The organism is Acidovorax sp., assembly GCF_046341535.1.
Lineage (GTDB): Bacteria > Pseudomonadota > Gammaproteobacteria > Burkholderiales > Burkholderiaceae_C > Acidovorax.
Genome location: NZ_JBKDRI010000010.1, coordinates 1 through 42166, shown reverse-complemented (window position 1 = coordinate 42166; position 42166 = coordinate 1). Strand labels below are relative to the sequence as shown.

37 protein-coding genes and 1 pseudogene are annotated in these 42166 nt (G+C 65.4%); 19 read left to right on the top strand and 19 right to left on the bottom strand.

Going from position 1 to position 42166, the window contains the following annotated elements; all coding sequences use genetic code 11:
* Positions 1–339: 339 nt before the first annotated feature.
* The 3 genes from ACK543_RS00555 to ACK543_RS00545 all read left to right on the top strand — a co-directional run bounded on the left by ACK543_RS00555 (position 340) and on the right by ACK543_RS00545 (position 3527).
* Positions 340–1869, top strand: coding sequence for a thymidine phosphorylase family protein (locus ACK543_RS00555; RefSeq protein WP_409940933.1), 1530 nt, complete (start codon positions 340–342; stop codon positions 1867–1869).
* Positions 1870–1893: 24 nt separating this feature from the next.
* Entirely contained in the window at positions 1894–2823 is a 930-nt protein-coding gene (locus ACK543_RS00550) for a ribose-phosphate diphosphokinase (protein ID WP_409940929.1), read from the top strand.
* A 101-nt stretch (positions 2824–2924) separates the two neighbouring features.
* On the top strand, positions 2925–3527 hold the full coding sequence (locus ACK543_RS00545; protein ID WP_409940928.1) for an isochorismatase family protein: 603 nt from the start codon (positions 2925–2927) through the stop codon (positions 3525–3527).
* Between the two features lie 248 nt (positions 3528–3775).
* Here ACK543_RS00545 and chrA read toward each other — a convergent pair whose 3' ends face one another.
* A complete protein-coding gene (chrA, locus tag ACK543_RS00540) occupies positions 3776–5152 on the bottom strand; it encodes a chromate efflux transporter (RefSeq protein ID WP_409940927.1) in 1377 nt (458 codons plus the stop codon).
* Between the two features lie 302 nt (positions 5153–5454).
* Between chrA and ACK543_RS00535 the strand changes: the two genes are divergently transcribed.
* The gene (locus tag ACK543_RS00535; protein WP_409940926.1) at positions 5455–7440 is read left to right on the top strand and encodes a propionate--CoA ligase; all 1986 of its coding nucleotides are present in this window, start codon (positions 5455–5457) and stop codon (positions 7438–7440) included.
* A gap of 51 nt (positions 7441–7491) precedes the next feature.
* On the opposite strand, the gene ACK543_RS00530 is transcribed toward ACK543_RS00535, so the two are convergent.
* Positions 7492–7890, bottom strand: a complete 399-nt coding sequence (locus tag ACK543_RS00530; RefSeq protein WP_409940925.1) for a hypothetical protein — start codon at positions 7888–7890, stop codon at positions 7492–7494.
* A gap of 221 nt (positions 7891–8111) precedes the next feature.
* Here ACK543_RS00530 and ACK543_RS00525 point away from each other — a divergent pair, with 221 nt between their 5' ends.
* On the top strand, positions 8112–8459 hold the full coding sequence (locus ACK543_RS00525) for an HPF/RaiA family ribosome-associated protein (RefSeq protein ID WP_409940924.1): 348 nt from the start codon (positions 8112–8114) through the stop codon (positions 8457–8459).
* A 326-nt stretch (positions 8460–8785) separates the two neighbouring features.
* Here the strand turns inward: ACK543_RS00525 and ACK543_RS00520 are convergent, their stop codons facing one another.
* Complete coding sequence (locus ACK543_RS00520) at positions 8786–12688, bottom strand: EAL domain-containing protein (protein WP_409940923.1); 3903 nt, start codon at positions 12686–12688, stop codon at positions 8786–8788.
* A gap of 298 nt (positions 12689–12986) precedes the next feature.
* The gene (locus ACK543_RS00515) at positions 12987–13559 is read right to left on the bottom strand and encodes a methylated-DNA--[protein]-cysteine S-methyltransferase (RefSeq protein ID WP_409940922.1); all 573 of its coding nucleotides are present in this window, start codon (positions 13557–13559) and stop codon (positions 12987–12989) included.
* Between the two features lie 374 nt (positions 13560–13933).
* Here ACK543_RS00515 and ACK543_RS00510 point away from each other — a divergent pair, with 374 nt between their 5' ends.
* From ACK543_RS00510 to ACK543_RS00500, 3 genes are read left to right on the top strand one after another with little or no spacing between them, the layout of a single operon-like run.
* Positions 13934–15322: a phosphomannomutase/phosphoglucomutase gene (locus ACK543_RS00510; protein ID WP_409940921.1), complete on the top strand. Its 1389-nt coding sequence runs from the start codon at positions 13934–13936 to the stop codon at positions 15320–15322.
* The gene (locus ACK543_RS00505; RefSeq protein WP_409940920.1) at positions 15294–16121 is read left to right on the top strand and encodes a carbon-nitrogen hydrolase family protein; all 828 of its coding nucleotides are present in this window, start codon (positions 15294–15296) and stop codon (positions 16119–16121) included. The genes ACK543_RS00510 and ACK543_RS00505 overlap by 29 nt, the downstream gene beginning before the upstream one ends.
* Positions 16118–17509, top strand: coding sequence for a 3-deoxy-D-manno-octulosonic acid transferase (locus ACK543_RS00500; RefSeq protein ID WP_409940919.1), 1392 nt, complete (start codon positions 16118–16120; stop codon positions 17507–17509). Before ACK543_RS00505 ends, ACK543_RS00500 begins: the two co-directional genes overlap by 4 nt.
* A 132-nt stretch (positions 17510–17641) precedes the next feature.
* On the opposite strand, the gene ACK543_RS00495 is transcribed toward ACK543_RS00500, so the two are convergent.
* From ACK543_RS00495 to ACK543_RS00470, 6 genes are all read right to left on the bottom strand, one after another.
* Positions 17642–18976, bottom strand: a complete 1335-nt coding sequence (locus tag ACK543_RS00495; RefSeq protein WP_409940918.1) for a TolC family outer membrane protein — start codon at positions 18974–18976, stop codon at positions 17642–17644.
* An 89-nt stretch (positions 18977–19065) separates the two neighbouring features.
* Positions 19066–19410, bottom strand: a complete 345-nt coding sequence (locus ACK543_RS00490) for a rhodanese-like domain-containing protein (RefSeq protein WP_409940917.1) — start codon at positions 19408–19410, stop codon at positions 19066–19068.
* A gap of 20 nt (positions 19411–19430) precedes the next feature.
* On the bottom strand, positions 19431–20144 hold the full coding sequence (locus ACK543_RS00485; RefSeq protein ID WP_409940916.1) for a protein-L-isoaspartate O-methyltransferase family protein: 714 nt from the start codon (positions 20142–20144) through the stop codon (positions 19431–19433).
* A gap of 33 nt (positions 20145–20177) precedes the next feature.
* Positions 20178–23378, bottom strand: a complete 3201-nt coding sequence (locus tag ACK543_RS00480; RefSeq protein ID WP_409940915.1) for an efflux RND transporter permease subunit — start codon at positions 23376–23378, stop codon at positions 20178–20180.
* A gap of 8 nt (positions 23379–23386) precedes the next feature.
* Entirely contained in the window at positions 23387–24550 is a 1164-nt protein-coding gene (locus tag ACK543_RS00475; protein WP_409940914.1) for an efflux RND transporter periplasmic adaptor subunit, read from the bottom strand.
* Positions 24551–24554: 4 nt separating this feature from the next.
* Complete coding sequence (locus ACK543_RS00470) at positions 24555–25274, bottom strand: TetR/AcrR family transcriptional regulator (protein WP_409940913.1); 720 nt, start codon at positions 25272–25274, stop codon at positions 24555–24557.
* 232 nt (positions 25275–25506) lie between these two features.
* On the opposite strand from ACK543_RS00470, the gene msrA reads away from it, so the two are divergent.
* The 10 genes and pseudogenes from msrA to ACK543_RS00420 all read left to right on the top strand — a co-directional run bounded on the left by msrA (position 25507) and on the right by ACK543_RS00420 (position 32312).
* Complete coding sequence (gene msrA / locus ACK543_RS00465) at positions 25507–26049, top strand: peptide-methionine (S)-S-oxide reductase MsrA (protein WP_409940912.1); 543 nt, start codon at positions 25507–25509, stop codon at positions 26047–26049.
* Between the two features lie 128 nt (positions 26050–26177).
* Entirely contained in the window at positions 26178–26639 is a 462-nt protein-coding gene (locus ACK543_RS00460) for a hypothetical protein (protein ID WP_409940911.1), read from the top strand.
* Between the two features lie 192 nt (positions 26640–26831).
* Entirely contained in the window at positions 26832–27257 is a 426-nt protein-coding gene (locus ACK543_RS00455; protein ID WP_409940932.1) for a Fur family transcriptional regulator, read from the top strand.
* A complete protein-coding gene (locus tag ACK543_RS00450) occupies positions 27254–27928 on the top strand; it encodes an ATP-binding cassette domain-containing protein (protein ID WP_409940910.1) in 675 nt (224 codons plus the stop codon). The genes ACK543_RS00455 and ACK543_RS00450 overlap by 4 nt, the downstream gene beginning before the upstream one ends.
* Before the next feature lie 2 nt (positions 27929–27930).
* Positions 27931–29166 (top strand): ABC transporter permease, encoded by a 1236-nt coding sequence (locus ACK543_RS00445; protein WP_409940909.1) that lies wholly within the window; start codon positions 27931–27933, stop codon positions 29164–29166.
* Between the two features lie 109 nt (positions 29167–29275).
* On the top strand, positions 29276–29533 hold the full coding sequence (locus ACK543_RS00440) for a hypothetical protein (RefSeq protein ID WP_409940908.1): 258 nt from the start codon (positions 29276–29278) through the stop codon (positions 29531–29533).
* A gap of 58 nt (positions 29534–29591) precedes the next feature.
* Positions 29592–30281 carry a hypothetical protein gene (locus ACK543_RS00435; protein WP_409940907.1) on the top strand — a complete coding sequence of 230 codons (690 nt, stop codon included), beginning with the start codon at positions 29592–29594 and terminating at the stop codon, positions 30279–30281.
* Positions 30282–30564: 283 nt separating this feature from the next.
* On the top strand, positions 30565–31506 hold the full coding sequence (locus tag ACK543_RS00430; RefSeq protein ID WP_409940931.1) for an AEC family transporter: 942 nt from the start codon (positions 30565–30567) through the stop codon (positions 31504–31506).
* Between the two features lie 106 nt (positions 31507–31612).
* Positions 31613–31908, top strand: a pseudogene (locus ACK543_RS00425) (type II toxin-antitoxin system MqsR family toxin).
* A 2-nt stretch (positions 31909–31910) separates the two neighbouring features.
* On the top strand, positions 31911–32312 hold the full coding sequence (locus tag ACK543_RS00420; protein ID WP_409940930.1) for a type II toxin-antitoxin system MqsA family antitoxin: 402 nt from the start codon (positions 31911–31913) through the stop codon (positions 32310–32312).
* Between the two features lie 248 nt (positions 32313–32560).
* On the opposite strand, the gene pdxH is transcribed toward ACK543_RS00420, so the two are convergent.
* From pdxH to ACK543_RS00380, 8 genes are all read right to left on the bottom strand, one after another.
* On the bottom strand, positions 32561–33199 hold the full coding sequence (gene pdxH, locus ACK543_RS00415) for a pyridoxamine 5'-phosphate oxidase (protein ID WP_409940906.1): 639 nt from the start codon (positions 33197–33199) through the stop codon (positions 32561–32563).
* 121 nt (positions 33200–33320) lie between these two features.
* Positions 33321–34211 carry a CoA transferase gene (locus ACK543_RS00410; protein ID WP_409940905.1) on the bottom strand — a complete coding sequence of 297 codons (891 nt, stop codon included), beginning with the start codon at positions 34209–34211 and terminating at the stop codon, positions 33321–33323.
* Positions 34212–34356: 145 nt separating this feature from the next.
* On the bottom strand, positions 34357–35160 hold the full coding sequence (locus ACK543_RS00405) for an SDR family NAD(P)-dependent oxidoreductase (protein ID WP_409940904.1): 804 nt from the start codon (positions 35158–35160) through the stop codon (positions 34357–34359).
* A 154-nt stretch (positions 35161–35314) separates the two neighbouring features.
* On the bottom strand, positions 35315–37993 hold the full coding sequence (locus ACK543_RS00400) for a putative bifunctional diguanylate cyclase/phosphodiesterase (protein WP_409940903.1): 2679 nt from the start codon (positions 37991–37993) through the stop codon (positions 35315–35317).
* The gene (locus ACK543_RS00395) at positions 37994–38464 is read right to left on the bottom strand and encodes a prepilin-type cleavage/methylation domain-containing protein (RefSeq protein ID WP_409940902.1); all 471 of its coding nucleotides are present in this window, start codon (positions 38462–38464) and stop codon (positions 37994–37996) included.
* A 523-nt stretch (positions 38465–38987) separates the two neighbouring features.
* Complete coding sequence (locus tag ACK543_RS00390) at positions 38988–39416, bottom strand: DUF6691 family protein (protein WP_409940901.1); 429 nt, start codon at positions 39414–39416, stop codon at positions 38988–38990.
* A 29-nt stretch (positions 39417–39445) separates the two neighbouring features.
* Positions 39446–39877, bottom strand: coding sequence for a YeeE/YedE family protein (locus ACK543_RS00385; protein WP_409940900.1), 432 nt, complete (start codon positions 39875–39877; stop codon positions 39446–39448).
* A gap of 19 nt (positions 39878–39896) precedes the next feature.
* Positions 39897–40226 (bottom strand): ArsR/SmtB family transcription factor, encoded by a 330-nt coding sequence (locus ACK543_RS00380; RefSeq protein WP_409940899.1) that lies wholly within the window; start codon positions 40224–40226, stop codon positions 39897–39899.
* Between the two features lie 103 nt (positions 40227–40329).
* Between ACK543_RS00380 and ACK543_RS00375 the strand changes: the two genes are divergently transcribed.
* On the top strand, positions 40330–41190 hold the full coding sequence (locus tag ACK543_RS00375) for an MBL fold metallo-hydrolase (protein ID WP_409940898.1): 861 nt from the start codon (positions 40330–40332) through the stop codon (positions 41188–41190).
* Between the two features lie 108 nt (positions 41191–41298).
* On the opposite strand, the gene ACK543_RS00370 is transcribed toward ACK543_RS00375, so the two are convergent.
* Positions 41299–41769: a VOC family protein gene (locus tag ACK543_RS00370; protein ID WP_409940897.1), complete on the bottom strand. Its 471-nt coding sequence runs from the start codon at positions 41767–41769 to the stop codon at positions 41299–41301.
* Between the last annotated feature and the right edge of the window lie 397 nt (positions 41770–42166).

Here is a 42166-nt window from a genome sequence, read left to right as displayed (position 1 = left end):
GCACAGACACGCCCAAACCGCGTTGGGCCGCCCGCCGGGCGGGGAAAGCGGGGGGCTTGGCAGGGCATGATGAGCGTATATCTGGGGTGCCGGTCGGGTTTGTTGCGTTGAAATGGCCGGACTGGGGGTGAATATCGGGGGTTCTGCCCGGTTTCTGTGCGATTACGGAACCCGGGGGATTGGGGTCACGGATTCAGGGTTATGTATGGTGGCCCTGTTTGGATGTAGTCTCTGTCCATGCCTGCTGACCTCACCATCACTGCGGCGGTGTCACCCGCCGCCGGGCCGTCTGTGCCCGCTGCTGAACCCGCGCCTGCCAGCCCGCTGCCACATTCGGCCCTGGCCGTGCGGCGCGTGGCCATTGATACCTGGCGCGAAAACGTGGCGTACCTGCACCGTGACTGCGCGGTGTACCGGGCCGAAGGGTTTCAGGCCTTGTCCAAGATCGAGGTGCAGGCCAATGGCCATCGCATCCTGGCCACGCTGAATGTGGTGGATGACCTGGCCATTGTGGGTTGCGACGAGCTCGGCCTGTCAGAAGACGCTTTTGCCCAGCTGGGAGTGGAGAGCGGCCACACCGTGTCGGTGGCGCAGGCGGAACCGCCGGAGTCGATGGGGGCGCTGTTTCGCAAGCTGGCCAGCGAGCGCCTGACGCGCGAGGATTTTGGCGCCATCGTGCGCGATATTGCCGACCACCGCTATTCCAAGATCGAGCTCACGGCCTTTGTGGTGGCCTGCCACCGCAACGAGCTGGACCGCGAGGAGGTGTTCTTTTTGACCGACGCGATGGTGGCCACGGGCCGCAGGCTTGACTGGCACGAGCCGTTGGTGGTGGACAAGCATTGCATTGGTGGCATACCCGGCAACCGCACGACCATGCTGGTGGTGCCCATCGTGGCGGCGCACGGCATGCTGTGCCCCAAGACCTCGTCGCGCGCCATTACCTCGCCCGCAGGCACGGCCGACACCATGGAGGTGCTGGCGCAGGTGGAGCTGCCGTTTGACAAGCTGGGCGGCATTGTGCGCGACCATCGGGCTTGCCTGGCCTGGGGGGGCACAGCCAATCTGTCGCCCGCCGATGATGTGCTGATCTCGGTGGAGCGCCCGCTGGCCATTGATTCGGCGGGGCAGATGGTGGCGTCCATCCTGTCCAAGAAGGTGGCGGCTGGCGCGACCCACCTGGTGCTCGACATTCCCATCGGGCCCACGGCCAAGGTGCGGTCGATGCCCGATGCCCAGCGCCTGCGCCGCATGTTTGAATATGTGGCGCGGCGCATGGGCCTGTCGCTGGATGTGGTGATCACCGATGGCCGTCAGCCTGTGGGCAATGGTGTGGGCCCGGTGCTGGAGGCGCGCGACGTGATGCGCGTGCTGCAAAACGATCCGCGCGCGCCCGACGATCTGCGCCAAAAGGCGCTGCGGCTGGCGGGGCGGCTGATTGAGTGCGACCCGGATGTGCGCGGCGGCGATGGGTATGCGATTGCGCGCGACATTCTCGATTCAGGCCGGGCGCTTGCCCGCATGAACGCCATCATCGAGGCCCAGGGCAGTAAGGGGTTTGACCACAACCATCCGGCGCTGGGTGCGCTCACGCTGGACGTGGTGGTACCCGCCGCAGGCGTGGTGGCCGGTATCGACAACTACCAGATCGCCCGCGTAGCGCGGCTGGCGGGTGCGCCCAAGGTACAGGGCGCGGGTGTGGATGTGCTGTGCAAGCTGGGCAACTCGGTGGACAAGGGGCAAGTGCTTTACCGCGTGCATGCCAGCTACCCGGCCGACCTGGAGTTTGCCCGCCAGGCCTGCCTGCGCGACACCGGCTATCGGCTGGGTACGGCGGCCGATGTGCCCAGTGTGTTTGTTGAATTCTGACCCCCGCGTTGCCGCCGCCCGCCCATGAGCCCCGCCGCAACCCCCATGCCCGATGCCTGCCTGCTGCATTTTGCAGACGAGCAGGCGCAGGCCACGCGCCTGGCCCAGGCCGCTGGTCTGCCCTTGCGGGCGATTGAGCGCCACCGGTTTCCGGATGGCGAACTGCGCCTGCGGCTGCCTGTGGATGCTGCGGGCGCACTGCCGCCGGGAGGCGTGCTGCTGCGCAGCCTGCACCAGCCCAATGAAAAGCTGGTGGAGCTGCTGCTGGCCGCCCGCACGGCACGCGGCCTGGGGGTGCGCCACCTCACGCTGGTGGCCCCCTATCTGGGCTACATGCGGCAGGACATGGCGTTTGAACCCGGCCAGGTGGTCAGTCAGCGGGTGGTGGGTGACTTTTTGGCGAGCCTGTTCGATGCGGTGATCACGGTCGATCCACATCTGCACCGCGTCTCGCGTCTGGCGCAGGCGGTGCCGGTGCGGCAGGCGGTGGCACTGAGCGGGGCCGGGCCGCTGGCAGACCTGATTGCCCAGCGCCGCCCAGGGGCCTTGCTGGTCGGGCCCGACGGCGAATCGGCCCAGTGGATTGCCCAGGCCGCCGCGCGCCACGGTTTTGACCATGCCGTGTGCACCAAGCTGCGGCGCGGCGACCGTGACGTGGCGATCGAGCTGCCTGCACTGAATGCACGCGGCCGCGCTGTGGTGCTGCTGGACGACATGGCCAGCACCGGCCGCACGCTGGCGCTGGCAGCACGTTTGCTGCGCGACGCCGGCGCGGCGTCGGTGGACGTGGCTGTGACGCATGCCCTGTTCGCGGGCGATGCGCTGCAGGCGCTGCACGACGCTGGGGTGGGCGAGGTCTGGAGCACCGACTGCATCCCCCACGCCAGCAACGCCGTGCCCATGGCGCCAGCGTTGGGCCAAGCGATTCGGGGCGTGCTGCAAGCCATCGGCTGACCAGCCCCCCGGGCTGCGACAATCGCCGGTCGGCCAGGCAGGCCCACGCCGCTGCCACACCCCACCCGTCGCCCCTGACGCGACCCAACGACGCTTACACCATGCTGCTCGACGTGACCGATTCCCAACTTGTCCTGGTGGACTACCAGGAGCGCCTGATACCCGCCATGTTTGAAGGCCCCGCCGTGCTGGCCAACGCCCGCCGCCTGGCCGAGATCGCGCGCAGGCTCGACGTGCCCGTGTGGGGCACCGAGCAAAACCCTTCACGCCTGGGCGCTAACGACCCCGCGCTGCGCGCCCTGTGCCACAAAACGCTGGCCAAGATGCACTTCAGCGCCGCCGAAGAAGGCCTGGGCGAATGGCTGCGCCCACCGGCCAAGCCGCAGGGTGGCAATGCGCGCAGCCTGCCCAAGCACCTGCAAAAGCCAGCCGCCCAGCCGCCCGGGCGCGGCACCATCGTCATTGCGGGCTGCGAAGCCCATGTGTGCCTGCTGCAAACGGCGCTGGACCTGATCGAGGATGAGTTTGAAGTGTGGGTCGTGACCGACGCCTGCAGCTCGCGCACCGAGCGCAACCGCGACGCCGCCTTTGACCGGCTGGCCGGTGCGGGTGCCGAACTGGTGACCACCGAGATGGTGGCCTTTGAATGGCTGGGCAGTTGCGAGCACCCGGCCTTCAAGGATGTGCTGGGGCTGATCAAGTAGCACGCCACCGAAATGTTTATATTGAGTCGGCACCTTTGAACTTGAACCAGCCGTTCGGGCTGAGCCTGTCGAAGCCTTGCGCAGAGCTTCGAACCGCATCAACGCATTCAAGTTGGTTGATGCCGACTCAATAAATAAGCCGGTTACGCCCGCTGCAAGGGCGTTGTTTGCTATTATGTTGATAGCATCTGATGGCGCTGAAGGGCCACACGCGGCCGTTGCGGCGTTGCCCTGAATCTGCACGCGGCTCAGTTGAGCCAGGGCTTGATCCAGGTGATTGCCAGCCCCAGGCACGCGCAAGCGCCGATCAGCGGGAGTGCCGACACTTTGTAACGGAACAGGGCCAGCATGGCTGCCAAAGCGATGGCGGCCGAAAGCCCGTCGAACCGGCCCTGCAAGCCCTCGGGCCACAGCAGGTGGTAGGCAAAGAACAGCGCAAGGTTCAGGATGACGCCCACCACCGCCGCCGTGATAGCCGACAGCGGTGCGGTAAAGCCCAGCTTGCCGTGCGTGCTTTCCACCAGCGGGCCGCCGGCGAGGATGAACACAAACGACGGCAAAAACGTGACCAGGGTCACCACCACGGCCGCTGCTGCCGCCCCGGCAAAGGGCGCTGCAGCGCCCGATACCTGCTGCAGCCAGCCGCCCACAAAGCCGACGAAGGCCACCACCATGATGAGCGGGCCGGGCGTTGTCTCGCCCAAGGCCAGTCCATCCATCATCTGCGGGCCGCTCAGCCACTGGTAGTGCTCCACCGCACCCTGATAGACATAGGGCAGAACCGCGTAGGCTCCGCCAAAGGTCACCAAGGCGGCCTTGGAAAAAAACCAGCCCATCTGGGTGAGGGTGCCTTGCAAGCCCTGGGTGAACACCAGGGTTGCCATGATCACGCCCCACAGGCCCAGGCCCACGGCCACAACCTTGGCCAAGTGGCGGCCCGAAAGCCGGGCATGGGCGGGGGTTGGCGTGTGGTCATCGATGAGGGCGGGGCCAAAGCCTCTGGCGGCCTGCGCGTGCCCACCCCCCAGCGAAAACACGGCAGGCCAGCGCCGCGCGCCCACAACGCCGATGAGCCCGGCCGCCATGACGATGGCAGGAAACGGCGTGTCCAACGCAAAAATCGCAATGAAAGAAGCCGCTGCGATCGCCCACATCCAGCGGTTTTTAAGCGCCCGCGTGCCGATGCGATGGGCCGCGTGCAGCACCAGGCCCGTGACGGCTGGCTTGATGCCATAGAAGATGCCTGCAACGACGGGCACATTGCCAAAGCGCAGGTAGATCCATGACAGCCCGATCATGATGAACAGCGACGGCAGCACAAACAAGGCCCCCGCCACGATGCCGCCCCAGGTGCGATGCATGAGCCAGCCAATGTAGGTGGCCAGCTGCTGCGCCTCGGGGCCGGGCAGCAGCATGCAGTAGTTCAGGGCGTGCAAAAAGCGGTTTTCGCTGATCCAGCGGCGTCGCTCCACCAGTTCGGCATGCATGAGCGCAATCTGCCCAGCCGGCCCGCCAAAACTGATGAAGCCGAGCTTGAGCCAAAACACAAAGGCTTCACCCAACGGCACGGCAGTCGGAGGCTTGGTGGGCGTGGGGTCGGCGGACTGGGCGGTGTCGGTGGTCATGTTGTGGGCGGCGCAGCGTGCTGCCAGTGCTTTGGGGGATGCCAAAGTTGCGGCCGCACGGCTGAAGTCTATGACCGAGCAGGCGCGTGCGATGTGTCGAGGGGATGACATTGTCCCTTCGTCCGAACTTGCCTCGATGCGGGCCGAGTTACTGGCGTGCGGTGTTCCAGGCTGGAGGCCCGCCAGACAGGGAAATGGTTGACTGCCGATGACGAAAAAAGTCAGTTTTCAGCAAGTCTGTTATGAATAATTATGAATTCAAAACCTGCCACGGGGCAGGGGAGATGCCGAGGAGACACACCATGAGCGCGCCCAGAAGCTACGCCGACTTTTATCGCCGTTCGATTGACGAGCGCGATGCCTTCTGGCGTGAACAGGCCGGGTTGATTGACTGGAAACAGGCTCCACAGCAGATCTGTGACTACACCAACCCGCCGTTTGCGCGGTGGTTTGTGGGCGGCACCACCAACCTGTGCCACAACGCGGTAGACCGCCACCTGGCCAGCCGGGCGGGGCAGACGGCGCTGATCGCCATTTCGACCGAGACCGACTCCGAGCGCACCTACAGCTTTGCCGAGCTGCACACCGAGGTGCAACGCATGGCAGCCACCTTGCAGGCGCTGGGCGTGAAAAAGGGCGACCGCGTTCTCATCTACATGCCCATGATTGCCGAGGCCGCGTTTGCCATGCTGGCCTGCGTGCGCATTGGTGCGCTGCATTCGGTGGTGTTTGGCGGCTTTGCGGCAGGCTCGCTGGCCTCGCGCATTGAAGACGCCGAGCCCGTGGCCGTGGTCAGTGCCGACGCCGGTTCGCGCGGCGGCAAGGTCGTGCCCTACAAGCCGCTGCTGGACGAAGCGATTGCGCTGTCCAGGCACAAGCCCCGGGCCGTGCTGATGGTCAACCGCGGGCTGGCCCCCATGCACCTGCAGCCCGGCCGCGACCATGACTGGGCGGCGCTGCGCGAGCAGCACATCAATGCCGTGGTGCCCTGCGAATGGCTGGAATCCACGCACCCCAGCTACACCCTGTACACCAGCGGCACGACCGGCAAGCCCAAAGGTGTGCAGCGCGACACCGGGGGCTACGCAGTGGCGCTGGCCGCCAGCATGAAGCACATCTTCAACGCGAAGGCGGGCGATGAGGTTTTCACCGCCGGGCCGCCCCAAGGTGAAAACGCGGCCCCCTCGGGGGGCAACGACCCGCGCGGGCGGCGGAGTGTGGGGGTCTTTTTTGCCACCAGCGACATCGGCTGGGTGGTGGGGCACAGCTACATCATCTACGGCCCGCTCATCGCGGGCATGGCCACCATCATGTACGAGGGGCTGCCCACCCGGCCGGATGCGGGTGTGTGGTGGAGCATCGTGGAGAAGTACCAGGTCACGCACATGTTCTCGGCCCCCACGGCGGTGCGCGTGCTCAAAAAGCAGGACCCGGCCTACCTGAGCAAATACAACGTCAGCAGCCTCCAGGCCCTGTGGCTGGCAGGCGAGCCGCTGGACGAACCCACGGCCCAGTGGATCAGCAGCGCGCTGCGGGTGCCGATCATCGACAACTACTGGCAGACCGAAACCGGCTGGCCCATCCTGACCTTGGCCAATGGGGTGGAGCAACAGACCACGCGCTTTGGCAGCCCGGGCAAGGCCATGTATGGCTACGACGTGAAACTGCTGGACGAGACCACCGGCGAGGAACTGACCGGCGCCCACCAAAAAGGCGTGGTCGCCATCGAAGGCCCACTGCCCCCCGGCTGCATGCAGACCGTGTGGCGCGACGACGCACGCTTTGTGAACACCTACTGGAAGAGCATTCCGGGCCGATTGATTTACAGCACCTTCGACTGGGGCATCCGCGATGCCGACGGCTACCACTTCATCCTGGGCCGCACCGACGACGTGATCAACGTGGCCGGGCACCGCCTGGGCACCCGCGAAATCGAGGAGAGCATTGCCTCGCATCCCAACATTGCCGAGGTGGCGGTGGTCGGCGTGGCCGACAGCCTCAAGGGCCAGGTGGCGATGGCGTTTGCCGTGGCCAGGGACGCCTCGGGCCTCACGGACAACGCCGCCCGCCTCAAGCTCGAAGGCGAGGTGATGAAGCAGGTGGACAGCCAGCTGGGCGCAGTGGCCCGGCCATCGCGGGTGTACTTTGTGACGGTGCTGCCCAAAACGCGCAGCGGCAAGCTGCTGCGCCGTGCGCTGCAGGCCGTGGCCGAGCGTCGCGATCCAGGCGATCTGACCACCATGGAAGACCCGGCTGCGCTGCAGCAGGTCAAGGACCTGGTGGGCTAAGGCGCGGCAGGCCAATGCCTGCCCGCGCACGTCAGCGACCCCGCAGCAGCGTCAGGCCGACAGCCGGGCTGCTCCCCTGCTGCGGCGGTCCCACAGCGCCACGGCAATGTGGATCCCCGCGCCCAGCGCGATCAGCACGGCAGCGCCCAGGCCCCACACGGTCCAGGTCACGGCGGTCACGCCCGAGGCCACCGAGGGCCCTGCCTGCAAAAACGCGCTCAGCCAGGTCCAGGTTTCTGTGAGGCCTACGATCAGCCCCTGGATGGCCCCGATGGGCAAAAATTGCATCAGCCACGCGGGCACGGGGATGGATGAGACATCCCCCGCCGGGCCAGTGAGCGACGGTGCCGTGGTCAAGGCCCAGACCACCACCCCATGAAACGCCCAGGCGGCCAGCGACCACAGCCCGAGCAGCAGGGTGACAAGCGTCCAGTTGGCGATGTAAAGCATGTGTGGGTTCCTTTTGCAGTGCGGTGGCAGACCCCGCAATCCTGGCGTGTTAAAGCTTCGGAAAAAACAACGTTTAAACGAAGTTTCACATCGATAAAGAAGAAGTTTATGCGGCCGACCCCAGCCGCAGCTGTCGCCGAGGTCGGGCTTCTGAAAAACCTGCTGTTATCTTGATGGCGACCCCACTAGGCTGGAGCTTTGTTCAAAATAGGAGACATGCCATGAAAGTGATTTTTCGAACCCGCGATCCCCAGGGCAACGGTATGCGCAACGAGGTCGAGCGCCGCGTTCGCTTTGTGTTTCGCCGCTTGGGCTGGCAGGTGCCCCGCGCCGAGGTTCATCTGTCGGACCTGAACGGCCCGCGCGGCGGCCGCGACAAGCGCTGTCAACTGGAGGTCAAAACGCAAGCGCGTGGCCTGGTCGTGGTGTCGTCGGTGGCCCGGGACTGGCGCGCCGCACTGGATGCTGCGCTTGCCCGCGCGATTCGGTCAGTGGTTCGCCGGATCAAGCGCGTTGCACCTGCCAGGACACCGCGCGCTGCGAGCCCAGTGCCACAAGCCCACTATTGAGTCGGCATCAACCAACTTGAATGCGTTGATGCGGTTCGAAGCTCTGCGCAAGGCTTCGACAGGCTCAGCCCGAACGGCCGGTTCAAGTTCAAAGGTGCCGACTCAATAGGAGCCTGTCGGACTTGGAAATCGTCGGCTGCAAATCGACCGCAGCGGTCCATTTTTAACCGCCTTTTTGCCCCATAGCTCGGCTATGGGGCTGCAAATTCGGCAAAAACTGTCCTCGCTCTCGCCGATTTTCGCTTTCGACGCTCCAAGCCCGACAGGGTCCTAGGATCAAAAAAAATAGCGTCAGGGTCAAGCTGGGCAGGCGTAACCGTGGATTTTTATACCTGATCGGTCCGTGGACGCCGCCAGCTTGCTGGTGGCTCCCAGCGGTCGATCCACTGCACGAAGTTCTGCAGGGGCATGGGGCGGGCAATACAGTAGCCCTGGGCGTGCTGGCAGCCAAGCTGCAGCAGCATTTGTCCCTGGTCGGTGGTTTCAACACCCTCAGCAATCACCCGATAGCCTAGTGATCGTGCCAGCCCGAGCACACCCTGCACGATGGCCAGGTCGCCCGGGTCGCTCATCATGCCGTGTACGAAGCTCCGGTCGATCTTGAGCGTGTCCAGGGGCAAGCGCCGAAGGTAGGTCAGTGAGGAGTAGCCTGTGCCAAAGTCGTCCAGCGACACGGTGACCCCGATGGCCCGCAGGTCGGTCAACGTGTTGGCCACCGAGGCCAGGTCGTACAGGGCGGCGCTTTCGGTGATCTCGATCTCCAGCAGGCTCGCAGAGAGCTTGGGCCTGCGGTGCAGGCGGTCGGCAACCCACTGTGCAAAGCCCGGTCGCTGCAGGTGCTGCGCGGAGATGTTGATGCTCAGCGCAAGCGCTTTGCCCTGCGATTGCAACTGCTCCAGGGTGTCCAGCGCGGTCTCAAGCACCCACTCGCCAAAGCTGATTTCCAGCTCGGTGCCCTCCAGCAGCGGCAAGAACTCGCCCGGCGGCACCATGCCGCGCACGGGGTGTATCCACCGCGACAGCGCTTCTGCGCCCACCACGGTGCCGGTTCGCATTTCGACCTTGGGCTGCAGGTAGAGCGTGAACTGGGCATCGGCCAACGCATCGCGCAATTGGCGGACTTGCTCGCGCCGAATCTGCACAGCACGCTCCTGCGCGGCATCAAACTGGTGGTAGCGGTTGCGCCCCGCCTGCTTGGCGGCGTACATGGCCTGGTCGGCATGGCGCAGCAGCGCGTCGGCGTCAGCGTCATCGGTCGGAAAGATGGTGTAGCCGATGCTGGCAGTGACCATGACCCGCTCGGTGTCCAGTGTGTAAAAAGCCGAAATGCTCTCCATGACGCGGCGGAGCATGGCTTCGCAGTCGTCCACCGAGCGAAGGTCGGGCATCAGGATGACGAACTCGTCGCCGCCCAGGCGGGCCACGCAGTCCCGGGGGCGAAGCGAGTTGGTCAGGCGCTCCGCCACCACCACAAGCAGCCGATCGCCCATGCTGTGGCCCAGGCGGTCATTCACGGGCTTGAATCCGTCCAGATCAAGGTAGGCGACACCCAGCTGGCTGCCGGTCTTGCGCGTGTGGGCCATGCTCTCTTGCAACCTTCGCGCAAGCAGCACCCGGTTGGGCAGCCCGGTCAGGGCGTCATACAGGGCCATCCGCTGCAACAGCACTTCCTGCTCATGCTGGGGCGTCACGTCAATCGCCACGCCCAGCATACGGCGCGGGGCACCATCAGCGGCGAACCCGACGACCTTGCCGAGGTTACGGACCCAGCGGATGTCGTGGCCGTCACCCTGGTCGATGCGACATGTGGCATCAAACGGCGTGGAGGGGTGCTCCCGGTGCCGCAAAAGCTCGTTTTCGATTCGCTCGGTGTCGTCGACGGCCAGTGCATCTTTCCAGTGCACTGCAGCGGGCGCGTCTGGCCCGTCGGGCAGGTTGTACATGGCACGCCAGCGGCTATCGCCGGTCACGGTTCCCAGATGCAGGTCCCAGTCCCAAAGCCCCAGCGATGCCGCCGAAATGGTCAGGGACAACAACTCTTCACGCTCGCGCACCCGTTCTTCGTGGCGCTTGCGGTCGGTGATGTCATAAACCGAAAACAGCCAGCATGGCTCACCGTCCAACTCGGTGGCGCGCATTGACTGCAGCACGGTGCGTGGCGGGCCGCCTCGTACATTCACTTGCAGCTCGGTGCTGACCGGCAACCCATTGTGGTCGATGTTGTCCAGCAGGCGCTGACGCTCCTGTGGCGTGCACAGGCCCAGCTCAATCGCAGTGCGCCCCATGGCCTCGTCGCGTGCAATGCCCGCCATCTCGACCCATGCCGGGTTAACGTCCACATACCGGCCCGTGTCGCGGTTCGTCAGCCCCATGGGAAAGGGCATGAGCTGGAAGATTCGCGAGAAACGCTCTTCCGATAACCGCAGACGCTGTTCGGCGCGCTTGCTCTCGTCGATGTCCTGGGTCACGCCGCGCATGCGCAGAGCGCGGCCTTCCTCGATCACGGGCTCGCCCCGGGCCCGCACCCACACCAGACGACCATCCGCATGGATGACCTCCATCTCCATCGTCCACTCGGAGCCGGACCGGATGCTTTTTCGGAGTACCTTGCGCAGCGGCTCCCTGTAAGGCGGAGCCACATAGCGGTCGATGTAGTCGGGGGCGGGAGGGGTGCCATGGGGCAAGCCAAGGATGTCCAGACACACGTCAGACCAATACACCAGCCCCTTTCCGTGCTCTTCTTCCCACACCCCGAGCCGGGCCAAACGCTCGGCCTGTTGAAGCTGGCTGTTGAGCGCGCGCAATTCCTCGGCACTTCGGTGCGCCTCGGTCATGTCGTGAAACACGAAGACGAAGCAACTTTCTGCTCCGATCATCACCGAGCGCGCCGACATCAGCCCGGGGATGCGCTGACCCTTGCTCTGGGCCATCATGGGCAGGCGGTCCACCTGGCCGTCGCGGCGAAACACTTCCAGCAGCCGGGCGCGCTCCTCGTCAGACGCCCAGATACGCAGCTCTGTCGAGGTGCGGCCCACGATCTGCTCACGGGGCAGGCCCAGCAGTTCGCACAGGGCAGGGTTGACGTCCACATAGCACCCGTCCGAAATGCGCGATATGCCGGCCGGGTCTGGCAGGGTTTGGTAGAAGGTGGTGTATTTGGCCTCCGAAGAGCGCAATGCGTCCTCGACCTCGCGATGCGCGGTGACATCCACATCCATACCCACCAGACGCACCGGACGGCCCCGTGCATCCCGGCGTGCCACCGTACCGCGAGACATGATCCAGCGCCATCGGCCCTCCAGATCCTGCGCTCGGAACTGCGCCTCGTAAGACTCTTCCAGGCCATTCATCGTGCGCGCAAGCGTCTCGGCATTGCGCTGGATATCCGCGGGGTGGCGGCGCGCGTACCATCGCTGCCAGAGGTCGGGCGCATCGGCATCGGCCGCCGTGATGCCAAAGGCTTGGTAAAACAGCCCGTGGCAGTCAAAGCGCTGCTCATCCACATCCCATTCCCAACGGCCGCCACCCACCGCGTCCATGGCCAGCTGCAAATGTTTTTCGCGCTGCAGCAGGGCCTGCTGCGCGCTGCTGCGCGCCAGCTCGGCCCGGGCCTTGCTGGCAAGCAGCAGACGGCCTGCGCCCATGATGAGCAAGCCCGCGCCGTGGTGCCAGGGGATTGACACATCCCACCCAGCGCGGTCACCCGACAGGCTGTGGATGAGCACGATGAGCATGGCCACCACCAACGGCAGGCTGACGGCCAGCCCCGCCAGCACCAGCCATGAGGCTGCGCGCGTGCGCCAGCGCTCGGCCAGCCATCGCCAGGCCAGCGCGAGCAAGCCCGTGCCGCCCAACACGGCAGCCGCGGCGGGTGTGGCGTCTGGCGCCAGGTAGGCCACCGGCATCAGGGCGATGACGCCCGCTACGGCCGAAGGCAGGGCACCGAAGTACAGCCCCAGAAAGGCCACCACCGTGGGGTAGGCCAGCAACCCCAGCCCGGGCGCGTTCCAGTGCGGGGCCATGAACGTCAACACCGAGGCCACGCCCCCCGTGAAACCCAGCACCCAGCGGGTGCGACGCGAGGGATGCAACGATTCCGAGGGGGGTAATGACTCCAGCACCAGCAGGAGAATCAGGACGGTGCCCGCGATCAGGCCGTCATTACTCACCGCAAGCTCCATGTGGCCGCCTGACCAGGCCCCGGTACCACGCATCGCAGACCTGGCCATGCCATCTCGGGGGGCGGGCAGGGCCGCGCAGAGGTCCGGTCAGGGGCAGTCGAAAAAATCGCATAGTTCAAAATTATCGATGCTCCCGCGCCCAACCGACAGGCCTGCCGGTGCTGATAAGCCCTGTTGACAGCGGCGCGCCGCGCACCGTGGGGCCGAGCAGGCCACAACGCGCCCCCGCGCGCCACTGCGCCGCTATCAGGCCGACATGCCCCACGGGGCACACCCATCCACCGATCCGCTGACTCCAAAGTGCTGTGAAGTGCTGTGAAGTGCTGTGGCCGTGCGCGTCGGGGCGTCAGGCGCATGCCTGTGCCAACGGACGGCCACCACGAGCCGAATCAACGGGGGCAACGAGCGGCGGCACTGCGCCCTCCAGCGCCAGCAGCGCGGCTTTGCGCTCGAGCCCGGCGGCGTAGCCCGTGAGGCTGCCGTTGGCGCCCACGATGCGGTGGCAGGGCACCACGATGCTCAAGGGGTTGCGCCCCACCGCCGCTCCCACGGCGCGCACGGCCTGCGACCGGCCCAGTTGGCGGCCCAGCGCGCCATAGCTGGTGGTCGTGCCGCGTCCCACCGTCAGCAATGCGTGCCAAACCTCCTGCTGAAACACGGTGCCGCTGGACAGATCCAGAGGCAAGTCAAACGCAGCGCGCTCGCCGCTGAGGTATTCGGCAAGCTGCCTGGACGCCGCCCACAGCACCGGATGCGCGGACGCCTCGGGCCAGGCCGCCGGGCCGTGAAGCCGCTGCACGGGCTCGTGGCGCTGACCCTCAAACCAAAGACCGGCCAGGCCCACGGGGGATGCCGCCAGACGCACCGGCCCCAGCCGGGTGGCAACAGCAAGCTGAACCATGGATGCAGGGTAGGGCATGGCGGATGAAAAAATTCAATAAAAAACGCCAGTTGCGCTTTATTGGTATGGCTTTGTTGCTATCAAATTTGATGCATGCATGCGGCCGCTGCAGGCTGGGAATGGGGCACGGGCCCCGCGCCCTGGGCGCTCGTCGGCGGTGCAATCGCCACTTTGGCGCGTGCGATGGCCGAAGTTCCGGCGATCATCGTAGATAAAAGCCTTCGCGGCAAACACCAGTGGGTTCCGCACCCCGTGTCTGCGGGCGCTGCGCCATGGCCGAGTGATCTGCGGGCGGGCCGCAAGGGGCGTGCGCCCACCGCCCGGCCACCACCTGCCCACCTACAATTCGCGCACTGTCTTGCTCCGCATCTCCCGCTGAAAGGCCTTCCCCAGTGCAGCTTGCTCCCGCGATTTTCAAAGCCTACGACATCCGTGGCATGGTGCCGTCAACCCTCCATGAAGCCGTGGCCGTCGGGCTGGGCCGGGCTTTTGGCACCGCTGCCCAGGCCCAGGGCCAGACCGTGGTGGCAGTGGGGCGCGATGGGCGCTTGTCGGGGCCGTCGATGGCGGCGGGGCTCATCCGGGGCCTGGTCGAGGCGGGCATCGAGGTGATCGACGTGGGCATGGTGACGACGCCGATGCTGTACTTTGCCGCCAGCACGCTGTGCCAGTCTGGCATCCAGGTCACCGGCAGCCACAACCCGAAGGACTACAACGGCTTCAAGATGGTGCTGGCCGGGCGTGCCATCTACGGCGAGGACATCCAGGCCCTGCGGCGCACCATGGAGCAGGAGAGCTGGCAGTTGCGGCCCGGCGGCTCGGTGCGCAGCGTGGATGTGCTGGGCGACTACACGGCCCGCATCGTGGGCGATGTGAAGCTGGCGCGGCCCATGAAGATCGTGGTGGATTGCGGCAACGGCATTGCCGGTGCATCGGCCCCCGGCATTTTCCGCGCGCTGGGCTGCGAGGTGATCGAGCTGTTTTCCGAGGTGGACGGCAACTTCCCCCACCACCACCCCGACCCCAGCAAGCCCGAGAACCTGCGCGACCTGATCGCTGCCCTGCAGGCCGGTGATGCCGAGCTTGGCCTGGCCTTTGACGGCGACGGCGACCGCCTGGGCATCGTCACCCGCGATGGCTCCAACATCTTCCCCGACCGGCAGATGATGCTGTTCGCGCAGGACGTGCTCACCCGCGTGCCCGGCGGCGAGATCATCTTCGACGTGAAGTGCACCCAGCGCCTGGCCCCCGCCATCGCGGCGGCGGGCGGTGTGCCAGTGATGTTCAAAACCGGCCATTCGCTCATCAAGGCGCGCATGAAGCAGACCAACTCGCCACTGGGCGGCGAAATGAGCGGCCACATCTTCTTCAAAGAGCGCTGGTTTGGCTTTGACGATGGCACCTACGCGGGCTGCCGCCTGCTGGAAATCCTGAGCCGCCACGCCGACCCGGGCAGCGTGCTCAACGCGCTGCCCACCAGCCATTCGACCCCCGAGCTGAATGTGGCCTGCGAGGAGGGCGAACCGCACCGCCTGACGGCCGAGCTGCAGGCACTGGCGGCCGATACCTTTGCGGCCCCTGCCGTGATCAGCACCATCGACGGCCTGCGCGTGGACTGGCCCGACGGCTTTGGCCTGATCCGTGCCAGCAACACCACCCCCGTACTGGTGCTGCGCTTTGAAGGCCACACGGCCGAGGCGCTGGCGCGCATCGAATCGGCCATGCTGGCGCTGCTGCATCGAGTCAAGCCCGATGCGCACGTTGGCGCGGCCAGCCACTGAGCGCGGGGCGCGCTTGACCTTGGCCTACAGCACGCCCCTGCGCATTGCAGCGGCGCAGTCGACATCCATCGCGGGGGATGCCATGGGCAATGCCCATGCACACCTCGCGTTCATTCACCGTGCGGCCAGCAGCGGCGTTCAGCTGCTCGTGTTTCCGGAGCTTTCCCTGACCGGGTATGAGCCCGCGCTGCATGCGCGCAGCGTGCTGGAGCCCGGCCACCCGGCGCTGGTGTTGCTGGGCCAGGCCGCAGCCGATGCCGGCATGAGCGTGGTGGTAGGTGCGCCTGCGCTGCCCTGCCAGCCTGGCGCACTGCCCGCCATCGGCGCATGGTTGCTGTCTCCGGATGGCAGCACCACGTTGTACCGTAAGCGCCATCTGCACCCGGGCGAGGACACTTTTGCCAGCGCGGGTGACGCGGATGCGTCCATTCACAGGATTGCCGGCGAGCCTGTGGCGCTGGCCGTGTGTGCCGACGCCACCCGCCCGACCCATGCCATGGCCGCGCACAGTGCCGGTGCGCACCTCTACGCCACCGGCGCTCTCATCAGCGCCCGCGGCATCGACGAAGAATCGGCGCAATTGCAGGGCTATGCTGCCACGCACTGCTTTGCTGTGCTGCTGGCTAACCACGCTGGCGCCTCGGGTGGCTATGTGAGCGCGGGGCGCAGTGCGGTGTGGCAGCCCGGCGGCGCGTGTGTGGTGGCTGCCGAAGGCGCTGGTGACTGTGTGGTGATGGCACAGCGCGACGCGGCAGGCTGCTGGACGGGTGAAGTGATCCGCTGGGGCGACGGCGCATGAACCTGGCCCGCGCCGTCTATTCAGTGGCCATGTGGTGCGCGCAGCCCTTTTTGCGGCGCAAGCTTCGCCGCCGCGCGCTGGCCGAGCCGGGCTACGCCCGCGACGTGCCTGAGCGTTTTGGCCACTACGCGCCGCCCATGGACGGCCTGCTGGGCCACAGCACCACCGGGCCCATGGGGCACTTTGTGTGGGTGCATGCGGTGTCGCTGGGCGAAACCCGCGCCGGTGCCATCCTGCTGGCCGAGCTGCGCCGGCAGTTGCCGGGCATGCGCCTGTTGCTGACGCACGGCACGGCCACCGGCAGGGCTGAGGGCGAAAAGCTGCTGCAGCCGGGCGATGTGCAGGTCTGGCAGCCGTGGGACACACCCGGCGCGGTGCGCCGGTTCCTGTGCAAGTTCCGGCCCGCCATCGGGGTGCTGATGGAAACCGAGGTCTGGCCCAACATGGTGGCGGGCTGCCGGGCGGCAGGCGTTCCGCTGGTGCTGGCCAATGCCCGCCTCAACGAGCGATCCTTGCGCAAGGCGCAACGCGTGGCCCCGCTGGCACGGCCTGCCTTTGGAGGGCTTGCGGCTGCCTGGGCGCAAACCGAAGACGACGCCCGGCGACTGCGCGCGCTGGGCACACCGGTGGGCGGCGTGTTTGGCAACCTGAAGTTCGACGTGGTGCCCGACGCCGCCCAGCTGGCGCGGGGCCGCGCCTGGCGCGCCGGGGCAGGGCGCCCGGTGGTCCTGCTGGCCAGCAGCCGCGAGGGCGAGGAAGCCCTGTGGCTGGATGTTTTGGGGCAAAAGTCGCCTCAAGCCCAGCTATCAGTTGCCCCTGATGCTATTGAAAACGTAGCAAATGATCCGCCATCTGCTGGCGCGGTGCAGTGGCTCATCGTTCCGCGTCATCCGCAGCGGTTTGACGAAGTTCACCAGCTGATCGCCAGCGCAGGCCTCACAGTGTCGCGCCGCAGCAGCTGGAGCGCTGAAGGGCCCACGCAGGCCGACGTGTGGCTGGGCGATTCGTTGGGTGAAATGGCGCAGTACTACGGCCTGGCGCATGTAGCGATGCTCGGGGGCAGCTTTGCACCGCTGGGCGGGCAGAACCTGATCGAAGCCGCCGCCTGCGGCTGCCCGGTCGTGATGGGGCCGCACACCTTCAACTTTGCAGAGGCGGCCGAACTGGCCGCCAGCGCCGGTGCTGCAGAGCGTGTGGCCGACATGCCCGCGGGCGTGGCTGCGGCACAGGCGCTGGCCAGTGACGCTACCGCACGGGCCGATGCCAGCGAACGGTCCACCGCGTTTGCCGCTGCCCACCGGGGCGCTGCGCTGGCGACGGCCCGTGCCATCGTGGACACGCTGGACCGTGTTGCGGACGCGGCCAAGGCCCCACGCACGGCCGGTTGATCTGGCTGGCGTGTCGCGGGTCATGGCGCCGCTGGCGCTGTGTAATGTTCGGCTCGGCACACTGAGGCCTCGCGTTGCATGACAGCCCGCCATCTCGTGCGCGCCGACCGCGCCAAGATCCCTGTGGACGTGCTACTTGACCAGCAGCGCGTTGATCGCCTCGATGTCCTGCTGGCTCAACGTGCCGGCAGCCTGGCGCAGGCGCAGCGTGCCCAGCAGCACGTTATAGCGCGCCTGGGCCAGGTCGCGTTTGGTTTGGAAGAGCTGGCTCTGCGCGTTGAGAACATCGATATTGATGCGCACGCCCACCTGGTAGCCCAGGCGGTTGGCGTCCAGCGCGCTCTGGCTGGAGGCCTCTGCGGCTTCCAGCGCCTGCACCTGGCCCTTGCCAGACTGCACCCCAAAGAACGCGGCGCGGGTGGACTGCGCCACGCTGCGGCGCGCGGTTTCCAGGTCGGCCGCAGCTTTTTCTTCCAGCGCCAGGGTTTCGCGGATGCGGTTTTGCACCGCGAACCCGGCAAACAGCGGCAGGCTGAAGGCCACGCCCACGCTGGCGCTGTTGGTGCGGCTGCCAATACCCGGTGCCTGCACGGTGCCGTGCATGTTGCGCGTGACGTTGTAGCCGGCCTGCAGGTCCAGGGTGGGCCGGTGGCCAGTCTCGGCCTTTTGGGTTTCCAGCCGGGCGATGTCGAGCGCGATCTGGGCCTGGCGCACGCCGGGCTGCTGATCGCGCGCCGTGTCCACCCAGGCCGTCACATCGTCGGGCTGCACTGCGGGCAGCGGCACCGGCAGGGCGAGGGGACGGGGCTTGGTACCCGCCACGCCCACCAGTTGGTCCAGCGCCAGGCGCTTGACGCGCAGGTCGTTCTCGGCAGCAATCTCTTGTGCCACCACCAGGTCGAAACGGGCCTGCGCCTCGCGAGAATCGGTCACCGTGGTGGTGCCCACTTCAAAATTGCGTTTGGCCGCTGCCAACTGCTCCGACACGGCGGCCTTTTGCGCCAGCACGAAGGTCAGCGTGTCCTGCGCGGCCAGGACGTCAAAGTAGGCCTGGCTCACGCGGACCAGCAGGTCTTGCGTGGTGGCCTCCAGCTGGGCCTGCGCCACGTCCACACCGCGTTGGCCCTGCTGGTACGTGATGCCGTTGGCCGGGCGGTACAGGGGCTGCGAGGCGTTGACCCCTGCGGTCTGTGTGGTGCCGGTGTTTTCAACCTGGGGGCGTGAGAGCTCGACGTTGCTGCGGCTGAGCCCCGCCGTGAGCGCCGCGCTGGGCAGCAGACCGGCGCGGGCCTGGTCGGCCTTGCGGGCTGCTGCGTCCAACTGCGCGCGGGCCGACTGCCAGGCGGTATCGTAGGTGCGCGCTGATTCCACCATCTCCAGCAGGCTCTGCGCCTGCACCGGGGCGCTCAGCGCGGCGCCCAGCGCCAGGGAAAAAACGGTCAGCGAAAAGGGCCGTGGCAATGTCATGGAAGTCCTTCGGAGGGGCTGCAGGTCGGATGGGTTGAGCGAGCAGGACAGGCGCCTGTGGCACGCGGGCTGGGGGCTGGCCACCGCGGTCAGTAACGAGGAATCGCCGGATCGCTTTCGAGCGACCAGGCATCGATGCCGCCGGTGATGTTGGCCACCTGTTCAAACCCGTTGTGCGCCAGGAACGTCGCCACGCGCAAGCTGCGTGCGCCGTGGTGGCACAGGCAGGCAACAGGGCGGGCGGGATCCAGTTCGGTCAGGCGTGATTGCAGCTCGCCCATGGGGATGCTCACCAGGTCAAAACCTTGCGCGGTGACGCTGGCGGTCTGCAGCTCCCAGGGCTCTCGCACGTCCAGCACCACGGCGCGGGCACTTTGCGGCGCAGCCGCAGCAAACCAGTCAGACAGCTGGGCGGGACGGACGTGATCGATCATGCAGGGCTCCGTGGCAGGGGTCAGAACGTGAAGCCCGATGGCTCCGGGAAGTGCAGGAGGCGGGGGGCGATGGTGTCCCAGGGCGACGTTGTTTCCACGCAGTTGCCGGTGCGGCGGGTCAGGGTGAAACGCATGACCGGTTCACTGCCCACGATGGCGCCCAGGCGGCCACCATCGCGCAACAGGGCCAGCAACGATGCAGGCACTTCGGCCACCGAGCCGCTGAGCACGATCACATCAAAGGGGCCGTCTGCAATGGTGTCGCGGGCACCGTCGCCCTGGCGCACCTCGACGTTCTGGATGCCTGCGTTGCGCAGGTTGTCGCGCGCCATGCTCACCAGGGCAGGGTTGATTTCCAGCGACACCACCCGCTGTGCGCGGTGTGCCAGCAAGGCGGCCATGTAGCCTGAACCCGCACCGATTTCGAGCACGCGGTCGGTCGGCTGCACTTTCAAATCCTGCAACATGCGGGCTTCCATGCGCGGCTGCAGCATGCTCTGGCCCAGGCGCACGGCTTCTTCGGCATCGCCTGCCACCAGCGGGATCTCGATGTCCATGAACGCCATGCTGCGGTAGGCGGCGGGCACGAAGTCCTCACGGCGCACCACGGCCAGCAGGTCCAGCACATCGCCATCCAGCACGTTCCAGGGCCGGATTTGCTGCTCGATCATGTTGTAGCGGGCCTGGGCGATCGGGTCGCTGATGTTGGCAGAGGTGTTTAAAGGCATGTTCATGGGATTTCTCCGTGGGGACGGGGGTCGGGACGATCAGGACAAACCTTCAATTTTAGGCGTCTCTTGGGCAGGCGCCGCAGGGCTCAGGCGCTGCCGCGCCCAGCGGGCCAGATCGTCCATGTAGCAGTACACCACCGGCACCACGACCAGGGTGAGCAGCGAGGATGTGATGACGCCGCCGATGACCGCCTGGCCCATGGGCGCGCGCTGCTCGGACCCCTCCGACAGCGCAAACGCCAGTGGCACCATGCCGAAGATCATGGCCAGCGTGGTCATGAGGATTGGGCGCAGCCGCACGCGGGCGGCCAGCAGCAGGGCCTCGGCGCGCGGCAGGCCGGGCACGGTACGGCCCGTGTCGTCCACATGCTCGTCGCGGGCGCGAATGGCAAAGTCCACCAGCAAGATGGCGTTTTTGGTGACCAGGCCCATCAGCATCACCACGCCGATGATCGAGAACATCGACAGGGTGGAGCGAAACATCATCAGCGCCAGCACCACGCCGATCAGCGTCAGCGGCAGCGATGTCATCAGCGCCAGCGGCTGCAGGAAGCTCTTGAACTGGCTGGCCAGGATCATGTAGATGAAGATGATGGCCATGGCCAGCGCCGAGATGGCGTAGCCAAACGACTCGGCCATGTTCTTGGTGGAGCCGCCAAACTGGTAGCGGTAGCCGGGCGGAAAGGGTACGGTATCGAGGGCCTTGCGGATATCGGCCGACACCTCGCCCGCAGAGCGCCGGGCCACGTTGGCGTTCACGGCCACCTCGCGGGTGAGGTCGCGGCGGTTGATCTGGTTAGCGCCGGTGGTTTCCGTCACGCGGGCCACCTGGTTGAGCTTGACCACCCGTGTGGAGCCGTCGGCACCCGTGAGGGCAAACGGCAGGCGCTCCAAATCCTGCGGCGTGGTGCGGGCCTCGGGGGCCAGGCGCACGTTCACGTCGTAGGTCTGGTCGTCGGGCGCGCGCCAGTTGCCCACGGTGGTGCCAGCGACCAGCGTGCGCAGCGATGCCGCCACGGGTGCCACCGACAGGCCCAGGTCAGACGCCACATCGCGCTGCAACTCCAGCGCAATGACGGGCTTGTCCGGCTTGAGGCTGGTGTCCAGGTCCACCAGGCCCGGGATCGTGCGGATCTTCTCGGTGACGATGCGCGTCAGGCGCTCCAGCTCGTGCAGATCGGGGCCCTGCAGCGAGAACTCCACCTGCTTGTTGCCCCCCACGGCATCCAGCAGGCCCACATGCGTCACGGTGATGCCGGGCACCCGCTGCAGTCGCTCGCGCAACACCTCCGACATCTGGTCCACGCTGCGGCTGCGGTTTTTGCGGTCCACCAGTCGCACATAGATGCTGGCGTACATCTTGCCCTGGGCCGAGCCAGTGTTGATGGTGGCCAGGGTGTAGCGCACCTCGGGCAGTTCGCGCAGGATGCCTTCGACCTGGCGCGCCTTGGCTTCGGTGGCCTCCAGCGAGGAGCCGACCGGCGTGTAGAAATTGACCGTCGTTTCCGAAAAATCGGCCTTGGGCACGAACTCGGTACCCAGCAGCGGCACCATGAAGATGCTCAGCACAAAGATGCCCACGGCAATGAGCAACGTGGCCAGTTTGTGCACCAGCGACCAGCGCAGGATGGACTGGTAGCTTTCGGCCAGGCGGTCGGTGGCGCGGTCAAACCAGCCGGTCACGCGGCCGATGGTCCTGTCGTAGAAGCTCACCGGGTTGCCACGCTGGCCGTGGCCGTGGATGCTCGGGTCATGCCAGACGCTGGAGAGCATGGGGTCGAGCGTGAAGCTCACAAACATCGAGATCAGCACGGCGGCCACGATGGTGATGCCGAACTCGTGAAAGAACTTGCCGATGATCCCGCCCATGAAGCCGATGGGCATGAACACCGCCACGATGGACAGCGTGGTCGCCAGCACGGCCAGCCCGATCTCCTGCGTGCCTTCCATGGCCGCGTTGTAGGCCGACTTGCCCATCTGCACATGGCGCACGATGTTCTCGCGCACCACGATGGCATCATCGATCAGCAGGCCCACGCACAGGCTCAGCGCCATCAGCGTGATCATGTTGATGGTGAAACCGAACATGTTCATGAACAAAAAGGTGCCGACCAGCGAAATAGGCAAGGTCAGCCCGGTGATCACCGTGGACCGCCAGGAGTTCAGGAACAGGAACACGATGAGCACCGTGAGGATGGCGCCTTCGATCAGGGTTTGCCGCACGTTGTTGACCGCCACGCGGATGGGGCGGGAACTGTCGGAAATGGTCTCCAGCCGCACACCGGGCGGCAACTGCCCGCGCAGCTCTTTGACGGCGGCGTTCAGGCCATCGACCACCTCGATGGTGTTTTCGCCCTGCGATTTCTGCACCGACAGCAGCAGCGTGCGTTGGCCGTTGTACAGGGCCAGGCTCTCGGTTTCCTGGGCACCGTCGTTGACGCGGGCCAGTTGCTCCAGGCGCACCGGCGCACCGGCTTTGCGGGTCACGATGATGCGACCAAAATCCTCGGGCCGCTCCATGCGGGCATCGATCTGGACCACGCGCTCTTGCGCCCGCGATCGGATGGCACCCACGGGCAGGTCCTGGTTTTCGCTGCGCACGGCGGCAACCACCTGGTCGGGCGTCACGCCATAGGCTTCCAGCGCCTGCGGATTCAGGTAGATGTTGATCTCGCGCCGGGTCGCGCCCACCAGGTTCACGGCGCCCACACCGCGCACGTTTTCGAGCCGCTTTTTCAGAACCTGCTCGGCCCAGGTGGTCAGCTCGACGGCGCTGCGTGCCGTGCCTGCGGGTTGTTCATCGGGCAGCACCGCCAGCGACCACACGGCACGGCTGGCCGGGTCGAAGCGCAGCACCCGTGGCTCCTTGACCTCAGCGCGCAAAAGCGGGCGCACGGTGGCCACCTTCTCGCGCACATCCTCGGCCGCCTTGCGCCCGTCGATGTGCAGCTGAAACTCGATGATGACCACCGCCGTGCCTTCGTAGCTGCGCGAGGTCAGCGCATTGATCCCGGCGATCGAATTAACGCCTTCCTCGATCTTCTTGGTGACTTCGCTCTCGACGATCTCGGGCGAAGCGCCAGGGTAGTCCACCGTGACCACAACCACCGGGAAGTCGATGTTGGGGAACTGGTCGACTTTGAGGCGCTGGTACGAGAACAGGCCCAGCACCACGATGGCGAGCATCACCATCGTGGCGAACACGGGGTTCTTGAGGCTGACCTGGGTGAACCACATGGAGCGGCTTACCTGGCGGGTTGGGGCGCCGCCGGCGCGGCCGGGGCAACCACGGTCACGGCAGTGCCTTCGCGCAGCAGGCCGACATGTCCGGCCAGCACCTGCTGGTCGCGCTCCAGGCCCTCGACGGCCACCACGGTGTCGTCACCCCATTGGGAGCGAGCGCCCGTGCGCACGGGCACATGCACGATCTGGCCCTGGCGGATGGCCTGCACGTAGGGCGCAGGTTTGTCGGTGCGTACCGCGTTCAGCGGCACCACCAGCGCATCTGCCGAGCCAGTGTGCAGTAACCCCTGCACGAAGAGCCCCTGGCGCAGGGCCGAGCCCGCTGCCACGGTCTGCACCCGCAGATACGCGGGCACGCTGCGATTGGCAGCCTGCGCCGAGGGGCTGATGCGGGCAACGGTGGCTTTCACCGGCGCGCTGAGCCCTTCCACGGTGAGCGTGGCGGTCTGACCGACCTGGGCGCGCACAGAATCGGCTGGTGACAGCAGTGCCTCCAGTTCCATCCTGGAGAGGTCCACCACCTCGATCACACGCGCATCCACGGCGACCCGCTCGCCGGGCTGGGCCAGCCGCTGCGACACCACGCCGCTGATGGGGCTGCGGATCACGGTGTCTTGCAGCGACTTGCGCGCCACATCGGCCGCCGCCAGCGCTGCCTGGTGGTTGGACTGGGCGGACTCCAGGCTGGCCTGCGAAGTCACCAGCGCGGTGGGCGAGATAAAGCCCTGTTCCACCAGCGCCTTGTTGTTGTTGAACTGCCGCAGATTGATGTCCACCTGGGCACGGGCTGCATCGGCCTGCTGCTGGGCCTGGCGCAGCCGCGCCTGCGATTCGGTGGGGTCGATGCGGGCCACGATGTCACCCGCGCGCACCGTGTCGCCTTCGCGCAGCACCAGCCCTTGCAGTTCGCCCGCCACGCGCGCCTTGAGCATGGCCGAGTCCACGGCCCGCAGCGAGCCGGACACCGGCACGTCCAGTGCAATGCGCTGCCCGCGCACGCTGACCACATCGGTAGCGACCAGCTCGAGCGGTGCCTGCGCCCGTTCCAGCGCGGCGGCGGCAACGGCTTTTTGCTGGGCCTGACGCGCAGCCTGCTGCTTCCAAAGGCCCGCGCCTGCAAGCACCACGATGACGGCGGCCACCGCCCAGTATGTCCAGCGTTTCATCGTGTCAGACCGAAGAGTGTGGAGAAACGGTGGGAGAAGGTGAGGGCGCAAGCGTCGCCTCAGGCCGCACGCACAGGCCGTGCAAGATGCCGTCCAGCGCGCTGTCCATATAGTTTTGCGGGGTCAGCCCCATGACCTGGGGACTGCACGCGCCCATGGAGTTTTCCCACAGCATGAGGTAGATCATCGGCACCATCACCAGATAGGTGGCTCCATCAAGCGGCACCTGGCGGAACTCGCCGCGATCCATGCCGCGCTGGAGAATGCGGCGGATCAGCGCCTGGCCCGGAAAGATCACTTCCTGCTGGTAGAACTCCGCGATTTCCGGGAAGTTCTGCGCCTCGCTGAACATCAGCTTGGTGATGCCCGACGCCTTGGTGCAGCCAATACGCTCCCACCAGACCTTGTAGCAATAGCGCAGCACATCGCTGGTGCTGCCCGTCATGGTTTCCAGTTCAGAGTTCCACTCGGTGAACCGACCCACGATGTTCTCGCGCACCACGGCCTTGAACAGCTCTTCCTTGCTGGGGAAATACAAAAACAGCGTGCCCTTGGACACCCCGGCGCGCGCGGCCACCTCATCCACCCGCGTGGCGGCAAAGCCTTTTTCCACGAACAGGTCCAGCGCTGCGTCCAGCAGTTCCCGCGGGCGCGCCTCTTTGCGTCGGCTGCGCTTGGCACTGCCCTCGGGGCTGTGTGGATCGTAGGGAGTAGGTACGGACATTTTAATGACTGACTGGTTAGTAATGTAGCAAGCGGCGCTGGTTCCGTCAACGGATTGTGGGTAAACCGACCGCACCTGAGCGCGCGCGGGCCATCCGCTGGCCATGCCGCGTAACATGTACGCTCCTGGTCAAGGCTGCGGCCTTGGCATCGTCACGCGCCTGCATGGGCGCGGTTTTCGCCTCGTTCGCACTGCCAACATCGTGTGAGCAGGCTCTAGTACGGAGCCCATCATGACCCAGAACCTGCAAACAATCACCCTGGGCGGCGGGTGCTTTTGGTGCACTGAAGCCGTGTTCGACCGCGTTCGTGGCATCACCGACGTGGAAAGTGGCTACACCAACGGCCACACCATCAACCCCAGCTACGAACAGATCTGCCAGGGCGACACAGGCCATGCCGAGGTGGTGCGCCTGACGTTTGATGCACATGCGATCAGCCTCCAGGAGATTCTGGAAATCTTCTTCCACACCCACGACCCGACCACGCTTAACCGCCAGGGTAACGATGTGGGCACGCAGTACCGCAGCGGCGTTTACTTTGACAATGCCGAGCACGGCGAAATCGCCTGCAACATGATCCGCCAGATGTCGCAAGACAAGATCTTTGGCGCGCCCATCACCACCGAGGTCAAGCCGTTGGCCAACTACAGCACCGCAGAGGCCTACCACCAGGATTACTTTGCCAAGCACCCAGGGGCCGGATACTGCGCCTTTGTGGTCGGGCCCAAGGTCGAGAAATTTCGCAAGACGTTTTCTCGGTTTTTGAAAGGCTGAGGTGCGCCGTTGCCTTGTGCACGCCCGACAGGATGTCAGCGCCCGTGCGCGCGTCGCGGCTGCGCTCACCACGGCAGTCGAGGTCGGGTGGGCGCTTGGGGGTAAGCCTGACACCGTCGATGATCAAAATGCCGGTCTATAGCTACACATTTCCTGATGCGGTCAGTCCTAGCTATCTGCCGCTGTATCTCTTGCTGGCGTTTTTTATCTTCGGCTTTACTTTGATAAGAACCCGTGATGGTCGAGGTATGGCCTTAGGGGTGTTCCACCTTTTCGTGGTCCTCACTTTTTTTGCATTGATTTCGCTGTGGTTTTTTTACTATCAGGGCGGCACCCATCGATTTCACACCCTGGAAGCATCGAGCAAAGAAATTCGCCTGTTTTTTTCTCAAGGGGGAGATGCTGTGTTGATACCCCGATCGAATATCGCAGCGCTGACATTTGGTCTTGAAAACCCAGTTCGATCCAACCGAACCTGGTGTTACCTGCAGGTCTCGACCCATTCGGGTCAGCGCTATGTCAGTCAAAACCATCCGGGGCAGGACTGCAAGGCATACCGTCAACAAATCATGCAGGTGTTGGCTCTTTGAATTTACCCTGTATCGCCTGAGTGGTGGCGATGCATTCCCGCAGCAAGTGTGCGGACGATGCAAGCAGGTGTGCGACCACGGTCATAATGCAATCGAATTGCGTTTTTAAGCCTGCCGCCTCCGCTTGCTCCTGCCTGCACCATGCTGCCCGTTGCACCTGATTCCGTTCGGCCTTGGATGCTGCCCTCTGGCATGCGGGCCACCCGCGCCACGCGTGCGCTGGGCGATCTGTATGCATTGCGACCGGACGCGGCGCTGTCGGAGCAAGAGGTGGAGGCAGCCCTGGCCAGTGCCGGCACCCTGGTGAACAGGGTGACGGTGTATCGCCTGCTCGACCGCTTTGCAGCGGCGGGCCTGCTGGTCAAGCAGGTGGATGCCAGCCGCGTGACGCGCTACGCGCTTGCCCCGCAAGGCGTCGATGGCGCCACCCCCCGCTTTGAGTGCGACGACTGCCATCGGCAGTTCCGCCTGTCCGAAGGGGTGGACACGGTGCAGTCTGCGCTCAGCCCGCTGCTGCAGGCTCTGGCCACGGCGGGGCACGAAGGTCTGGCAGTGCAGATTGCGGTACGGGGGCGTTGCGCGGGCTGCGCGCACCCCGTCGAGGGCAGCGCCCCATGATCCGCACGCGGGGCCTGGCCTACACCTACGCCGGAACGGGCGTGGAACTGCGCTTTCCGGACCTGGACCTGCAGCAAGGCGGCACGCTGCTGCTGCGCGGCCGCTCGGGGTCGGGCAAATCGACCTGGCTGGCACTGATGGCCGGGCTGCGGGGGGCCGGCAGCGGCGACCTGTTCGTCGCGGGCACGCAGTTGGGCACGCAGCGGGGCAGCGAGATTGATGCCTGGCGCGCACGCTGCATCGGCTTTCTGCCCCAAAAGCTCTACCTGAGCAGCGCGCTCACCGTGGCCGACAACCTGGGGCTAGTGTATTTTGCTGCCGGGCTGCCGCGCGATGATGCGGCCATTGCCCGGGCGCTGGCGCAGGTGGGCATGGCCGAACTGGCCGGGCGCTGGCCGCAGCAGTTGTCGGGCGGCCAGGCGCAGCGCGTGGCGCTGGCGCGCGCCGTGCTGCTGGCACCCGAGGTGCTGCTGGCCGACGAGCCCACCGCCAGCCTGGACGACGAGGCCGCCGCAGACGCGCTGGCGCTGCTGTGCCAGAGCGCCGCCGCCTGCCATGCCAGCCTGGTCATAGCCACCCATGACCAGCGCGTGGTGCAGGCCCTGCCAGACGCACAGACGCTGGATCTCAATCAAATCATGCCGTTACGCACGCCGGACGGGACTTGTTAGCTATGAAAAACATAGTAAAGCTTGCCCGACTCGCGTGGCGCTACCTGTGGTCGCGGCCGCTGGCGGCAGTGCTGAACCTGCTGGTGCTCACGCTGGGCCTGAGCGCCATCACCCTGGTGCTGCTGGTGTCCACGCAGCTCGACGAGGCCTTTGAGCGCGACCTGGACGGAATCGATCTGGTGGTGGGTGCCAAGGGCAGCCCGCTGCAGCTCATCCTGGCGGGCGTGTTTCACATCGATGCGCCCACGGGCAACATTCCGCTGCGCGAGGTGCAGGCGCTGCAAGCCAACCCCAGCGTGGCGCAAGTGATTCCGCTCAGCCTGGGCGACAGCTACCGCGGCTATCGCATCGTAGGCACCACGCCAGACTACGTGCAGCACTACGCGGCCGCGCTGGCCGAAGGCGCGCTGTGGCAGCAGCCCATGGACGCCGTGCTGGGTGCCACCGTAGCGCGCGGCATCGTGCGGGCAGACCACGCCGGGGCGTCGCTGGTCGGTGCGACCTTTGTGGGCAGCCATGGCCTGGGCGGGGGAGGGCATGCCCATGGCAACCACCCCTACCGCGTGAGCGGTGTCCTCAAGCCCTGCGGCTGCGTGCTGGACCGGCTGATCCTCACCAGCACCGAATCGGTGTGGATGGTGCATGAAACCGAGATGGCCACCGACGCCGAAGACCTGGCCCTGCTCCAACAGGAGCGGGAAGTCACCGTGGCGCTGGTGCGCTACCGTACACCGCTGGCGGCGGTCGCACTGCCGCGGCAGATCAACAGTGGCACCTCCATGCAGGCGGCAGCCCCGGCCATCGAGGTCACGCGCCTGCTGCGCCTGCTGGGCGTGGGGGCCGATGTGCTGCGCGCCTTTGGCGGTGTGCTGCTGGCCGTGGCGGCGCTCAGCGTATTCATTGCGCTGTGGAATGCCGTGCGTGAACGCCGCGCAGACCTGGCCATGCTGCGCATGCTGGGCGCGCCCCCGGGCCGGGTCGCGGGGCTGGTGCTGTGGGAGGCCCTGTGGCTGGCAATCATCGCGTCTGCCCTGGGGCTGCTGCTGGGCCACACGCTGGCCCATGGCCTGGGCTGGGCCTTGCAGGCGCAGGGCCTGCTGCCCGTGACCGGCCTGGTGTGGCTGCCCGCCGAGGCGGGCGTTCCGCTGCTGGCCGGGCTGGTGGCCGCGCTGGCAGCGCTGCTGCCAGCCATGCAGGCCTACCGCACCGATGTGGCCGACCTGCTGGGCCAGACATGACCGTGCAGTGCCCTTCTCCACCTCTGCCCATGCGTGGGCGTCACGGCGTGCCAGCGCTGGCGCGCCGTGCCCCTGTCATCACGATCAACCCTTGAACGAAAGCCAAACCATGAAAAAACATCTTCTAGCATCCCTTGTTGCGGCCCCTTTGCTGCTGGCCGCTGCGCTGGCGCACGCGCAAAACGCCCACTCCGACAAGGAGATTAAGGCCGACATCGAGCGCCATCGGGCCATGGCCGCTGCGCACGAGGCCGCCGCCAAATGCCTCGAATCAGGCAAGGGCCACGATACCTGTCAGAAGGAACTCCAGGCGGCCTGCAAGAATCTGGCCATCGGCAAGTACTGCGGCATGCGCCACGCGCACTGACGACTGACCAGCCACCCAGGCCTGCCACTTCCATCATCGCCCCACCCGAGGACTGCCCATGACAAGCTCGCCCCACGCAGCACCCCCCCACGGCGGCCAGCCATGGCCCAGGCGCCCGCATGGCTTTGCCCGGGCCGGGGCAAGGCAGGCGGCTGGCGCACGCGTGCAAATCACGGCCTTCGCGCTGGCCCTGCTGGCCGGGCTGGCGGGCGCGAGTCAGGCGCAGAGCCCCTCCGGCACCGCCAAGGGCACCCCCCCCGCAACGCCGCCGGTGGTGCTCAGCTCGCCGCTGCCGCCCGGTGCGGGCGGGAGCCCGCCAGCCGGTGTGCCTGCCGGATCGGGGGCGGGGTTTCACAGCCCCAACAGCCCGATTGCGCCACTGCCTGACCGTAACGACGTGGTGCCCTGGTCGGTGCTGACCGACCTGACCAAGAAAACCACCCGGGACAGCATCGTCCCCGTGTTCAACGACGCCCAAAAGGGCCTGGACAAAACGGTGCAGCGCATCCAGGGCTTCATGATGCCGATGAACGCGCGCGCCACCCAAACGCACTTCCTGCTCACCTCGGTGCCGCTGACCTGCTCGTTTTGCATGCCCGGCGGCCCGGAAAGCATGGTCGAGGTCAAGGCCAAAACGCCGGTGCGCTATTCGCTGGAGCCCGTGGTGGTGGAGGGCCGCTTCACGGTGCTCACCAACGACCCATATGGCCTGTTCTACCGCATGGTGGATGCCGTGCCGGTGAAGTAGGGGGCAAAAGAAAAGGCTCTGGTCGCTGAGAAACCGCTCCCCATGGGCTGCGGCGGTCGGCCGCCGGGCGCGCACCGGCCGGATGCAGCTTGCGGGCCACCGCCTGCGCGCAGACGGCGCTGCCCATGCACGCGGCCCGCTTCGGCCAAAATCCAGCATCTTCGCGTTGACTTCAAGCGCGTGCAGTTCTCTGGCCGCAGGCTCAGGGTTTTCGCCATCGGTGTCCGGCAGCGGGCACCCGTCAGGCGCTTGCCCTGCGGGGGCTGCGCGTGCTTTCCTTGCCCTGAACTCGCCCGTTTTCACCTCGCTGCTGCCGGTCATCCTGTTCATCGCCATCGGCTTTCTGGTGGGGCGGCGCGGCTGGATTCGTGCGGAGGCGGTCAAGGACCTGTCCAACCTCGTTTTCATGGTGCTCACGCCCGCGCTGCTGTTTCGCACCATGAGCACGGTGCGCGTCGAGAACCTCGACTTTGGCCCGGTGGGCATCTACTTTGTGGCGTTTGGCCTGGTGTACGCAGCCACGCTGGCGGTGCAGGGCTTTTCCAGCCTGGGCGCGGCGCGGGCGCTGGCCAACACCTTCAGCAACTCGCTGATGATTGGCGTGCCGCTGGTCGCGCTGGTGTTTGGCGATGCCGGACTGGTGACGCTGTTTACGCTGATTTCGGTGCACTCGCTCATGTTGCTGACTGCGGCGACGGTGGTGTTTGAGCTGGCCGCTGCGCGCGAGCATGCGGGCCGATCCGGTGGGCCGCAGCAGGCCTTGTGGCGCACGGTGCTGCAGGCGGTGCGCAATGGCATCCTGCACCCGGTGCTGCTGCCCATCATCGCGGGCCTGCTGCTTGCCCAGACCGGGCTGGCGGTGCCACCGGTGCTGGACAAGCCCTTGCTGCTCCTAGGCCCCATGGCGCTGCTGCTGGTGGGCGTGACGCTGGCATGGACCCGGGTGGGCCGCCAGTTCAGGGCGGCGCTGCGCATTGCGCTGGTCAAGTGCGTGGCGCACCCCATGGTGCTGGCGGCACTGGGATGGGCGCTGGGTTGGTCGGGCTTGCCGCTGGCGGTGATGATCGTGGCGGCATCGCTGCCCGTGGGGGCCAACGTGTTCCTGTTTGCCCAGCGCTATGGCGTGGCCCAAGAGGAGGTGACGGCCAGCGTGGCGGTGTCCACCGCGCTGGGGCTGGTGACCATGCCCTTGGTGATCCTGGCCGTGACGCGGTGGGTGGTGTAGGGGCGGGCGCCTCCGACATCGGAAAACATCGGCCGCTCAGTCAGCACCCCGGGTGGTTTGGCTTAACCAACTTGCCAAAAATAAACCAAGTTGGTTAATATACATCGTGAAAAAGCCAACCCCTCATTGCAAATTGCCCGTCGTCAAAGCCTTGGTGGAGGCTGGCAAGGTACGCACCACGCACGCTGCGCGTGCCGCGCAATGGATTTGGGCCTTGCCTTTTCCGACATGCTGGCGGTGGTGATGGCACTCAGACCAGCAGACTTTTACAAGAGCATGACCACCCACGCCGATCACACGGTATGGCAAGACGTGTACCGCCCCCGCACGCAGGCGGGCGACGTGTACCTGAAACTGACGGTCATGGATGGCTTCCTGATCGTGTCCTTCAAGGAGCTATGACCATGAAATGCCCTGTTTGCGGCGCTGCGGAACTCATCCACGACACCCGTGACCTGTCCTATACCTATAAAGGTGAAACAACCGTCATTGCAGCAGTGACGGGCGATTTCTGCCCAGCCTGCGCTGAGTCGATCCTGGATGCGGCGGAGTCGAACCGAGTCATGCAAGAAATGCGCGTTTTCTCCAAGCAGGTGAATGCGGCCATCGTCGATCCGGGCTTCATTGCAAACGTGCGTAAGAAGCTCGATCTTGACCAGCGCGAAGCCGCAGAAATCTTTGGTGGGGGCATCAATGCCTTCTCGCGCTACGAGAACGACAAAACCAAGCCACCGCTGGCCCTGGTCAAGCTGTTCAAACTGCTGGATCGCCACCCCGATCTGCTCAGCGAGATCAGAGCCGCATGATCTGCCCGAATCTCGCCGTTGCCCGCCTCTGGCGTGTTTGACTTTCCAGAACCTTCTGAACGCGTCGTGCCTGCGCTACATCGCCCTCTCAGAAAGGTGTCTCACAGACCATCGTTTGTTGGAAACCTGAGAGAGCGACTGTGTCCGATGTCTGAAACGACCGGCGCATGCGGCGCGTCCCCGCAGCCGATGTCCGCCCGCGGACGGCGGGCTGCCCGCCGTGGCTATTGCCAGAGGGCTGCCAGGGTTCAGGGCGCCAGGCGTTCGCGCACCCAGTCGCTGCCCTCGGGCCGGTAGCGCAGCCGGTCGTGCAGGCGGCTCTTGCGGCCCTGCCAGAACTCCCACTGGTCGGGCTTCAAGCGATACCCGCCCCAGTGCGGCGGGCGCGGCGGCTGGAGCATGAATTGCGCGCCGTACTTGGCGGCGTTGGCCACCAGCACCCCACGGCCGCTGATGACCTGACTTTGCGGGCTGGCCCAGGCGCCGATGCGCGAATCCAGCGGGCGGCTGTGAAAATACGCGTCGCTTTCCTCGTCGCTGACTTTTTCGACCACGCCCTCGATGCGGACCACCCGTTCCAATTCCACCCAGTGGAACTGCAGCGACGCGTAGGGGTTGCCCGCTAGCTCGCGGCCTTTGCGGCTGTCGTAGTTGGTAAACCAGACAATGCCGCGCGCGTCATAGCCCTTGATGAGCACCACGCGCGTGCTGGGTCGCAGGTTGCTGCCCACGGTGGCCAGCGTCATGGCGTTGGGCTCGGGCACTTCGGCGCTGATGGCTTGCTGGAGCCACTGGTCAAACTGCTGCAGGGGGTCTGCAAGCGAGGCGTCTTCGTTCAGTTCGGCACGCTCGTAGCTTTTGCGAAGGTCGGCAATGGAGGAGTTCATGGGCACCATTGTGCAATGCGCGACTTGCCTGGGCACCGGGCCACGAGACTGCGGAACACAGTGCGTGGAAAGCGACAGACGTAGTCTTGTGGCGGTGGATCGCCTGGCAACCGGGGCCGGGTCAGGCCAGCGTATGCAGCGGGATGTCGTGCGCCGTGGCCAGTGCATCGAGCTGCGCGCGCGTCTGGCCAGCAAGAAACTGCGCGATGGCCTCGTGCGTGGCGGCTGCGCGCAGTACCTGCGGGTCTCCAGTGGCTGGCAAACCGGCCGCGGCGCAGAGCCTGGCGGCAAAGTGCGGCTCCAGCGCCGCCACGGCCACGCGGCCATCGGCGCAGGGATAGATGCGGTAGCCCGCATGGTGGCCGCCGACATCGCCTGCGGGCGTGGTCAGGCCCCAGTCGCGTGGCTGGGCCAGCCAGGCGGCGGCGGCGGCCAGTGCCACGTCCATGCAGACACCTGTGCCCGTGTGCGCGCGCTCGAGCAGCGCCTGCAGCACCGCCTCGCTGGCCATCAGCGCGCCGCCCATGTCGGCATACAGGGTGGGCGGCATGTCGGTGCCGGTCACCAGCCCGGCGTCGGCCAGGTAGGTCAGGTCGTGGCCGGGCTCCTCGGCCCGCTGGCCCGCCGCGCCCACGATGCGCACCAGCGACAGGCGCGGGTATCGCGCGTGCAGGGTGTCCCAGCCCAGCCCGAGCTTGTGAAGCGCTGACGGGCGAAACGAGGTGATGAGCACATCGGTGGCGGCCAGTTCGTCGTGCAACAGGGCCTGGCCTTCGGCGGTTTTGAGGTGGGCATGGATCACGCGCACACCGCCGTGCAGCGTGGCATAGGCCGCAGGGCTGTAGAGGCTCATGGGGTCTGCGCTGGAGTGGCCGGGTGCGGGCGGGGGTTCGAGCTTGGTGCACAGCGCCCCCATGCGTGCGCAGCGCATCAGGGCGGCGGGGCCGGGCAGGTTGAGCGCAAGGCTCAGAATGCGGATCGTGCGCAGGGGTTGGGGCAGGGCGGAGGGCATGGTCAGTGGTGCAATGTGCAGGGCTGCGGGCGTATCTGGAGGTTCTCCGCGACGGTGGCGATGCGGCATTTGATGATTAAAAGACCCGTTTACGCACGCCTTGATTGACTTCAATGCTATCAAATAAGTAGCAATGTGCATCCGGTCATACCGGCACGGTGTAGTTCAGCGTCATGCGCCCGCCGTCCACCGTCACGATCTCGCCGGTGACATAGCTGGCGGCATCGCTGGCCAGCCAGGCCACCACATCGGCGATCTCGGAGGGTTCGCCCAGGCGCTTCATGGGGGTGCGGCTCAGGATCTTTTGTTTCGCCTCGTCGCTGGTCAGCACCGCCCTGGCAGCGAGTTCCGTCGCGATGGTGCCGGGGGCTACCGCATTCACGCGGATATGACGGTCGGCCAGGGCCAGGGCCATCACGCGGGTGAGCTGGTTGATGCCGCCTTTGCTGACGTTGTAGCTCGCGATGTTGGGGATGGCCAGCACGCCATTGACCGAGCTCATGTTGACGATCGATCCGCCGCCCGTGGACACCATCGCACGCGCCACGGCCTGGCCGACCAGAAACGCGCCTTTGAGGTTCACGCGCAGCACGGCGTCAAAGTCAGCTTCCGTCACATCCAGAAAATCTGCCGCGCGAAAAATGCCCGCGTTGTTGACCAGCACGTCGATCCGACCATGCGCCGCAAGTGCCTGGGCCACCATCGCATCGACCTGCGGCTTGTCGCCCACGTCGCAGTGGACATACAGCGCGCCCAGTTCGCCAGCCAGGGCCTGTCCGCGCGCATCGTCCACATCGGCAATGATGAGTTTGGCGTTTTCTGCGGCCAACCGACGCACACAGGCTTCGCCAATACCCTGGGCACCCCCGGTAACGATGCAGACGCGGCCCTGGTGGCCAAAGTGGATGTCGCGGGTAACAGCGGCCTGGGGCTTGGAATCGATGGTCATAGCAAGCAATGGTAGCGGCTGGACCGCAAGCCTTCACAGCATGCGCTCTGCCAAGTTGCCGAGATTGAATTAGATACGATGTATATTATGTTAAGTCTTTAAATGAACAATGGCCCGGAAACCCGGCCGGCCCAACCTTGCTCCGCCGGCTGGCTCACACCGTGTCCGAATGTTCCTCCAGCGTGAGCACCACGGGCTGAGACCACAGCATTGCCAGATCTTGGGCTGTCGCCGGCCGCCCGAACAGATAGCCCTGCAACTCGTCAACACGCAGCTCGCGCAGGATCTGCGCCTGGTCCTGGGTTTCAACGCCCTCGGCCAACACCTGCTTGTTGAGCGCCTTGGCAAGCGCGACGATGGCTGTGGCGACGGCACGGGCTGAGTGTTCTGTGCCAAACGCCTGCACGAACGTCTTGTCAATCTTGAGCGTATCGAACGGCAGCCGACTCAGATACTGCATGGACGAGTAGCCAACGCCGAAGTCATCCAGCGAAATCGAAATCCCGCTGGAGCGCAGCAGTGACAGGCGGGTTGCTGCGGCGTCAATGTTCTGGATGAGCGCTCCTTCTGTGATCTCCAGCTCCAGCGCTCCCGGGCCAACCTCCAGCTCGGTCATCAAGGCCTGAAGCTCACCCGGAAACCCCTCTTGCGCCAGTTGCAGGGGTGACAGGTTGACGGAAATGCTGCGGATAGGCACGCTTGCATCGGCTTGCCAGCGCATGAATTGTGTCAGTGCACGGCGCAAAACCCAGTGTCCCAGCTCGGGGATGAAGCCGCATTCTTCAGCGAGCGGAATGAAAACATCGGGCGAAATCAGGCCCTTTTCGGGGTGCCGCCATCGCAACAGCGCCTCGACCGACCCCATCTGGTGGTTGCGCACATCCACCCTTGGCTGATAGACCACAAACATCTGTTCGCGTTTGAGGGCCTGGCGCAGATCGTCGCGCATGCTCAGTCGATCAGCGAGTTGTGCCGCCAGCGAATACTCAAACTCCACAAACCTGTTGCGCCCTGCGCCCTTTGCGGAGTACATGGCCGTGTCGGCGTGCTTGAGCAAATCATCATGCGTGGCGCCATGCTCCGGAAACAGCGCCAGGCCCAGGCTGGCAGTAACGGCCACCGTATGCCGCGCCACGAAGAACGGGGCCTGTAGCGCGTGCATGATCGACGCGGCATCGGCCTGCAGGTTTGCCGAAGCGTCCCGCGGCAGCAAGAACACGAATTCGTCACCACCCGGGCGCGCCATGGCGAGCGCATGGCCGCCGATGCTGGCGCGCATGCGCCGGGCGACTTCTTCCAGGGCGCGGTCACCGGCATCGTGACCGTAGGCATCGTTGATTTCCTTGAAGCCATCGAGGTCCATGTACACCACCGCGAAGCCGTGCGTCACCACGTCCGCATCGCCCGCAGGAGGGGTGTGTTGCCGCACCAGCCGGTTGATCGTCTCTACCAACCCGAACCGGTTGAGCAGACCCGTGAGGCTGTCCTGGACGGAGCGCCGTTGCAGCTCCTGCTCATGCTCTTGCGCATGCAATGCCACTGCCAGGCGCTGGCGAAACGCGGCGATTTCGCGCCCCGCGCTTTCATCGGGCGCCGGCGGGCGCTCCAGACGCAGCCAGACGCGCTGGGTCTGTGTATTGGCAATGAGCAAATCGTGAAACTCGACGGGTTCGATGCACGTGAGCGCACCGCGGACCTCAGGAGCGCTAGCCTGAACCTCACGCGGTGCCTGCACCTGGCTCTGCTGCAATGATCCATCGGACCCCAGCGCCAGTGCTGTGGGCCGCGCCTCCGAGTGGGGCCATTGCACCACGCACGCATGCCCCACCACGGAGCGCTCGCGCAGATGGGCCAGCATCAAGCCCGCCACTTCGCCAAAGGACCGCTGCTCAATGATTGCCTGATCCATCTGCGCGAGCAGCCTGAACAAATTCAGGTCGCGCCCCACTTCCTCTGTCATGGCGTTGAACGAATCCGCAAGGTCTTTGAATTCGTTGCTGCGGTCTTCAATGACCACCCTTTGGGAGAAATCTCCTTTCAGCACGGCACGGGTGCCCGCTGTCAGGGCGTCCAGCGGGCGCGTGACCCGGCGCAGCACCACCGAGCTGCAAATGATTGCCAGCAACAACGCAATCGCCGACACATTGCCGATCAGCGCGGCGAGGCTCAACGGTAGAAACTGGCCAATGTCGGGTTGCTGGGATGCTGTAACCGTCCAGTTTGCAGCCTGAAAATAGGGCTTGAACAATATCTCTCGCTCAACGCGAATGGATTGCGGCCCTTGCTCTTCCACGCCCTGGCACACCGGACGGGCAAACTGCTCGCCGGACACGCAGACGCGGTGCGTTCCGGACTGGGCGTTTTCCCACAGGTAATCCGACGCGAACCGCGCCCGCACCATGTTGGGCCCGCTGATCCCGGTCAGCTCGACCACCGGAAATCCATCGTCCCCCTGCCCCTCCAGCACGCGCAGGCTGCTCACGCCTCCGGACCCGTCTGCTCCCTCGGGAGCATGCCGGGTTTCGATGAGCGTGAAAAACTGGGCGAGCCGTTCATCGAGTTCGATGACGCTGCCATGCGACGAGCGCGGCTCCTGCACATGAATGAGCAGCAGGCCTTCGGCGGTGCGCAGGCGGTCAAGGAGGTGACGTCCCACCGCTTTGGCCAGATCCCTGCTGGAGTCTGCGGCGGATTCGCGCAACATGTAGTCGCCCAACTGGTAGGCCAGCAGCGACACCACCCCCAGCGGGACCGCAATGAGCACAAAGACAATCGCGAACAGCTTGCGGCCAACACGGCTTTGCAGGATCGCATGTGCCATGTTCAGCCGCATTTAATAGTCCTTGGCTACGCCGATGAAACCGCCATTGTTGGCGCGAATGATGTCGTCCCGGCTGTGGTTGGCAGTCAACGGCGTTTGACTTTTTTTATCGGGGCCGTGGCTGTAGAGGTCGTAGTCGCTGTTGAGCGGATGAAGATTCTTGTCCTTGCGTATCTTGCCGATCTTGGCGCCCTCGATGGGAAGGTACGCATACGGTGTACCCCAGGGGTCGATGCGAGCTTCACCGATCTCGGCCAGACTGCTGGGATACCGGTTATTGACCAGGAAATACCGTTCCAGCGCGATGCTGATTTCCTGAATGTCCCGCTTGGCAGTCAAGATATCCTTTTTTTCGGAACCGAAGCGATGGGTCGGCACGGCCAACGACACGAGCAGCCCGACCAGCGCCACCGCAATCAACATCTCGAGCAGCGTGATCCCGAGCACATACCAGACAGACCGCTGCAGTGGTGGGCTGTTCATCGGTCTTCACTCTCGTGAGTGCCAGCGACAACCAATGCGGAGCGACAAGCACCGATCAGCAGACGCGGCGCGTGGGGCGCGTGCATTTTTTGGCCATAACGTTTTGTTGCAAACGGATCATAAACCCTGGATAGCGATTATCCTAGGAGCCTGTCAGACTTGGAGCGTCGAGAGCGAAAATCGGCCCCAGCGAGGACAGTTTTTGCCGAATTTGCAGCCCCATAGCCGAGCTATGGGGCAAAAAAGGCGGTTAAAAATGGACCGCTGCGGTCGGTTTGCAGCCGACGATTTCCAAGTCCGACAGGCTCCTAGAGAAGCTCTGCAAAACCCTCGCGAGGATGCGCGGGTGCGGATCGGGATAGGCCACAGGGCGCTTTTCTTGCCCGCCGTCACGCTATGGGCAAAATTCGTTGCGGCAGCCCGTTGAAGTGGGGCGGAGAGCGCGTCGCCCATGCCAAAGCCACCCCCTATCGACTCTGGATGCATCTGCGGCGCCTCGGTTGGGCTTGGTGATGGGCGCAGGTCAGTTGCTGACCGAGCGCCCTGCCCCCACCCCATCCATCACCCACATCCCGACCGCCATCGCCAATACGAACACCATGGCCTGGGCCTGGCCGGATGCAGCCGACACGATCGCCGGGCCAGGGCAAAAGCCCGCGATGCCCCAGCCGATTCCAAACGCCAGGCTGCCCAGCACCAACCGGCGATCGATGTCGCGCGCGGTGGGCATGTGCATGGCTCCGCCCAGAAAACTCTGTGTGCGGCGGCGGGCCACTGCAAAGGCAAAGACACCCACGCCGATGGCCCCGCCCATCACGAACGCCAGGGAGGGGTCCCACGGGCCGGCCAGGTCGAGAAAACCGAGCACTTTGCCGGGATCCGTCATGCCCGAGATGATGAGCCCGAGCCCAAACAGCAGCCCGACCACGAATTCAGAGATGCGATGCTTCATGATGATTCTGGGAGAGTGCATGGTCGCATTCAGCGAAGCACATGCCGGACAACAAAGACGGTGGCAAAACCCGCGCCCATGAAGGCGAGGGTCGCTACCAGCGAGCGCGGGGACAGACGCGACAGCCCGCATACCCCGTGGCCGCTGGTGCAACCCGACCCGTAACGGGTGCCAGCGCCCACCAGCAACCCGGCCAGCACCACCATGCCCCACCCGGCATCCACCCGAGCCTGGATCGGGCCCGCGAATACCTGGTAGAGCCAGGGCGCGGCCAGCATGCCCAGCACAAACGCCAGGCGCCAGCCCACATCCCCCGCGCGCGGGCGCAGCAGCCCGCCCACGATGCCGCTGATGCCCAGGATGCGGCCGTTGAACAGTATGAACAGCGCTGAGGCAACGCCCAGCAGCACCCCGCCGCCCAGGGCAGCCCAGGGAGTGAATTGGTTCCAGTCGATCATCATGCGTGGGTTCCCCCGGCGGCTAGGTTGCGCTGCCTGGCGCGTCGCAAAACTGCTCAAACAGCACATTCATCACGGCCAAAGCCTGCGGGCTGGCGATTTGGTAGTAGATGTTTTTGCCGTCGCGGCGGGTGCTGACGAGACCCTCCTCACGCAAGACGGCCAGTTGCTGCGACAAGGTGGGCTGGCTGATGCACACAAGTTCTTCCAGCTCGCCCACCCTTTTTTCGCCCTGCATGAGCTGGCAAAGCAGCAACAGACGGTCGGGGTTGGACAGCACTTTCATCAACCGGCAGGCACGGTCGGCCGACTGACGGATGGTGTTAAGGTCAATGGAGGTCTCGGCAAGCACAGGGCAGCTTTCTTTTTAGACTTGTTCGGCACAGTATATTTACAAACAATCTATTTGTAAATAAACTATTGAAAAATAAACCGACCATAACGGAGCGCGCAGAATGAACCCACTGATTCAGGCCTTTTTCGACGAAGCAACATGGACCGTGAGCTACGTCGTCTACGACGCGCCGGGTGGGCATTGCGCGGTGGTGGACTCGGTGCTCGACTACGATCCCAAGTCGGGGCGCACCCGCACGCGGTCGGCCCAGCGGGTGATTGACTTTGTGCAGAGCCAGGGGCTGACCGTCGCATGGATTCTGGAAACGCATGCCCATGCAGACCACCTGTCGGCCGCGCATTACCTGCGCGACACCTTGGGCGGCCAAATCGCCATTGGGAGGGGTATTACCCAGGTCCAGACCGTCTTCAAGGGCATCTTCCACCTGGAGAGTGACTTTGATACCGACGGTAGCCAGTTTGATCATCTGCTGCGCGACGGCGAGGCGTTCCGCATCGGACAGCTCACGGCACGCGCACTGGCCGTGCCCGGCCATACGCCCGCTTGCATGGCCTATCAGGTGGGAGACGCCGTGTTTGTGGGCGACACCCTTTTCATGCCCGACGTGGGCTCTGCGCGCTGCGACTTCCCCGGTGGCGATGCCCACGCGCTGTACCAGTCCGTGCGCAGGCTGCTGGCCTTGCCGCCCGAGACGCGTCTTTTCATGTGCCACGACTACCCGCCGCCGGGCCGCGCCCCTGCCTGGGAAACCACCGTGGCGGCACAGCGAGCCCACAACATCCATCTGCATGACGGTGTCACCGAAGACACGTTTGTGGGCCTGCGCCAACGGCGCGACGCCACGCTGGAGATGCCGGTGCTGATCCTGCCCTCGGTGCAGGTGAACATTCGCGCAGGCGAGATGCCCCCGCCCGAAAGCAACGGCGTCAGCTATCTGAAAATTCCGATCAACGCGCTGTGAGGCCGGCGTGTAAGCCCCCTGCCTTGCCCTGCCGCCCCATGGACCATCTCGGGCGAGCTTGCCGCCGGTGCCGCAGTGCCCCGGCGCATGCCCCGCTCGCATAAGCCATCAGCCCAGCTTCGCAATCACATCCGCCGGTGCCTGCACCAGCTCGATCAACACGCCCTCGCCCGCAATCGGAAATTCGTCGTTGCTCTTGGGGTGCAGGAACGTGATGTCGTAGCCCGCCGCCCCCTTGCGAATGCCGCCCGGGGCAAAGCGCACACCCCTGGCCATGAGCCACGCCACGGCTGCGGGCAGGTCGTCAATCCACAGGCCGATGTGGTTGAGCGGCGTGGTGTGTACGGCAGGTTTTTTGTGGATATCCAGCGGCTGCATGAGATCCACCTCGACCTTCAACGCGCCCTGGCCCATGGCCAGGATGTCCTCGTCCACGTTCTCGCGTTCGCTCTGGAAGCTGCCGGTCTGCGTGAGCCCCAGCATATCGACCCAGAGGGTCTTCATGCGCTGCTTGTCGGTGCCGCCCAGGGCCACCTGCTGGATGCCCAGCACTTTGAAGGGACGTTGTTCCTGTGCCATAAAATGCTCCTAGATTTGTAGCTATCAGCGCTTTTGCACCGTGCGCAACAGGCCAAAATGATTAAACCTAAAACCGGCAGTTGACCGCTTGTCATCTTGCCGCACACTGCGTGGACTCGGGCATTGCGTTGTTTTCGCCGCCTCACCTTGGGGGTGACAGCGCTATGCACTTGCCAGCACCGCTTTTGAAGCGCCATGCGGCGTTGGCAAATGCATCCAACTGCCGTTTTTAGGTTAAAAAAAAGGGCGCAATGCCCCTAGGAGCCTGTCGGACTTGGAGCGTCGAAAGCGAAAATCGGCGAGAGCGAGGACAGTTTTTGCCGAATTTGCAGCCCCATAGCCGAGCTATGGGGCAAAAAGGCGGTTAAAAATGGACCGCTGCGGTCGATTTGCAGCC

What these genes read in the sequence shown, in the direction of transcription:
- ACK543_RS00530 (WP_409940925.1), bottom strand. Translation starts at nt 7,890, where the DNA reads ATGCTTTACATCGCCAACTGGACGCTTGTCACCCTGCTGCTCGGGCTG.
- ACK543_RS00435 (WP_409940907.1), top strand. Translation starts at nt 29,592, where the DNA reads ATGACAAGCTCGCCCCACGCAGCACCCCCCCACGGCGGCCAGCCATGG.
- ACK543_RS00480 (WP_409940915.1), bottom strand. Translation starts at nt 23,378, where the DNA reads ATGTGGTTCACCCAGGTCAGCCTCAAGAACCCCGTGTTCGCCACGATG.
- ACK543_RS00485 (WP_409940916.1), bottom strand. Translation starts at nt 20,144, where the DNA reads ATGAACATGCCTTTAAACACCTCTGCCAACATCAGCGACCCGATCGCC.
- ACK543_RS00525 (WP_409940924.1), top strand. Translation starts at nt 8,112, where the DNA reads ATGAAAGTGATTTTTCGAACCCGCGATCCCCAGGGCAACGGTATGCGC.
- pdxH (WP_409940906.1), bottom strand. Translation starts at nt 33,199, where the DNA reads ATGAACTCCTCCATTGCCGACCTTCGCAAAAGCTACGAGCGTGCCGAA.
- ACK543_RS00470 (WP_409940913.1), bottom strand. Translation starts at nt 25,274, where the DNA reads ATGTCCGTACCTACTCCCTACGATCCACACAGCCCCGAGGGCAGTGCC.
- ACK543_RS00535 (WP_409940926.1), top strand. Translation starts at nt 5,455, where the DNA reads ATGAGCGCGCCCAGAAGCTACGCCGACTTTTATCGCCGTTCGATTGAC.
- ACK543_RS00490 (WP_409940917.1), bottom strand. Translation starts at nt 19,410, where the DNA reads ATGATCGATCACGTCCGTCCCGCCCAGCTGTCTGACTGGTTTGCTGCG.
- ACK543_RS00455 (WP_409940932.1), top strand. Translation starts at nt 26,832, where the DNA reads ATGCGGGCCACCCGCGCCACGCGTGCGCTGGGCGATCTGTATGCATTG.
- ACK543_RS00405 (WP_409940904.1), bottom strand. Translation starts at nt 35,160, where the DNA reads ATGACCATCGATTCCAAGCCCCAGGCCGCTGTTACCCGCGACATCCAC.
- ACK543_RS00385 (WP_409940900.1), bottom strand. Translation starts at nt 39,877, where the DNA reads ATGATGATCGACTGGAACCAATTCACTCCCTGGGCTGCCCTGGGCGGC.
- ACK543_RS00500 (WP_409940919.1), top strand. Translation starts at nt 16,118, where the DNA reads ATGAACCTGGCCCGCGCCGTCTATTCAGTGGCCATGTGGTGCGCGCAG.
- ACK543_RS00390 (WP_409940901.1), bottom strand. Translation starts at nt 39,416, where the DNA reads ATGAAGCATCGCATCTCTGAATTCGTGGTCGGGCTGCTGTTTGGGCTC.
- ACK543_RS00515 (WP_409940922.1), bottom strand. Translation starts at nt 13,559, where the DNA reads ATGCCCTACCCTGCATCCATGGTTCAGCTTGCTGTTGCCACCCGGCTG.
- ACK543_RS00395 (WP_409940902.1), bottom strand. Translation starts at nt 38,464, where the DNA reads ATGAACAGCCCACCACTGCAGCGGTCTGTCTGGTATGTGCTCGGGATC.
- ACK543_RS00370 (WP_409940897.1), bottom strand. Translation starts at nt 41,769, where the DNA reads ATGGCACAGGAACAACGTCCCTTCAAAGTGCTGGGCATCCAGCAGGTG.
- ACK543_RS00410 (WP_409940905.1), bottom strand. Translation starts at nt 34,211, where the DNA reads ATGCCCTCCGCCCTGCCCCAACCCCTGCGCACGATCCGCATTCTGAGC.
- ACK543_RS00550 (WP_409940929.1), top strand. Translation starts at nt 1,894, where the DNA reads ATGAGCCCCGCCGCAACCCCCATGCCCGATGCCTGCCTGCTGCATTTT.
- ACK543_RS00375 (WP_409940898.1), top strand. Translation starts at nt 40,330, where the DNA reads ATGAACCCACTGATTCAGGCCTTTTTCGACGAAGCAACATGGACCGTG.
- chrA (WP_409940927.1), bottom strand. Translation starts at nt 5,152, where the DNA reads ATGACCACCGACACCGCCCAGTCCGCCGACCCCACGCCCACCAAGCCT.
- ACK543_RS00445 (WP_409940909.1), top strand. Translation starts at nt 27,931, where the DNA reads ATGAAAAACATAGTAAAGCTTGCCCGACTCGCGTGGCGCTACCTGTGG.
- ACK543_RS00520 (WP_409940923.1), bottom strand. Translation starts at nt 12,688, where the DNA reads ATGGCCAGGTCTGCGATGCGTGGTACCGGGGCCTGGTCAGGCGGCCAC.
- ACK543_RS00420 (WP_409940930.1), top strand. Translation starts at nt 31,911, where the DNA reads ATGAAATGCCCTGTTTGCGGCGCTGCGGAACTCATCCACGACACCCGT.
- ACK543_RS00400 (WP_409940903.1), bottom strand. Translation starts at nt 37,993, where the DNA reads ATGCGGCTGAACATGGCACATGCGATCCTGCAAAGCCGTGTTGGCCGC.
- ACK543_RS00450 (WP_409940910.1), top strand. Translation starts at nt 27,254, where the DNA reads ATGATCCGCACGCGGGGCCTGGCCTACACCTACGCCGGAACGGGCGTG.
- ACK543_RS00475 (WP_409940914.1), bottom strand. Translation starts at nt 24,550, where the DNA reads ATGAAACGCTGGACATACTGGGCGGTGGCCGCCGTCATCGTGGTGCTT.
- ACK543_RS00505 (WP_409940920.1), top strand. Translation starts at nt 15,294, where the DNA reads ATGCGCACGTTGGCGCGGCCAGCCACTGAGCGCGGGGCGCGCTTGACC.
- msrA (WP_409940912.1), top strand. Translation starts at nt 25,507, where the DNA reads ATGACCCAGAACCTGCAAACAATCACCCTGGGCGGCGGGTGCTTTTGG.
- ACK543_RS00545 (WP_409940928.1), top strand. Translation starts at nt 2,925, where the DNA reads ATGCTGCTCGACGTGACCGATTCCCAACTTGTCCTGGTGGACTACCAG.
- ACK543_RS00495 (WP_409940918.1), bottom strand. Translation starts at nt 18,976, where the DNA reads ATGACATTGCCACGGCCCTTTTCGCTGACCGTTTTTTCCCTGGCGCTG.
- ACK543_RS00460 (WP_409940911.1), top strand. Translation starts at nt 26,178, where the DNA reads ATGCCGGTCTATAGCTACACATTTCCTGATGCGGTCAGTCCTAGCTAT.
- ACK543_RS00440 (WP_409940908.1), top strand. Translation starts at nt 29,276, where the DNA reads ATGAAAAAACATCTTCTAGCATCCCTTGTTGCGGCCCCTTTGCTGCTG.